Source organism: Nocardiopsis flavescens, from assembly GCF_900141985.1.
GTDB lineage: Bacteria > Actinomycetota > Actinomycetes > Streptosporangiales > Streptosporangiaceae > Nocardiopsis > Nocardiopsis flavescens.
Genome location: NZ_FQZK01000011.1, coordinates 1 through 57,671, shown reverse-complemented (window position 1 = coordinate 57,671; position 57,671 = coordinate 1). Strand labels below are relative to the sequence as shown.

The window sequence follows — 57,671 nt, the reverse complement described above, 5'->3', positions numbered from 1 at the left end:
GTCTTGAGCGCGCGGCAGCCGCCCTGCTCGACGGTCTGCCGGTAGCCGGACTCGAAGGTGATCTGCACCGGGGGAGCCTGGTCCTCCCGGCTGGACAGCCCGGCGATGGCTCCGGCGATGGTCGCGGACATGGTGGCGAGGTTCGCGGGGCGAATCGGCACGGGGTTCCCCTTCACGACCGGTCCCGCCCCGGCGCGCCGCCGGTCGGGTTCCTGATCACGCTCTGTCACGTGGCTACAGGGGTCATTTAGCTACACGCGCGCGGGGATCGAGCGGAGCGCCGCCGGAGTGTCGGCGGATTTCTCCTGATGGGGGCCTTTCCGTCGACGGACATGTCAGGTCCGGATAGGATTTGCCCGGACACCTTCCGTGTGGCACCGCAGGAGTGAGGAGGACGCCGTGGCCGGTGCGCTGCTGCTGTTCCTCGCCGAACTCCTCCTGGTCGGACCCTCCCCGGACGTCCTGCCCACCGCCCCCATGGCGCTGCTGTTCGTCGTGGTGGGCGCCGCCCTCGCCTGGTACACGGCGCACGGCGCCGCGGCGGTCCCGGCGGGCGACACCACGGCCGGGCGGACGGGCGCGATGCGCCGCCGCTCGGAGCGGTCCGCGGTCCCCGCCCTGTGCGACCCCGACGCGGCGGGCAGACCGCGTCCCAGGGCGCCCGGCGCGGCCCGGTAGCGGCCGCCCGACACCCGATCCCCGTCGTTCCCGAACGCCCCTTCGGCGTCCCGGGCGGCCCGACGTCCGTTCTTTTCCTCCTGGACGAAGGGTCCGTTCCACCGTGTACTCCGTGTGGCCGATCTCGGCCGTCATGTCCCTGCTCACCGCGGTCCTGACCGCGCTCACCGCCTTCTTCACGCCCCTGGCGGGCGAACCCGCCGCGGCGCTGGCCGTGGTGGGCCTGACCGTCGCGGTGCGCCTGCTGCTCGTACCCCTGGGGGTGATGCAGGTCCGCGCCGAGAAGGTCCGCCTGCTCCTCGCGCCGCGGATCGCCGAGATCACGGCCCGGCACCGCGACGACCCGCAGAAGATGGTCGCCGCCCAGCAGAAGGTGTACGCGGAGGCGGGCACCTCGCCGCTGGCGGGCTGCCTGCCCTCGCTGGCGCAGCTGCCCGTCGTCATCGCCCTGTACGGGGTGTTCATCGGCCAGGGCCCGGGCGGCGGCGGCCTGCTGGAGCACACCCTGGCCGGGGTGGCGCTGGGCGCCACCCCGCTGTCCGCCGGCGCGCCGGGTGTGCCGGTCTTCGGCCTGCTGCTGGTCCTGCTGGCGCTGGTGGCGTGGGGGTCGCGCCGCTTCCTGCCCATGCCCGCCACCACCCCCGAGGCCGAGCGCATGGCCCGCGGCCCGCTGTCCTACCTGCCGTTCATGACGGTGGTCGTCGCGGTGTTCGTGCCGCTGGCCGCGGGCCTGTACCTGCTGACGTCGGGGGCGTGGGCGCTCGGGGAGCGGCTGCTGCTGCGCCGGGTGCTCCCCGAGCCCGCCGTCCCCGCCGGTCGGTGACCGCGGCGCCGGACGGCGTCAGAACACGACGCTGACGCAGGCGAGGCGGTCGCCCGCGGTGCCCGCCTCGCCGTGCCCGGTCGCGGTGTGCTGCTCGTGCAGGACCAGGGAGTTGGCCTCGCCCTCGCGGAACTCCCAGGGCACGGTGGTGCTGACGGTGGCGGCGCCGGTCCCGTCGGCGGTGAAGTCCAGCCAGACCTCGTTCTCCGGGTTGGCGTAGGCCGGGTCGGTGGAGGGGGTCTCCGCGTCGGCGGCCGGGTCCTGCTCGTTCTGGTAGTGGGGCCCGGCGTCCTCGGGCTTCTCCCCGCACGGCCGCGTGTGCACGTGGGCGCCGAAGTCGCGGTCGGCCTCCAGCCCGGTCGCGGTGAACTGCACGGAGGTCGCGCCCTCCTGGGCGCGCACCTGCACGTCGGAGGTGGCCCCCTCGGGTACGGCGGTCTCGTCGTAGGTGATGGCGGCCCGGCTCTCCCCGGGGACCATGAAGATCCCGGCGGTGACGCTGGGGGAGGCGGTCGGCTGGACGCCGGCCGGGCTCTGCGGGGAGGCCGAGCCGTCCCCGTCCCCGCCCGCGTCCCCGGAGCACCCGGTGGCGAGCAACGCGGTCAGGGCCAGTGCGCCTACGGCGAACGGTGGCGTGCGCATGACGGAACTCCCGGTGGTTTCTCGACGGTCGTCCGCAAGGTTACCCAAAGCAATTCATTCATCGCTGTGAGTGCGGATTCAGGGTGTCGAGGGAGGAGGGGAATGCGTCCTGAGAGTGAAGGCCTCGGGGGAGGGGGCCGTGTTCGCGCCACAGGTCGAGACGCCTCCCGGCCTCCTCGACACTCGGGATGCTACCGCTCGCAACCCGCCACGGCACCAGAGGAGGCCGGGCGCACCGGTGCCGGCGTCGGCGCGGCGGTGCGGGCCGGCCACGCCGCCCGGCCCCGCCACGGGGCCCTGCGGCCTCCGCCGCGGTGCGGGAGCCGTCCGTGCTTTCGGTCCATGCCCGCGGCGGTGCGGGCCGGGAGCCGTCCATGTCTCCGCCCGCGTCGTCCTCGCCCGCGACGGGTGCGGCGGGCGCGGGGGCGGGTGGGACACTGGGGGCGCCCACCAGACCCCGTCCGAACAGGCGACATGCGAACGATCAGACGCGACGGCGAGCACGAGCTGGAGATCAGGCGCTCCCGCTTCCTCTGCGCCCTGGCCCGGGTGCCCGACGAGGAGGCGGCCCGGGAGTTCATCGCCCGGCGGCGCAAGGAGCACTGGAGCGCCACCCACAACTGCACCGCCTACATCCTGGGCGAGGACGGCGGGATCCAGCGCTCCAGCGACGACGGGGAGCCCGCCGGGACCGCCGGGGTGCCCATGCTCGAAGTGCTGCGCCACCGGGAGATGACCGACACCGTCGCCGTCGTCACCCGCTACTACGGGGGGACCAAGCTCGGCGCGGGCGGCCTCATCCGCGCCTACGGCGGGGCCGTGTCCGCCGCGGTCGACGCCCTCGGGGTGCTGGAGCGCCGCCGCCTGCTCGTGGTGGACGTGTTCGCCGACTACGTGATCGGCGGGCGCCTGGAGAGCGACCTGCGCGACTCCCGCTTCCAGGTCCGCGACGTCGGGTACGGGGACCGGGTCCGCGTCGAGGTGGCCCTGCCCGAGGAGGACCTCGCCGGGTTCGAGCTGCTCCTCGCCGAGCTCACCGGCGGGAGGGCGGGACTGGAGCGGCGCGGCACCACCGTCGTCGACGTGGAGCCCTGAGGCGCCCCGCGGTTCACGTCGTCGTAACGACCGGTGGCCGTGTGTATCGGCACGCCGATGACCGGCTTAGGATTTGCCGTAAACGTCATCGTTCGTGGGGAGAAACGGTTCATGCGCAGCTCACGGGTGCCCCAGGCCCTCACCTGCGGCCTCGCCGTGCTGCTGGTCGCCGCGTGCAGCGGAGACCCCGCACCCGACCCCGTCGAACCCGAGGCCGAGCCCGCGCCGGTCCCCACCGAGTTCGAGGGCCAGGCCCCGCCCGGCATCGAGGGCGAGGTGCTGCGGGTCCTGCACGGTGACGGCGCCGACGCCCACACCATCTTCGCCGACCCCTCGGGCGTGCGGATCAGCCCCGTCGGCGACGCCTTCCTCGTCAGCTCCGGGGGAGAGGACCGCCACCTGCTCCAGGACGCCGCCACCGGCGCCGACCTGTGGGAGGGCGAGGCGCGCTTCCGCGGCTTCGGCATCGACCTGGACGGCGCTCCGGTGCTGCTGATGTCCGACCCGGACGGGGCCCCCTTCGTCCTGGACGCGGCGGGGGACGCCCTGTGGGAGCCCGCCCGGGACGGCGACCTCTACCTGAACGGGGTGGGGGTGCGCCGGCCGGGGGACTGGTCCGAGGAGGAGCCGTACGGGGAGTACGCGGTCCTGGACGCCGACGGCGGGGAGCTGTGGGGGTACGAGTTCGCCGCGCCGCCGCAGGAGCCGTCCGGAGAGCCCTCGGACGCCGACGACCCCGACGCGGGGGAGCCCGGCGGGGAGGAGCCGGCGGCGCTCGGCGTCCCCGTCACCGCCTGGGACGGGGCGGTCCTGCTGGCCTCCGGCGACGGCGCCCTGCACGCCCGCTCCCTGGACCCCGGGGAGCCGGGCGCGGAGCTGTGGACCCTGGACGGCGGCGCCGACGAGGACCTGGGCATGACCGGCCTCGCCCCGCTGCCCGCCCCGCACGTGCTCGGCCTGTTCCCGCTGCCCTCCCCCGAGGAGCAGGAGACGCGGGCGGACGGGGACCCGGACGAGGAGGAGGACGGGGAGGCGCAGGAGCCCGGCGACGAGGGGGAAGAGGTCCTCCTGGTGCGCTGGAGCAGCGCCGAGTCCCCCTCCGTGCTCTCCGCCCACGACCCCGCCGACGGGGGCGTCCTGTGGACCCTGGAGGAGCCCGGCCCCAACCCGGTCGGCGGCGACTACGACCCGGCCGGGCCCGCGGGCGGCCTCTACGACGCCGCCACGGGCACCTTCCTGCTGCCCCAGGCCAGCGGGGCGGCGACCGCCGTCGCCGTCGACCTGGCCGCCGGGGAGGTGCTGTGGGGGCTGGAGGACGAGGACGGGGCGTTCTCCCCGGCCTTCACCCACGACGGCTTCATCTACGGCACCGACCGGGGCGGGGACTCCGACTCCCAGGTGGTGCTGGACGCCCGCGACATGGACGTGGTCGCCGACGACCTGTCCGCCCACGTCGAGGCGATCACCCAGGGCGGGCACGCCATGCTCGTCCAGGGGCGGCAGCGCTTCGTCTACGGGCCGCTCCCGGGGGAGGACGGGGCCGAGGAGGGCGGCGACCCGTCGGAGGGCCCCCCGGCGTCCCCCGGGGACGGCGCGAGCTGACCCGCGCCCGGGGTCAGGGCTCCCGGCGCTCGGGGTGGCGCACCACGACCTCCAGGCCCAGCGCGCCGGTGTCCACCGTGCCGTCGTCGCGCGCCCACCACTGGCGCCGCGCAGCCCGGGACTCGCCCATCGCCACCACCAGCAGGTTCGGCGGCAGGTCCAGCAGCACGTGCTCGTCGGCGGCGCTCAGCGGCCGGGGCACCACGACCGCCTCGAACGCGCCCGGCTCGGGCACCGTCCCCTGGATCGGGTCCGGCGCGGACACCACCGGGATCGTGTCCGCGACCAGCGAGTGCAGCGGGCGGTCCGGGCGCAGCACCCGCACCCGCACCCCGGCGGCGTGCAGGCCGTCGCCGACCACCCGCACCGTGTCCGCCGCCACGCCCGCGTCGCCGCCCACCGCCAGCAGGCCGCGCGTCCGCGTCAGGTCCAGGTGGACCAGCGCGTCGCCGCCCTCCTCCAGGCCCAGGCAGACCAGGACGCCGCGCACCGGCTCGCGCACCGCCGTCATCGCGGCCGTCGTGAAGTGGACCGGGGCCGTCGAGCGCCCGCTCCCGTACCGCCACGTGGTGGTGTCCACCACCCGCCACGACGACATCGGCGGGGTCGCCCCGGCCGGGACCACGGCGCTCACCCCCGCGTCCGAGGTCAGCAGCGCCACCGGCCGGGCCGGGACGTCCGCGGGGGAGGCCAGCAGCTCGGCGTGCGCGGCGGCGGCGCGGCGCCGGGCGTCGGGGTCGGCGGCCACCGCCTCGGTCGCGGCCCGCCTCCTCCTGGCGGCCACCCCCGGCCGGGTCGGCCTGCGCTTGGGGGCCCGCGCCGCCCGGGCCCGGGCGGCGGCCCGGAACGGCCAGGTGATCCCGCGCAGCACCGGCTCCCAGAACAGGGTGAGGAGCGTCAGCAGCACCAGGCCGACGGCCCCGCCCGCCAGCAGCCGCGGGTCGATCGAGGGCCTGGCGCCGTCCGGATCGAGGTCCACCACCTCGCCCTGCGCCGTGGGGGACGCCCCGTCCTCGGGCGGGGGCGTGTAGGCGGGCGGCGGCGGAGGCGGCGAGGGCGGCTCCTCGCCCACCGCCAGGGCGTTCTCCACCGCCACCACGCACAGCGGGTCGCTGCCCCGGTAGACGTTCTCGCCCCCGGCGTCGAACGGGACCACCAGGCGCCACTGCGCCAGCACCGCCCGGTCCTCGCCCAGCGCGTTGCCGTCGGCCTGGGTCCGCCCGGCGTTCAGCTCGTAGATCTCCGCGGCGCGCTCGGCGTCGTCCAGGATCAGGCCCGCGATCGAGTCCAGCCCCGGGGAGCCCTCGGGCACCACGTAGTAGTACACCTCGGGGCAGATCGCGTAGGGGTCGGCGGTGTCCGCGGCCACCGGCCCGGCCGGGGCCAGGGCGACCGCCGCGGCCAGCGCCGCCGTGGCCGCCGCCGCGCGCGCCGTCGCAAGACGTGTGGGGGTCACTCGCTCTACTCCTGTGGCTGTCCGTGGAGGTACGTGTGGGGGAGACGACGCATAGGACGTCCTGGTTCGCCCGAACCGGTCACGTCCCGGGAGCGTCTGTTCACTTGTGGGCGTGGCAGTCTATGATGACGGATTTGCGGAGACCCTCGTGACCCCGGGCCCCGACCCACCCCCTCCCGGCGGCTCTCACACGCGCCCGTGACCTCCCCGGGAACCAGGAAAGCGAGTACAGCGGAACGTGGCCCAGCAACCGCGCGAGTACCTCCGGTGGGACCTCCTCGACCGGGACAAGGACCCCATCCCGTGGGACCCGTCCGAGGCCCGGTCGCTCAGGGACTTCTACGAGAGGCTCGCCGACGCCGCCGAGACCGCGGGCCGCGAGGTCCGCAGGCTCGACCGCGGCTCCCTCGGCGAGGGCAGCACCGTCGAGGCGCTCCAGGAACTCGTGGAGGAGCTGCCCAAGTACCTCGACAAGGCGCACGACGCCTACGAGGCCGGGTACAGGGCCCTGGAGACCTGGGCCGAGGCGCTGGAGACCGCCCGCACGAACAGCGCCGCCGTCGCCCGGGTCGCCTCCACGGCCTACCACGGCCTGGAGGACACGGACGAGTGGTCCAAGGGCGACGACCCCCTGCGCCGGTCCCACATCGGCGACCTCGACGCCGTCCTCACCGAGATGGACCGGATCGCCGACGACACCAAGAGGGCGCTGGAGGACGCCAAGCAGGGCAGCCCGCGCAAGCTCTGGGGATGGCTCGACAAGATCGTCACGTGGATCGAGGAAAACCCCCTCATCTACGCGGTGGTCATGATCGTCGCCGGGCTGGCCGCCATCTTCATCCCCGGCCTGGGCATCGCCCTGGCCATCGCGGCGCTGTCCCTGGCCACCGCCAACCTCTACCGCGAGGGCAAGCTCGGCTTCAACCTGGAGACCGTCGCCACCCTGGGCATCGAGGCCCTGGCCCTGGTCCCCGGCGGCGCCCTGCTGCGCGGCGCCTCCGCCCTGGGCCGGGTGGCCCGGCCCGCCGGCGGCCTCATGGTCCGCGGCATCCGCAGCTCCGCCGCCGGGGTGCGCCTGGCCACCGGGGCCCAGCGGGTCGGCAGCCGGGTGGGCGGCATGCGCAGCGGCTACCAGGCCCTGCGCAGCAGCCGCACCTCGGTCAACGTCGCCCACTCCGTGGCCCGGGACACCACCTCCGGCATGGCCGCGTCCCTGGTCACCCAGATGGCCGCCGACCCCGAGAACTGGCAGAGCTACCTCTCGCCCGGGTCGCTCGCCAACGAGGCCCTCGGCGCCTTCGCCACCAACGCCCTCGGCTCGGGCGTCGGCGCCTACCGGGAGAACCACGGCCTGGGCCCGCTGGGCGGCGGCCCTGACGGGCCCTCCACCGGCGACGACCTCACCATCCCCACCGGGGACGGCGACGTCACCGTCTCCCGCTCGGACGGGACGACCACCATCTCCGCCTCCGACGGCCTGACCGTCCAGGGCTCCACCGGTGACGGCGAACCCGTGCAGATCACCCAGAGCGGCACCGTCGACCTCGACTTCGGCGACGGCGGTCCCACCGTCTCCCGCCCGGAGCCCGACGGCACGGGCACCGCCCCGGACACCCGGGTCGTGGACCCCGCGGGCGGCACCAGCACCGACATCGGGGAGAGCGGCTACCGGGTCTCCACCGACGGCGGCTCCACCCAGGGATACGACCGGGGCACGGACACCGCGACGATCAGCAGCGGCGACGTGCGCGTCGACGCCGGACCCGGCTTCGTGCACGTCGTGGACGAGGCGCAGAGGGTCGACATCGCCCTGCGCGCCGACGGCTCCGCCGACGGCCGGGGCGCGGGCTCCACGGCCGTGCTGCCCAGCGGCGGCGGCGCCGAGATCCGCACCGGCAACCCCACCCTCTCGCCGAGCGCCGTCATGGACGCCGACGGCCACGTCCGGATCGACGGGGACGGGGGCATCCGCGGCAGCGACGCCTGGCCGGGCCAGGTCCGCACCGAGGACGGCACCGGCGTCGCCGTCCTCCAGCGCGGCGGCGAGGACCGGATCCAGGTCTGGGACGCGGACGGCACCCGCCGCTCCTACGACATGAACGGCGACCCCGTCCCCGCCGGGGCCCACCCGCCGCTGCGGACCAACGCCCACGGGGAGCCCTACCTCCTCACCGGCGGTACCCGGGTGGAGGTCGGCCGCGGTCCGGACGCCTCCCCCGCCCTGCGGATGGACACCCCCCAGGGGTGGACCGTGACGACCTCCCGCGACGGCGCGGTCGACCTGGCGGCGCCCTCCAACGGCGGCGGGGACCGCCTCCAGGCCACCCGGAGGCCGGACGGCACCACCGCCCTGGGCACCGACACGCACCGCGTCGGCACCGGCCCCGACGGGCTGAGCGCCCGCGGACCGGGGGACGTGCGGGCGGGGAGCGACCGGGACGGCTCCCACGTGAGCGACGGCACCGTGCGCACCGACGTCCGCCGCGGTGAATCGTCCGGCCTGGGCAGCGCCGAGACCACCCGCACGGACGCCCCCGACCGCCCCCTGGCGGCGCAGGGGGACGGCGAGGGGCGGGTCACCACCTCCGACGGCACCACGGTCCGCACCCGCGCCGACGAGGTCACCGCCGCCGTGCCCACCGAGGGCGGGCCCCGCACCATCCGCAGCGGGGACCGCACCATCGACGCCGGGCCCGACGGCATCGGCCTGCGGGGTCCGTCCCCGGACTCGCCGGGGACCGTGCCGCTGCGCATGGGCGAGACCGCGGGCGACGCCGGACGGGTGCCGCCCGGCTGGCGGGTCACCGCCGACTCCGACGGCGGCATGACCGCCGCGACCCACCCGGACCACCGGACCGAGGTGCCCGCCCCCAGGCCGGAGCCCCTCCGCGCGGCCGGGCGGGAGATCGCCTGGCAGCTCACCAAGAACGTGCTCAACCTGTCCTTCGGCTTCGCCGTGGACTCCTCCCGGGAGGCGGCGCGGGAGCTGCTCGGCGAACTCGGCATCGAGGCGGAGTGGCTGACCGCCTTCATGACCGACACCGACGACCCCAAGTACTGGGTGCAGGTCGGCGCCCAGCTCGTGACCGCGGTCCCCAAGGCCGGGGTGGAGGGCCGCCTCGCCCACGACGGCGAGCTGCCGGGGGCGTTCGGCGCCGGGCTCGTCATGGAGTCCGCCCACCAGGCCGCGCGCAACAACCTCCGCGACGGCGTGATGGGCGAACTCGAAGAGCAGGAGAAGGAGGAGCAGCGGGCGGCCGAGACCCTCGAACGCCGGAGGGAGGACGTCCGGGCCCGGCTGGAGGCGCTGGACATGATGTTCGACCAGGGCATGGTCGACGAGTTCATCCGCGACCACCCGAACCCGACGGCGCCCGAGCGCGAGCGCGTGGCCGCGGTCGTCGCCGCCGCCGTCGACGAGCGGGACCGCCTGCTGGGCGAACTCGCCGAACTGGAGAAGACGGGCTGACCGCCCGGCGGTCACGAGGGAGGTAAGGACACCATGGCGAAAGTGGTCAAGATCGACACCGACGCGCTGGAGGACATGCAGCGCGCGCTGCGGCGCATCTGCGACGACTTCGGCGGTGAGGACGTCGAGAGCCCCGAGGACCGGGCCGAGGACATCGGCCCCGGGCGGCTGGTCGACTCCGCCAAGGACTTCGGCAAGGACTGCAAGAAGAACTACGAGCGCCAGGCCGAGGACCTGGGCGCCCTGCTCAACGCCCTGAACCCGGTCATCACCACGTTCTACGAGATGGACGAGGAGCTGGGCCTGAGCCTCAGGGGCGAGCAGGAGCCGCCGCCTCCCCACCACCGCAACCAGCTCGCCTGACGGCGGGCCCCGCCGACCACCACCGAGGAGCAGCCGTGCCGTACGTCTTCGAGGAGGACGGGGCCGAGGTCGACATCGGGTTCGACGTCGCCGTCCCCGAGGGCTGGACGCAGTACGACCTGACCGGCGACACCGTCGCCCGCATGCGCGAGCAGGCCGTGGCGCTGTACGGCAACCGGCCCGAGGAGCTCAACGCCCTCAACGACCTGCTCGCCGACATCGCCCGGGTCACCAAGGACGCGACGAGCGGCGGGCTGATCGCCGCCGCCGGGACCTTCGAGGAGTACGAGGACGGGTTCTTCATGGCCACCGTCTGCGTCTTCTCGTTCCCCGCCGGGCACGGCGACCAGACCATCGACCCCATCAGGGTCATCGAGTACGTCTACCCCGAGGCCTCCACCGCCCGCGAGGGCGCGTGGCTGAAGAAGACCACGGTGGACCTGCCCGAGTCCGGGTCGCCGGTGTGCGGCCGCATCTACGGCGTCACCGACTACGAGATGGACGACGCGCTGGTCCGCTCCGCGGTCATGCACACGTCCTACACGCTCCCCGGGCTGGACCGGCGCATCATGGTCAGCTGCTCCAGCCCCAACGTCCTCCAGCTCGAAGAGGTCATGGACCTCTTCGACGCCATCAGCGGCACCGCCCGCTTCTGGATCATGGAGGACGACCCCGACGACCAGCAGAGAAGAAGGTAGGAGACCCCATGCCCGTCTACAACGTCGACAGCGACAAGACCGAGGAGACCTCCGGCTCCCTCATCAAGGAGTTCGAGGCGTTCACCGAGCGCCTGGAGGCCATCAAGCAGAAGGTCGACGGCCTCATCTCCGACGGTTACAGCACCCCCGCCGCCGAGAAGCACTTCCGCCCCTTCTTCGAGGAGTTCAACACCGGCTTCGAGGGTGTGAACAAGGGCCTGGAAGGCGTCGCCAACTACATCAAGCAGGTCGGCACCACCTTCGGCGACACCGACGAGAAGCTCGGCGAGGGCCTGAAGGGCTGAGCCCGCCCCGGGGCGGCCCTCGCCGGCCGCCCCGGTACCTTTCCCCATCGCTCACCGAAGAAGCGGAAGCAGCCCCACCGTGCGCCTCCTCCTCACCGTGACCCCGTCGACCGTCCCCGCGGCGGACGGCACCGGCCCCGTCGCCTCCTCGCCCCTGCGCCTGGACGTGCTGGTCGACGCCGACCCCGGCTCCACCGTGCGCCGGCTGGCCGAGACCGTCGACCCGATGGTGCGCACCCTCCCCCGCACCCCCGGCCGGGACGTCGCCCTCTACCTGGGCGACCGCCCCGTCGACCCGGACGCCTCCCTGGCCGACGCCGGGCTGCTCGACGGCTCCGTCGTCGGCGTCGGCGGACCGGCCCCCGCCGCCGGCGAGCCCCCGGGCGTGGTGGAGGTCCGGGTCGTCTCCGGACCCGACGCGGGCCGCATCGTCCGCCTGGACCCCGGCGACTACGTCGTCGGCGACGACGAGGCCGCGGTCCTCCCGGTGAACGCCGACGGGCACTGGGCGCGCATCCGGGTCGTCCCCGACGGCTCCGTCTCCTTCCTGGGCGCCAGCGGCGGCGACGGCTGCGCGCTGGAGGGCGAACCCGTCGCCGAGGACGGCGCCTGGCCCCAGGGCGAGCAGCTCACGCTGGGCGGCACGCTCTTCGAGGCCTGGCCCAACCACCGCGCCGACGCCGCCGTGGCCCCCGCCGAGGACGGCACCGGCCTGGACTACAACCGCCCGCCCCGCCTGCACCCGGCGCCCACCAAGACCTCGTTCAAGCTGCCCTCCCCGCCCGAGCCGCCGGACCGGCCGATCGTGCAGCTCATCATGATGATCCTGCTGCCCATCACCATGGCGGTCGGCAGCGCCCTGGTCATGGGCCGCCCCCAGTACCTGCTCATCGGCCTGCTCGCCCCGGTCTCGGTGCTGTTCACCCAGATGCTCCAGCGGCGCACCACCAAGGCCCGCTACGACAGGCAGCTCACCGAGTACGAGGAGAAGAAGGAGCGGATCACCAGGGACGCCCGCGACGCCCTCCTGGTCGAGCAGCGCCGCCTGCGCGACACCTGCCCCGACCCGGCCGCCGTGCTCCTGCTCGCCACCGGCCCGCGCTCCCGGCTGTGGGAGCGCCGCCAGACCGACGAGGACTTCTCCCTGCTGCGGGTCGGCACCGGCAGCCTCCCCTCCAAGGTGGTCCTCAGCGACCCCACCAGGGACGACCACCGCCGCGACATCACGTGGGACATGACCGACGTCCCCGTCGGGGTCTCCGTCAAGGACAACGGCGTCGTCGGCGTCGCTGGCCGCGGCGAGGGCGGCCGGGCCCTCGAACGCTGGCTGGTCGCCCAGCTCGCCGCGCTGCACAGCCCCGCCGAACTCCAGATCCACCTGCTGTCCATGGAGGGCGACCACGACCGCTGGAAGTGGACCCGCCACCTGCCGCACCTGCGCGGCGACCACCCCCACCTCTCCCTCAACCGGGTCGGCATCGACGCCACCACCTGCGCCCGCCGCATCTCCGAGCTGCTCGCGCTCCTGGAAGCCCGCAAGCAGGCCAGGCGCGACCTCGCCGACCAGCCCGCCGTCGTCATCGTGCTCGACGGCGCCCGCCGCATCCGCTCCCTGCCCGGCGTGGTCCAGCTGCTGCGCGAGGGCCCCGAGGCCGGCATCTACACCCTCTGCCTGGACGCCGAGGAGCGCCTGCTGCCCGAGGAGTGCCAGGCGGTCGTCACCATCACCCCGCACGGGATGCGGCTGCGCCGCACCTCGTTCGACAACGTCGAGGACGTGCGCCCCGACGTGCCCTCCGCGGCCTGGGCCGAGCGCCTGGGACGCGCCCTGGCCCCCCTGCGCGACAGCAGCGTCGGCGAGGCCGGCGGCACCCTGCCGCGCTCGGCCCGCCTCCTCGACGTCATCGGGCTGGAGCCCCCCAGCGGAGAGGCCATCGCCGCCCACTGGGCGGGCGGCGGGCGCAGCACCGCGGCCACCCTCGGCGTGGGCCTGGACGGGGCGTTCTCGGTGGACATCCGCCGCGACGGCCCGCACGCCCTCATCGCCGGCACCACCGGCTCCGGCAAGTCCGAGCTGCTCCAGACGCTGGTGGCCTCGCTGGCCGCCGTCAACCGGCCCGAGTCGATGTCGTTCGTGCTCGTCGACTACAAGGGCGGCAGCGCCTTCAAGGACTGCGTGGACCTGCCGCACACCGTCGGCATGGTCACCGACCTGGACACCCACCTGGTCGGCCGCGCGCTGGTCTCCCTGGGCGCCGAGCTGCACCGCCGCGAGCACATCCTCGCCAGGGCCGGCGCCAAGGACATCGAGGACTACCTCGAACTCCTGGACCGCGACCCGCGCATGCCGCAGATGCCGCGCCTGATGCTGGTCATCGACGAGTTCGCGTCCATGGCCCGCGAACTGCCCGACTTCGTCAAGGGCCTGGTGAACATCGCCCAGCGCGGCCGCTCCCTGGGCATCCACCTGGTGCTGGCCACCCAGCGACCCGGCGGCGTGGTCACCAACGACATCCGCGCCAACACCAACCTGCGCATCGCCCTGCGGATGACCGACGAGAGCGAGAGCCGCGACGTCATCGACGCCCCCGACTCCGCGCACATCGGCATCGACACCCCCGGGCGCGCCCACGTGCGGCTCGGCCACGCGTCCCTGCTGCCGTTCCAGTCGGGCCGGGTCGGCGGGCGCCGGGTCGTGGCCTCCACCGAGGCCGCCGACCCCGAGGTCCACCCCGTCAAGTGGTCCGACCTCGCCCAGCCCGCCCCGGTCGCCCGGCGCGGCGGGGAGGAGCGGACCGGCGACGTCGAGGTCACGGACCTCACCGTGCTGGTCGCCGCGGTCGGTGAGGCCGCGCAGCGGACCGGCGCCGAACGCCAGCCCAGCCCCTGGCTGCCCGCCCTGCCCGTCCGGCTGACCCTGGGCGAGCTGCTCGGCGGCGGCCCACCCGCCGCCGACCCCGGCACGGTGCGGGCCGTCCCCCTCGGCCTGGTGGACGTGCCCGCCCGGCAGCGCCAGCACCCCTACACCTTCGACCCCGCCCGCACCGGGCACCTGCACGTCATGGGCTCCGGGCGCAGCGGCCGGTCCCAGGCGCTGCGCACCCTCGCCGCCTCCCTGGCCCTGGGGCACCACCCCGGCGACCTGCACATGTACGGGCTCGACTGCGGCAACGGCGCCCTGCTGCCGCTGGAGCGGTTCCCGCACTGCGGGGCCGTCGCCCAGCGCGGCCAGGCGGAGCGGGTGGTGCGCCTGGTCGCGCAGCTGGAGGAGGAGCTGGACCGCCGCCAGAAGCTGCTGGCCGCCCACGGCTGCGCCGACCTGGAGGAGCTGCGCGCCCGGCCCGGGACGGCGCCCGCCGACCGCCCCGCCCACCTGGTGCTGTTCATCGACCGCATCGACGTGTTCGAGCAGACCTTCGGCGAGTACAACTACGGCGCCCTCGTGGAGGGTGTGGCCACCCTCATGCGGGACGGCGCCGGGGTCGGGATCCACGTGGTCGCCGCCGGCGACCGGATCCTCACCCGCACCAAGTACTCCTCCACCACCGAGGAGCTGCTGGTCCTGCGCTGCAACGACCCGGGCGACTACAGCACCGCCGGGCTCAACGCCCGCTCCCTGCCCGAGGAGGTCCCCGACGGCCGGGCCTTCCGGGCGGGGGACGCCCTGGAGGTGCAGATCGCCCTGCTCAACCGCAACCCGCAGGGCGGGGCGCAGGCCGAGGAGCTGGGCCGGATCGCCGACTTCGTGACCCGGCGCACCGAACGGACCCCGGCTCAGGGGCCGCGCCCGTTCCGTGTGGACGTGCTGCCCGACCGGCTGACCTACGACGACACGGCCCGCTACCGGCGCACCGCGGCCGGGCCGCTGGAGGTCCTGGTGGGCGTGGGCGGCAACGAGCTGTCCGCGGTCACCGCCGACCTGGCGAGCGTCCCCACGTTCCTCATCGCCGGGCCGCCGCGCTCGGGGCGCTCCAGCATGATCGCCATGATGGCGCGCTCGCTGCTGGAGTCCGGGACCGAGCTGCTGCTGGTCACCCCGCGCGGCTCCCGGCTCACCGACCTGCGCGGCCACCCCGGGGTGCGGGCCGTCCTCGACTCCGCGGAGCCCCGGCTCTCGCAGCTGCACGAGGCGCTCGGAAGGTTCGAGGGGGAGACCGCCGCGGTGCTCATCGACGACGCCGAGCTGCTGCTCCAGAGCGACCTCGGCAAGGAGTTCACCCGCATCGCGCGCGGCATGGTCGGCCCCGGCTGGGGCATCGTCGCCGCCGGGACCAACGACGCCCTCCAGGGCGGGTTCAACGGGTGGCACGTCCACCTCAAGCGCAACCGCGTCGGCGCGCTGCTGTCCCCGCAGGCGCAGTCCGACGCCGAGGTGCTCGGGCTGCGCCTGCCCAAGGGCGTGGCGGGACCGCGCATCGTGCCCGGTATCGCCCACCTCCACCTGGGCGACGGCCAGGTGCGGCAGGTGCGCGTGCCGCTGCCGTGACCGGGACCGGCCGCCCCGTGCCCCACACGGGGCGGCCGGTGACCGTTAGGATCCGAATATCCCCTTTGCGCACCCCCTCCTCCCCTGCCCCTCGGGAGGGCAGCCCTCCCCAGAGACGAGACCTGTGAGTCGACGGCCGTGAGCACCCATCCGAACGCAGTCACCCTGCCCGCAACCGCGACCGACCTGACCTCCACCGACCCCGCCCGGATCGGCCCCTACCGGCTACTCAAGAGGCTGGGCGCCGGCGGCATGGGGGTCGTGTACGCGGCCCACGACGCCTCGGGCGAGCCGGTCGCGGTCAAGCTCATCCACCCCGAGTACTCCGCGGACGCCGAGTTCCGCGCCCGGTTCGCCCGCGAGGTCGACCTGCTGCGCCGGGTCGGCGGCGCCTGCGCGGTGCCGCTGCTGGCGGCCGACACCGAGGCCGAGCGCCCGTGGCTGGTCACGCCCCTGGTACGGGGCCTGACGCTCAGCGCCTACATGCGCAAGCACGGCCCCCTGCCGGACCGGCTGCTCACGGGCCTGGCCGCGGGCGTGGCCGAGGCGCTGGTGCAGATCCACGCCGTCGGCATCGCCCACCGCGACCTCAAGCCCGCCAACATCGTGCTGTCCCCCGAGGGGCCGCGCGTGCTGGACTTCGGGGTGGCCCGCGCCGTCGACCAGACGGCGCTCACCCGCACCGGGTCGGTGATGGGCTCACCGGGGTGGATCAGCCCGGACCACTACCAGGGCAGGCCCACCAGCACCGCCGACGACATCTTCGCCTGGGGCGCGCTCGTCACGTACGCCGCCACCGGACGGCCGCCCTTCGGCACCGGGGACCCGGCGGCGGTGGCCCACCGGGTCATCAGCGGCGAACCCGACATGGAGGGGTTCACCGGGCCCCTGGCCGACCTGGCCCGCCGCGCCCTGGCCAAGGAGGCCGCGCAGCGGCCCGACGCCATGCAGCTGGTGGACGGCGTGATCGCCCTCGGCAGGCCCGGCCGCGCCTACGCCCCCATGAGCTCGCCCGAGATGGCCGGCGGGGCCATGGCCGCGGTGGTGGACGAGAGCTGGCGGGACGTGCAGGCCGCCCCGGAGCGCGTGTTCGCCGTCGCGCCGCCCCGGGGGGAGGGGCGGGCCCGGCGGGTGCTCACCCTGGTCGGCGCGGGCGCGGGAGCGCTGGTGCTGCTCGCGGGGATCGCCTTCGGCGGGGCGGCGGTCGTGCGCAACTGGGACGCGCTGCCCGTCGCCGCCTGGTTCTCCGGAGACGAGGATGGCGGCGACGCCCCGGCCCAGGAGGCGGGCGCGGGCGACGAGCGCCGCCCGGGACCGGTGGGAGAGGAGCCGCAGCCGAGCGAGTCCCCCTCCGAGGACCCGTCCGACGACCCCTCCGAGGAGGCCGGGGAGGACGACGAGGAGGAGGGCGGCGGGGACGGCGACGACGGCGGCACCACCGCCACGGCCACCGGGCTGCTCGGTGCGGGCGTGGGCGCCTCCGGGGAGCGGCCCTCCGGCGAGCACGTCATCGCTTTCAAGCCCGACGGCGGGGCGGCCGTGTACGCGCGGCTGGACGGCGCCACGGTGGTGTGCGCCTGGAGCTTCTGCCAGAGCCAGGGCGGCGGGGTCGGCGACGGGGGCGCGGGGTCGGTGTCCTCCAGCCCGTCCGCGCTCACCGGCTACGCCGGCCAGGGCGGCCGGACGGTCCGCGCCGAGGTCACCTACACGACCGGCTCCGACGGCACCGTCACCATCACCCGCCTGGTCGAGCAGCACCGCACCAGCGGCACCGGGACCCCGCCGTGGTGACCCGGACGAGCGAGCGAGGAACGATGAAGCAGATCACCGGCCGGATCGCGGCGGCGCTGGGGCTGGCCCTGGTCGTCACGATCGCCAACCCCGCCCCGGTCGGCGCCGCCGCCTACGGCGGCCAGTGCGGCGGCGGGTACGGCAAGGTCAACGAGGCGGCGATCCCCGGCGGGACCGTGTTCCTGACCTACAACAACTCCAACGGGAAGAACTGCGTGGTGGTGGTCCGCTCCAACCCCGGCGCGCGGGTCTCCATGGACGCCGCGCTCAAGCAGAGCGGCGGCACCTCCTGGCAGACCGACCCGGGCGACTTCACCGAGTACGCGGGTCCGGTCTACCTCTCTGCGGCGGGCCAGTGCGTGGACTGGGGCGGGAAGGTCGGGGACGACTGGATCGTCCGCAACGGCACCAACTGCGGCTGAGGCCGGCGGGGAGCGGTGGCCGGCACCCGCCGGCCTGGTCCCCCGTGCCGCCGGGGACCGGCCCGGGGCCGCGGCAGAGCCGCCGGGCCCCTGCGGCGGCGGGGGTCCACCGCCCCGTACCCGCCGGGGAACGGGCGCTCCGCACGGGGCGTGCGGGTGCGCGGCGGCCGGTCCCGGCGGGTTCAGTCCCAGCCGTGGGCGGAGAAGGGCTCTCCGCGGCGGATGCGGGCGATGACGTCGGCGGCGAAGGGGATCGTGTTCTCCGGCAGGTCGTCGGGGTCCTCCCAGGTCAGCCGTGAGCACAGGTGGGGTTCCCGGTTGACCGGGGTGCCCTCCCAGCGCGGCGCGGTGAAGAAGAACCCGATGCGCGTCGCCCCCCGCGCGCTGCGGTGGTGGGTCACGTGCGCGCAGTGCAGGGTGTCCGGGTCGACGGTCACGCCGACCTCCTCGAACAGTTCGCGGGCCGCCCCCTGCGCGACCGACTCGCCCGGCTCCAGCCCTCCCCCCGGGATGGCGTACCGGCCGTCCTGGAAGCCCGTGTTCTGCCGCTCGCCCAGCAGCACCCGCCCGTCCCCGCGGAACAGCACCACGCACAGGTCGATGACCGGGCCCTCCACCCGCTCCTCCTCCACCCGCCCCTCCTCCGCCCGCGTCACGGCGACGTGAGGACGACGGGCCGCAGGCCGCCGGGGGTCGGGGCCGGCGCGTCCTCGTCGAGTCCGGTGCGCCCGCCCTCCGGCTCCGGGACGCCGAGCCGGTCGTGGCCGTGCCCCCGGTCGGGCGCGGTGACCCACAGGCGGGGGGACCCGCCGCGGCGCGCGTACGGGTCGGCGGCCAGCGCGCGCGGCGGCGTCCCGAAGTCCATCCGGTCATTCTGTCAGCCGGTCATCCGCCGCGGTCGGCCGGGCGGTGCCCTCGGCGGTGTTCGGGGCGGCCCTCCCGCGCCCGGGGGCCGCCCTGAACCCGAGGGCCCGCACTCGGGGCCCACCCCCACGCTCGGGGCCCACCCCCGTACCCGGGAGCCGCCCCGGCGCCGGGGGCGCCTACGGGGTCCCCCCGCGCTCCCGGACCCACCAGTACAGGCTCCAGGCGGCCACCCCCGCCCCCGCGCCGGGCACGGCCCCCAGCAGGACGACGCGCACCAGGTCGTACCCGCCGTCGAGGGCGTCGCCCGCCGCCAGCCTGCTCACCGCCGCGCCCGCCAGAGCGCAGGCGGCGATCGCCGCCAGCGGAATCCAGCGGGGCCGCAGCGGCCCCTCCACCCGGCGGGCGGTCCACCACGCGACCGCCGCCAGCCCCAGTGCCGAGCTGGCGTACATCAGCACGTTGTAGACCTTGTGCGGCTCCACCACGGGCTCCTGGAGCACCGGCAGGAGCTGCACCCCCGCCCCGCCGGGATGGGTGAACGCGTCCCACACCATGTGGGTGAGCGCCCCCACCGCGAGCGCCGCCGCGCCCCACGCGACGCCCCGCGGGCCCGGCGCGGGCGGCGGCCCCGCCTCGCGACCGGCCAGGGCGGCCAGGGGCGCGCGCAGGGCGTAGGTCCAGCAGGCCCACACCACCGCGCCCAGGAGCACCACCACCGGGAGCCCCAGGGGGAAGTGCGTGACGGAGGCGCCCACGGGCAGCGGCAGGTAGTACGGGAGGTCGGGGGCCATCGAGCCGACGACCAGCGCGGCGAGCGGCAGCCGGGTGCGGGCCAGCGGCAGTACGGCCGCGACGTGGGCCGGGGTGAAGGGCATCAGCGGCCCCCGGCCGCGCGGTCGGCCGGCGGCCCGCCGGCGGACGCCGCCCGCGGCCGTGTTCTGTCCTGGACCATCACCGTGCACCCCACCGCTCCCGCGGGCACCGGGACGGGGACCGCTTCCACGCGGTATAACGCCGTCTGCGCCCCCTCGGTTCGCGCCTACGGGTGGAGAACACGCCGGAGCGGGCGCCGTGGCCGGTCGGACGCGTTCCGCGGGACCGGATCGAGCCCCCGTCGAACTCCGGTCATGAACTGCTCGAACATCGGTCACTTCTGCGTCCGCACGTGCTCTGGGACACACCCCGCCGCCCCGCGACCGAATCCGGTTCTCTACCATCCGGAGTATGGACGTCCAAGAGAGCGGCCCCGCCGGATCCGGCGCCCCCGACCTCGCCGAGGGGTTCCCGGCCGCCACCCCGGAGCGGTGGCGCGAGCTGGTCGCCGGGGTGCTGCGCAAGAGCGGTGTGCCCGAGGAGCGGCTGGCGGACCGCCCCGAGTCGGTGCTGGCCACCCGCACCTACGACGGCTTCGACATCGCGCCCCTGGCCACCTCCGAGCCGCCCGCCGCCGACCCCGGCCACCCCGGGCAGGCCCCCTTCACTCGCGGCTACCGGCCCGTGCCCGCCGACGGCTGGGACATCCGCGCCCGCTACCTGGAGTCCGACCCCGAGGCCCTGCGCCGCCGGGCCCTGGCCGACCTCATGAACGGCGTCTCCTCCCTGTGGGTCGCCGTCGGTGACGGGCACCTGCCCGCGGACCGCCTGGGAGCGGCGCTGGCGGACGTCCACCTCGACCTCGCCCCCGTCGTCCTGGACCCGGGAGCCGCCCACGCCGAGGCCGCCGACGCCCTGCTGGGCGTCCACGCCGACGCCGAGGTCCCCGACGCCCGGATCATCTCCCACCTGGGAATCGACCCCCTCACCACGGCCGCCCGCGCCGGGGCCCGCCCCGACGTCCTGGACGCCGCCCGGTTCGCCGCCGACCGCGCGCGCGGCCGTCCCGGCCTGGGCCTGGTGACCGCGGACGCCACCCTGGTGCACAACGCCGGCGGCTCCGACGGCCAGGAACTGGGCTGGGCCGTCGCCGCCGGGACCGCGCTGCTGCGCGCCCTGGCCGCCGCCGGGATGGACCTCGCCGACGCCGCCGGGCGCATCGTGTTCCGGCTGGCGGTGGGCGCCGACCAGTTCGCGGGCATCGCCAAGCTCCGCGCCGTCCGCACCATGTGGAACCGGGTGCTGGAGGTCGGCGGCGTCCCCGCCGACCGGCGCACCATGCGGGTGCACGCGGTCACCTCCGAGGCCATGATGACCCGGCGCGACCCGCACGTGAACATGCTGCGCACCACCGTGGCCTGCTTCGCCGCCGGGGTGGGCGGGGCGGACTCCGTCACCGTCCTGCCCTACGACGCCGCGATCGGCCTGTCCGACGACTTCGCCCGCCGGGTGGCCCGCAACACCCAGGCCCTCCTGATCGAGGAGTCCCACCTGGCCCGGGTGGCCGATCCGGCCGGGGGGTCCTTCCACGTGGAGGCGCTCACCCGCGACCTCCACCTCGCCGGATGGGCCTTCCTCCAGGAGGTCGAGGCGTCCGGCGGCGCCGCGGAGGTGGTCGTGGACGGATGGCTCCGCGAGCGCGTGGACGACGTCTGGGAGCGCCGCCGCGCCGACCTGGCGCACCGCCGCTCCCCCCTGACCGGGGTCAGCGAGTTCCCGAACCCCGACGAGGCGCCGCTGGAGCGCGAGCCCCTCCCCGTGCGCGAATCCTGGTTCCCGCTGCGCCGGTACGCGGGGGAGTTCGAGGAGCTGCGCGACCGCGCCGACGCCGCCCCCGAGCGCCCCGAGGTGTTCCTGGCCACGCTGGGGCCGGTCGCCGTGCACACCGGCCGGGCCTCCTTCGCCGCCAACCTGCTGGCCGCGGGCGGGATCGCCGCCCGCGCGCCCGGTCCCCTGGAGCCCGCCGGAGCCGCGGAGGCGTTCGCCGGCTCCGGGCTGCGGGTGGCCGTGGTGTGCTCCTCCGAGAAGGTCTACGCCGAGCACGCTGCGGACGTCGTCGCGGCCCTGCGGGACGCGGGGGCGCGGCGCGTGCTGCTGGCGGGAGCCCCCCGGGACGTCGCCGCGGACGCCTTCCTGTACCAGGGGTGCGACGCCGTCGCCCTGCTCACCGAACTGGCCGACCTGCTGGTCCCCGAGGGGGAGGACGCATGATCCCCGATCTGTCCACCGTGGCCCCGGAACCGCCGGAGCCCTCCACCGCCCCCGACGGCGCCGCCCGGTGGGCCGCCGCCGTCGAGGCCGCCACCGGCAAGGCCCCCGACGCCCTGGAATGGGAGACCCCCGAGGGCATCCCGGTCAAGCCGCTGTACACGCCCGCGGACCGGGCCGGACTCGACTTCGTCGACGGCCTCCCCGGCATCCCGCCGTACCTGCGCGGCCCGTACCCGACCATGTACGTCAACCAGCCGTGGACGATCCGCCAGTACGCGGGCTTCTCCACCGCCGAGGAGTCCAACGCCTTCTACCGCCGCAACCTGGCGGCCGGGCAGAAGGGCCTGTCGGTCGCGTTCGACCTGGCCACCCACCGCGGCTACGACTCCGACCACCCGCGGGTGGCGGGCGACGTCGGCATGGCGGGCGTGGCCATCGACTCCATCTACGACATGCGCCGGCTGTTCGAGGGCATCCCCCTGGACCGGATGAGCGTGTCGATGACCATGAACGGCGCCGTCCTGCCGGTCCTGGCGCTGTACATCGTCGCCGCCGAGGAGCAGGGCGTGGCGCCGGAGCAGCTGTCCGGGACCATCCAGAACGACATCCTCAAGGAGTTCATGGTCCGGAACACCTACATCTACCCGCCGCGGCCGTCGATGCGGATCATCTCCGACATCTTCGCGTACACCTCGCAGCGGATGCCGCGGTTCAACTCCATCTCGATCTCCGGGTACCACATGCAGGAGGCGGGGGCCACCGCCGACCTCGAACTCGCCTACACGCTCGCCGACGGCGTGGAGTACATCCGCGCCGGACAGCGGTCCGGCCTGGACGTCGACGTGTTCGCCCCGCGGCTGTCGTTCTTCTGGGCGATCGGCATGAACTTCTTCATGGAGGTCGCCAAGCTGCGCGCGGCCCGCCTGCTGTGGGCGCGGCTGGTCCGGGACCTGGGCGCGGCCAGGGACAAGTCGCTGAGCCTGCGCACCCACTCCCAGACCTCGGGCTGGTCGCTGACCGCGCAGGACGTGTTCAACAACGTGGCCCGCACCTGTGTGGAGGCCATGGCCGCCACCCAGGGGCACACCCAGTCGCTGCACACCAACGCCCTGGACGAGGCGCTGGCGCTGCCGACCGACTTCTCGGCGCGCATCGCCCGCAACACCCAGCTCCTGCTCCAGCAGGAGTCCGGCACCACCCGGTCGGTCGACCCGTGGGGCGGCAGCTACTACGTGGAGCGGCTCACCCGGGAGCTGGCGGCCAAGGCCTGGGACCACATCGCGGAGGTCGAGAAGGCGGGCGGCATGGCCGCGGCCATCGACGCCGGGCTGCCCAAGATGCGCATCGAGGAGGCCGCCGCCCGCACCCAGGCGCGCATCGACTCCGGGCGCCAGCCGGTCATCGGCGTCAACAAGTACCGGCCCGACAGCGAGCAGGACATCGACGTCCTCAAGGTCGAGAACTCCAAGGTGCGCGCCAGCCAGCTGGAGAAGCTGCGCCGCCTGCGCGCCGAGCGCGACGAGGGCGCGGTGCGCGCCGCGCTGGACGCGCTCACCGCGGCGGCGGGCGGCGAGTCCAGGTCCGACGCCGCCCTCACCGGCAACCTGCTGGCGGCGGCCGTGGACGCGGCCCGCGCCAAGGCGACCGTGGGCGAGATCTCCGACGCGATGGAGAAGGTGTTCGGCCGCCACTCCGGGCAGATCCGTACCATCCAGGGTGTGTACCGGAACGAGGCGGCGGGCAGCGCCGACGCGGCGGGGCTCATGGAGCGCGTGACCCGCAGGGTGGAGGAGTTCGCCGAGGAGGAGGGGCGCCGGCCCCGCATCCTGGTGGCGAAGATGGGCCAGGACGGCCACGACCGGGGCCAGAAGGTCATCGCGACGGCGTTCGCGGACCTGGGCTTCGACGTCGACGTGGGCCCGCTGTTCCAGACCCCGAAGGAGGTCGCCGTCCAGGCGGTCGAGGCCGACGTCCACGTGGTGGGGGTGTCGTCGCTGGCGGCGGGGCACCTGACCCTGGTGCCCGCGCTGCGGGAGGAGCTGGCCGGGCTGGACCGCGCGGACATCATGATCGTGGTCGGCGGGGTCATCCCCCCGCAGGACTTCGACGCCCTGCGCGAGGCGGGCGCCGCGGCGATCTTCCCGCCGGGCACGGTCATCGCCGAGGCGGCCGTCGACCTGCTCGACCAGCTGGAGGGGCGGCCGGAGCAGGGGTGACCGGAGCGGGAGGGGCCGGCCGCCCCGGGGTACGGAGGGTGTGACGGGGCGGCGGACCGGGGGCACGGGCCCCGGGCCCACGAGAGACGAGGAGGCCGCGTGGAGCGGACGCGACGGCGCGGACCGGTGGACGTGGCCGCGCTGGCCGAGGGGGTGCTGGCCGGGCACCGGCCCACCCTGGCGCGGGCGATCACCCTGGTGGAGTCGCGCCGCGCCGACCACGCCCGGGCCGCCCAGGACCTGCTGGTGCGCCTGCTCCCGCACACCGGCGGAGCCCGGCGGGTGGGCATCACCGGTGTGCCGGGGGTGGGCAAGTCCACGTTCATCGACGCGCTGGGCACCCGGCTGACGGGGGCGGGCCACCGGGTCGCGGTGCTCGCCGTGGACCCCTCCTCCACCCGGTCGGGCGGCAGCATCCTGGGCGACAAGACCCGGATGTCCCGCCTGGCGGTGGACCCGGCCGCGTTCATCCGGCCCTCGCCGACCGCCGGGACGCTGGGCGGGGTGGCGCGGGCCACCCGGGAGACCATGCTGCTCATGGAGGCGGCCGGGTTCGACGTGGTGCTGGTGGAGACCGTGGGGGTGGGCCAGTCCGAGGTGACGGTCGCCGCGATGGTCGACTGCTTCCTGTTCCTCACGCTGGCCCGCACCGGGGACCAGCTCCAGGGCATCAAGAAGGGCGTGCTGGAGCTGGTGGACGTGGTCGCGGTCAACAAGGCCGACGGCCCGCACGCCGCCGACGCCCGCAAGGCGGCCCGCGAGCTGTCGCGGGCGCTGCGCCTGCTCCAGCCGGTCCACCCGCGGTGGCGGCCCCCGGTGCTCACGTGCAGCGGGCTCACCGGCGAGGGCCTGGACGAGGTGTGGGACACCGTCCTGGCGCACCGCGAGGCGCTGGAGGAGGACGGGGCGCTGGCCGAGCGCCGCAGCGGGCAGCGGGTCAGCTGGATGTGGGACCAGGTCCGCGACCGGCTGATGGACGCGTTCCTGCGGCACCCGGGTGTGGGCGCCCGCGTCCCGGAGCTGGAGCGGGAGGTGCGGTCGGGGGACACCACGGCCACCCTCGCCGCCGGGGAGCTCCTCGCCCTGTTCACCCAGGGTGACGGCGGCCGGAACGCGGAGCCACCGGGGGCCGCGGAGGGCGGCGGGACGGTCGCCGACGGCGATTCGGATCGCCCCGGCCCCGCGGAGAGTGGGTCCCATATCGTGAAATGACCCAGAGTCAACGGGTGAATTCGGGCAGGGTGTGAGGAGTTCGTGCCCCTGAGGCGAAAATTTCTTGCAAGATGCCATTCCCGAACGCCCGCCGGGCTTATACCGTGTGTGTCCAACGACTTACCGGACACGCGGACGCGCGAGCGCCTCCCTCCTCGGTGGGCCGGCCCCGTGGGAGTGGGGGCGGACCCGGTGGGCGCGGGCCGTGCGGCTGAGTATGGTCAAGCGAAGGGACCCCTCGCCAACTCAACGTGGGGTCGGGAGGAGTGAACGTGCACAGGCTCGGACTGAGCACAAGGGTGGAAAGCCGCAGCGTCATCGTCGCGGTCGAGGGCGAGCTCGACATCGCGACCACCAACGACCTCCAGGAGCACGTACGGTCCGCGATCGACGACCACGGACCGTGGCTGATCCTGGACATGTCGGGGCTCGACTTCATGGATTCGAGCGGCCTCAACGTCATCATCAACGCCTACCGCACCGTCCGTGAGCGGGACGGGGCGCTGGCGCTGGCGGCCCTCAACGAACGCGTCACCAAGGTCGTCCGCCTGGTCGGCCTGCACCGACAGGTTCCCGTCCACCAGACGGTGGCCACCGCCGTCGCCGCCATGGAGGCGCTGGAGAAGCGCCAGGCGGGCTGACCGCAGCCCCGACAGCCGCACCGCGAACACCCGCACGGCCGGACGCCCCTCGACGCCCGGCCGTGTCCGCGTGCCCGAACCCGGTGCCCGTGCGCCGGCGTGCGGTGGGGCGGATGTTCTGCGGTGTCGGCCGGGTCCGCGTGTGAGCACCCGGTGTTCGCGCAGGTGTGACGGCGCCCGGCGGGACCGGATGCTCGCCGGTGCCGGTCGTGTCCGCCGGGCCGGCCCGGCGGACGGCGCCTGCCGGGGCGGCCCCGGGCCACGGTTCCCGTACACGCGTACGGCGCGGCCTCCCGGCCGCGCCGTGTGGTGCGCTCGTGGGCGGGTTCAGTCGCCGCCGCCCCCACCGCCGTCGCCGCCCCCGCCGCCGGAGTCGCCTCCACCCCAGCCGCCTCCGGAGTCACCGCCGCCCCAGCCGCTCCAACCGCCTCCGGAGTCCCCTCCGCCGAACAGGCCGCTCCAGAACCCGCCACCGGAGGCACCGGACGCGGCGGGGGAGCCGGGGGACGCGGAGGACGCGGGCGCGCCCTGGGAGGGCGACGAACCGGGGTCGCCGGGCTGGCCCTGCGCGGGCGGGGCCTCGGGGCCGCCGCCCCCTGCGTGCCGGCCGTCGGGCCCGCCGTCCCCTGCGTGCCGGCCGTCGGGCCCGCCGCCGCCGTGGTGCCCCGCCGGGGCGCCGTACCCGCCGTCCTGCGGAGTGTGGTGGCCGTACCCGTCCCCGCGGTACCCGCCGTGGTCGCCGCCGTGGTACGCCGGGGAGCCGGCGTCGCCGCCCCCGTGGCCGTACCCGCCCCGCGCGGGGACGGTGCGGGCCGCGCCCGCCCGGCCACGCCACAGGCCCAGCACCAGGAGCAACAGGCCGGTGGTCGTCACCGCGCCGACCACCACCGTCTGGACCAGGCCCATGACCGACAGCACCGCCAGCGGGTCGGACAGGGAGCGCGGGAGCAGCACCCACAGCACCTGGAACAGGGCGCCGAGCAGTCCGGAGCCCAGGAGCAGCACGCCCGCGGCGCCGATCATGCCGGGCGCGGCCGAGCGCCGCGCCCGGACGAGGGCGACGATCGCGACCGCCACCGGCGGCAGCGCGACGATCAGGGCGTTGAACAGGGCGCCGATGAGCAGGCCGGGGTCACTCGTGGTCATGTCGGTCTCCTAACGGCCGGGGTGGGGGTACGCGCCCGGGCGGGTACCGGGGGGCGGATACGGGCCGGGGGCCGCCGGCTTCGCGGTGGCGGCGAGGACGAGGCCGAGCAGGCCCCCGGCGAACACCAGCGGCGGCACGACGCCCAGCACGCCCAGCAGGGACGTCTGGGCGGGGATCGCGGGAGCGAAGAGGAGCAGCAGCCGGAAACCGCCGGTCAGGAGCCCGCCCGCCACCACGAGGCCGCCGCCGGCCAGCGCGGCCGTGCGCCGCTCCGGCCCCAGGCGCGGGACGGCGGCCAGCGCCGCGACGCCCAGGGCGATCTGGGCGAGGACGAACAGCAGTGCGGGCAGGGACGACACCAGGGGGGTGAGGTCCGTCATCTCGGTCATCGGGGTCCTCCCGTGGACGGTGCGGCGTGCGGGGGCAGGGGCCCCCGGGGCGCCGGGGACGCGGGCGGGCCCTGCGGCCCGTCCTGGAACCTGCGGGCGCTCAGTACGGCGACCAGCAGCAGGATCAGTCCGCCCGCCCCCAGCGCGCCGCCGCCGAGCGTGACCGCCTCGGCGAGGCCCGGCCGCACCGGCAGGACGCCGAAGGCGTGGAAGGGGTCGGGCAGGACGAAGAACCTGTAGTAGACCTGCCAGCCGGTCGCGACCAGCCCCGCGAGGATCAGCAGCACGCCGCCCGCGGCGGCGGCCCCCCGGCCGGAGGGGGCGCCGAAGGAGCGGACCAGGGCGAGGGAGCCGACCACGAGGGGCGGCAGGCAGGCGAACAGGAAGGTGGAGAGGAGGCCGATCATGTCCGTGTGATCTCCGGGTCTCGTGGGTGGTCAGCCGGCGGTGTGCGGGGGGCGCGGGCCGGGGTGGCCGGGGCCGCCCGGAGGCGGCCCGCCCTGCCACGGGCCCCGCTGCGGGCCGCCGTGCGGCGCCCCGTGGGCCCCGGGGTGCCCAGGGTGCCCGGGAGCCCCCCGGTACGCGGGCGGCCCCTGCACGGGGCGGGGCCGCGGGCGGCGGCGGGTCGCCGCGAGGGCCACGAGCAGCAGACCGGTCGCCCAGAGGAAGTCGCCCACCGCCTGGAACACGTCGAGGACGATGAAGCCGGTCCGCCCGCCGTTCAGGGAGCTCGCGACCTCGTAGATCGAGCCGCTCGCGAACACGAACACCAGGGCAAGCCCGGAGCCCGCCAGCAGCAGGGCGCCGCCCGTGACGGTCAGCGCCCGCCGCCCGTAGGGGGCGGCGAACCCGGTGACCAGGGCGGCCAGGGCCAGGAGCACGGAGAGCACGGGGAAGACGAGGAAGAGTGGAGCGGCACCCACGGTTTTCCTTCCAGAAGCGGAGCGGGGGAGCGAGCGGTCGCGGGGACGGCCCTCGCAGGTGTTCCCACCGGGTAGACGCCCGGTCCGCCGCCCTGGTTTCGCACCGGGGCGGGTCTCCACTCTGGTGCCCGGAGCAGGCATTGCGCCAGGGTGGTGTCGTGCGTAACATCTCATCGAATCGCTTCGACGACGGACGGGACGGCACCGTGCGGATCTCCGATGTGGCCCGGCACGCCGGTGTGTCGCCCAGCACGGTCTCCTACGTCCTCAGCGGGAAGCGCTCGATCTCCGAGACCACCCGCCGCCGGGTGCTCGACAGCATCGACGCCCTCGGCTACCGCCCGCACGCGGGCGCCCGCTCGCTGGCCAGCCGCCGCAGCAACGTGCTGGCGCTGGTCGTCCCCCTGCGCGAGGACGTCCACGTCCCCGTGGCGATGCGCTTCGCGGTCTCGGTGGTCACCGCCGCACGCGACCACGACCACGACGTCCTCCTGCTCACCCAGGGGGAGGGGCCCGCGGGCCTGCGGCGGGTGGCGGGCAGCGCGCTGGTGGACGGGGTCGTCGTCATGGACGTGGAGACCGACGACGCCCGCGTGCCGGTGCTCCGCTCCCTGGGCCTGCCCTCGGTGCTCATCGGGGTCCCGGCCGACACCGGGGGCCTGACCTGCGTCGACCTCGACTTCGCGGCGGCGGGCTCCGCCTGTGTGGACCACCTGGCCGACCTGGGGCACCGCGACATCGCCTTCGTCGGCCAGCCCGCCTCGGTGTACGGCCGCCGCACCGGGTTCGCCGAGCGGACCCTGGCCGGGTTCGAGTCGGCCGCCCGCCGCCGCGGGCTGCGGGCCACGTTCCACCCCTGCGACCCGGCGGGCGCCGGCGGCCTGGCCTCCGCGCTGGTCCGGGACCGGCCGGGCCTCACCGGCCTCATCGTCCACAACGAGGCCTCGCTCGCCCCGCTGTTGGACGCGTTCGCCGGGCACGGCCGGGTCCCCCCGGAGATCTCCGTGGTGGCCCTGGGGCCGCCGCCGCCCGGGGTGCCCGAGCTGACCCGCGTGGAGCTGCCCGCCGAGGAGCTGGGCGCCCGCGCGGTGTCCCTGCTCATGGACCGGATCGAGGGCCCCGAGCGGCCCGGGGTCACCCTCCTGGAACCGCGGATCGTCCCGGGCGGGAGCACGGCGCCGCCCGCGGGCTGACCCCGCCGGACGCGGAGCGCCCGGCGGTCCGCCGCAGCGGTCGTCGAAGCGCTTCGACGACCGGGTGCGCGCCCACCCACCGATCGTGACCGCGCCGACCGCGCGGCCCCACCCCCCGACCGGAAGGACGAGCCATGTTCAACGAGATCGAGGACGGAGTCGAGTGGCGGGGCGGCCACCAGGTCGTCCGGGTCCGCGCCTGGGGCGCCGACGGCCTGCGGGTCCAGGCCGGGCTGTCCGCCCTGCGCGAGGACCTGCCCGGGGCGCTGGACGATCCCCCCGCCGGGGGCGGGAAGCCGCGGCTGACCCTGGACGGGGACCGCGCCCTGCTGTCCAACGGCGCGATCGCGGCCGAGGTCGACTCCTCCGGCATGCTCCGCTTCCTGCGGACGGGGGGCGCCGGCGCCGGGGAGGAGCTGCTCGCCGAGGAGCGCGCCCACTTCTGGTGGCCGGGCCCGCGCGCCTACTCCTCCACCGGCAACGGCTACTACCGGATCGAGCAGCGGTTCCGCGCCTACGACGGCGAGCGCCTGTTCGGGCTCGGCCAGCACACCCACGGCCTGTTCGACCACAAGGGCGCGGTGGTGGACCTGGTGCAGCGCAACGCGGAGGTCACCGTCCCCTTCGTCGTCTCCTCGCGCGGCTACGGGCTGCTGTGGAACAGCCCGGCGGTGGGCCGGGTGGAGTTCGCCGCCAACGGCACCCGCTGGACGTCCGACAGCGCCCGCCAGATCGACTACTGGATCACGGCCGGCCCCGGGCCCGCCGCGGTCCTGGAGCGCTACGCCGACGCCACCGGGCACGCGCCGATGCTCCCGGAGTTCGCCTCGGGGTTCTGGCAGAGCAAGCTGCGCTACAAGACCCAGGAGGAGCTGCTGGAGGTCGCCCGGGGGTACCGCGACCGGGGGCTGCCGCTGTCGGTCATCGTCGCGGACTTCTTCCACTGGACCCACCTGGGCGACTGGCGGTTCGACCCGGCCGAGTGGCCCGACCCCGCGGCGATGGTCGCGGAGCTGCGGGAGATGGGCGTGGAGCTGATGGTGTCCGTGTGGCCGTCGGTGAGCCCGCTCAGCGAGAACTACGCGCCGATGATGGCCGCCGGGCACCTGGTGGCCACCGAGCAGGGGCCGCCGGTGCACGCCGACTGGGCGGACAAGGGCGTGGACTCCCACGTCCAGGTCTCCTTCTACGACCCCACCCACCCCGGGGCCCGCGCCTACGTGTGGGACCGCGCCCGCGAGAACTACCACTCCCTCGGCATCCGCGTGTGGTGGCTGGACGCCTGCGAGCCCGAGCTCAAGCCCGGCCACCCGGGGAACCTGCGCTACCACGCGGGGCCGGGGGAGGAGGTGGGCAACATCTACCCGCGCGAGAACGCCCGCGCCTTCTACGAGGGGATGCTCGCCGCCGGGGAGGAGGAGGTCATCACCCTGTGCCGCTCCGCGTGGGCGGGCTCCCAGCGGTACGGGGCGGCCCTGTGGTCGGGGGACATCGCCCCGACCTTCGCGTCCCTGCGGGCCCAGGTCCGGGCCGGCCTGAACGTGGCGATGTCGGGGATCCCGTGGTGGACCACCGACGTCGGCGGGTTCCACGGCGGCGACCAGGAGGACCCCGAGTACCGGGAGCTGATGGTGCGGTGGTTCCAGTACGGGGTGTTCTGCCCGCTGCTGCGGCTGCACGGGTACCGGGAGCCGTTCTCGCACGCCCTGTACCCGGGGATGTCGGGCGGGCCCAACGAGGTGTGGTCCTACGGGGAGGAGGTCTACGGGCGGCTGCGGGAGCTGCTGCTGCTCCGCGAGCGGCTGCGCCCCTACGTCATGGAGCAGATGCGGGCCGCGCACGAGCGCGGGCTGCCGCCGATGCGGCCGCTGTTCGTGGACTTCCCCGGAGACCCGCGCGCCTGGGAGGAGGGCGACTCCTTCCTGTTCGGCCCGGACCTGCTGGTCGCCCCGGTCACCGAGTACGGCGCGCGCTTGCGCCGGGTGTACCTGCCGCGGGGGGCGGACTGGACGGACCCGTGGACGGGGCGGACGCACCCCGGCGGCGCGGAGATCGTGCTGGACGCCCCGCTGGACCGGGCCCCGGTGCTGGTCAGGAAGGGGGCCCAGGTGCCGGTCGCCGGGTGAGCGCCCTCACAGGAATTATCCGCGGGGGCCACCCGTTGCACCCCATGCGGGACGGTGCGGTAGAAAGTGTCCCCCGGGCTCAACCGAAGCCTTCACGGAATACCGCGCCCTCGGGCGGCCTCGGAGCCGTGTTGTGCACCACGCCGTGAGGCGACCGCCGCACCGTCCCGCACAGACGGGGGACGGCCCCGCCGGGCATCGCGCCCGGCGGGGCCGTCGTCTTCTCCGGGCCCCGTGCCCCCACCCCGTGCCCCCGCGGCGGGGCAGGGATCAGCGCACGCCCAGCAGGTGCTCCAGGGCCAGCTGGTCCAGCCGCTCGAAGTGGTAGCCGCGCCCGCCGGCGGCGTCCGCGTCGAACTCCTCCGCCAGCAGCCCGGCCAGGTCCTCGCCCTCGCCCAGCGTGGGCACCGACAGCTCCGGCACCCGCGAGGCCTCCAGCGCCTCCCGCACCTCGGGGTCGGCCCGGAACGCGGCGGCCTTCTCCTTGAGGATGAGGTAGTTGCGCATGCAGGCCTGCGCCGAGACCCACACACCGTCCGTGTCCTCGGTGCGCGGCGGCTTGAAGTCGAAGTGCCGGGGCCCCGCGTACCCGGCCCGCTCCAGCAGGTCGACCAGGAAGAACGCCTCCTTGACGTCGCCCGCGCCGAACCGCAGGTCCTGGTCGTACTTGACCCCGCGCTGCCCGTTGAGGTCGATGTGGAACAGCTTGCCCGCCCACAGCGCCTGGGCGACCCCGTGCGCGAAGTTGAGCCCGGCCATCTGCTCGTGCCCGACCTCCGGGTTGACCCCGACCATCTCCGGGTGCTCCAGGGAGTTGATGAACGCCAGCGCGTGCCCCACGGTCGGCAGCAGCACGTCGCCGCGCGGCTCGTTGGGCTTGGGCTCGATGGCGAACCGCAGGTCGTAGCCCTGCTCGCGGACGTACCCGCAGAGCAGGTCGAACGCCTCGCGCAGCCGGTCCAGCGCGGCGGCGCCGTCCTTTCCGGCCTCGGTCTCGGCGCCGTCCTGGCCGCCCCAGCACACGTAGGTGGTGGCGCCCAGGGACACCGCCAGGTCGATGTTGCGCACCACCTTGCGCACCGCGTGGCGGCGCACGTCGCGGCTGTTGGAGGTGAACCCGCCGTCGCGGAACACCGGGTGGGTGAACAGGTTGGTGGTGACCATGGGCACGGCCAGGCCGGTCTCGTCCAGCGCCCCCCGGAACCTCTTGAGGACCGCGTCGCGCTCCGAGGGGGTGCTGCCCGGCGGGATCAGGTCGTCGTCGTGGAACGTGATGCCGTACGCCCCCAGGTCGGACAGCCGGCGCACGGCGTCGACGGGGTCGAGCGGGGGCCGCACGGCGTCGCCGAAGGTGTTGACGCCGCGCCAGCCCACGGTCCACAGCCCGAAGGTGAACCTGTCCTCGGGCGTCGGTCGGTACGCGGTCATGGGAGCCTCCTGCGGGTCGGGGCCCTCAGTTTGTCTAGGCTCGCAACTAATTGTCAACGGGGTGTCCGCGCAGGACCGCCACGCCCCCGCCGGGCAGCATCAGCCCCTCCGCCGAGGTCTTGGACACCAGGTCCACCGCGCCCGCGCCCAGCCCCAGGCGGGCGGGGTCGATGCGCAGCGCCCGGTGCCCGTGGTTGGTGAGGAACACCCACGCGCCCTCCGGGCCCACCCGGCGCACCACGTCCAGCCCCTCCTCCGGGAAGGGGCCCTGGCCGATGGCCTCGGTGAACACCCGGCCCAGCCCGCGGTCGTTGAGGTGCGCGGACACGTACCAGGCCTCACCGGCCCCGTACCGGCGCCGCGTCACCGCGGGCAGCCCGTCCAGCTCCCCGCCCGCGTAGGGCGCCACCGTCTCGGCGCCCTCCAGGTGGACGCGCTCGCTCCACAGCGTCACCTCCTCGCGCACCATCCCCACGTCCATCCCGGCCTTCTCGCCCTCGGCCATGGGGTGGAACTCCTCCACCCGCACGCCCAGCAGGTCGCGCAGCATGCCGGGGTACCCGCCGGTGCGGACGGTCCCGGTCGGGTCGGCGACGCCGCTCAGGTAGGTGACCACCAGCGTTCCGCCCCTCTCGGTGTAGCGGGCCAGCCGCTCGGCGTCGCGCTCGGAGAGCAGGTACAGGGACGGCACCACCAGCAGCGGCACCCGCGGCGGCTCCCGGTCCGGGCGCACGAAGTCCACCGTGCGCCCCGACCGCCACAGCACCCGGTGCACCTGGCGCACCGCCTCCAGGTAGTCGACCCGGTCCGAGGGCAGGCGGGTGGCGTTCATCGCCCACCAGCTCTCCGGGTCCCAGGTGACGGCCGCGTCGGCGACCACGTCCGCCCCGGCCGTCTCGGCGATGCGCCCGAGCACGTCGCCCAGCTCGCACACCTCCCGGAAGATCCGCGAGTCGGGCCCGGCGTGCGGCACCATGCCCGAGTACCACTGCTCGGCCCCGCCCCGGGAGGCGCGCCACTGGAAGAACATCGCCCCCCGCGAGCCCCGGGCGACGTGCGAGAGGCTGTGCCGGGCGATCTCCCCGGGGGCCTTGGGGCGCACGACCCCCTTCTCGTGGACCACCCCGGCGGCCTGCTCCATCAGCAGCCACGGGCGCCCGCCCCCGGGCACCCGGTCCGCCCAGGAGCGGGCCAGGTCGCCGGCGAACGCCGTCTGCTCGTCCCCGCCCGCGCCGGACCGGTCCGGGTAGTCGTCCACCGACACCAGGTCCACGTGCTCGGCCCACCGCCACGGGTCCACCGGGACCCAGTCGCCGAAGGCCAGGTTGGTGGTGACCGGCACGTCCGGGGATGCGGTCCGCAGCACGTCGCGCTGGTCCAGGAAGTGGTCGAGCATCTCGTCGGACAGGAACCGCCGGAAGTCCAGCACGTGCGCCGGGTTGGCCAGGTACTGCGTGGCCCGCGGCGGCAGCACCTCGTCCCACGCGCCGTAGCGCTGGCCCCAGAACTCGGTGGTCCACGCCCGGTTCAGCGCGTCCAGGGTGTCGTGGCGGCGGCGCAGCCAGTCCCGGAACGCGCGGGCGCCGTGCTCGGAGTAGGTCCACGTCCCGTACTCGTTGTGCACGTGCCACAGGGCCAGCGCCGGGTGGTGGGCGTACCGCTCGGCCAGGGCCCGCACGATCCGCACCGAGGCCCGCCGGTAGTCCGGGGAGCACACGTCGTAGGTGTCGCGGCTGCCGTGGGTGAGCCGCACCCCGTCGGCGTTCACGGGCAGCGCGTCGGGGTGGGCCAGGGAGAACCACGGCGGCGGCGACGCGGTGGGGGTGGCCAGCGCCACCTGCACGCCCGCCCCGTGCAGCCGGTCGAGCACCCGGTCCAGCCACGCGAAGTCGTACTCGCCCTCGCGCGGCTCCAGCCGCGACCACGCGAACACCCCGACGGTGGCCAGGGTGACGCCCGCCCGGCGCATGAGGTCGACGTCCTCGGCGAGGGTCTCCTCCGGCCACTGCTCGGGGTTGTGGTCGCCGCCGAACCACAGCTGCCGGCCGGGCGGGGTGTGCGGCGGGGTCTGGGCGGCCATGTGGGGGACTCCTTAGGTTGGGCGGACGAAGGAAGTATGGCGAGGAACCCCGTCCGCTCGACACCCCCCACCCCCCTGGAGCGACATGTCCCACGTCCGAGCGCCGCGCGTCCGCGGCGCCCGCACCCGCACGCCCGCCTCCTCCTGGGAGGACGCCCTGGTCACCGGGAACGGCACCACCGGTGCGCTGGCGCACTCCACCGCGGACCTGGTCCGCCTCACCCTGTGCCACGAGCGCCTCTTCCTGCCGGTCGCCGACGCCCTGCCCGCGCCCGCGACCGCGCGCCTGCTGCCGGAGCTGCGCGCCCTGCTCCTGGCGGGCCGGTCCCGGGAGGCCGCCGAGCTCATCGCGCGATCCGCCGCCGCCGAGCACCCCGGGTACGCCCGGACCCGGTGGATCGACCCCCTGGTGCCCGCGGCCGTGCTGTCGTTCGAGCTCAGCGCTCCCGTACCGGGCGATACGCTGCGCGCCTGCGACTTCGGCACCGGCGTGGTCTCGGAGGAGCTGCCGGACGGGACCGCGCACCGCGCGGTGGCCTCCCGGGCGGACGGGGCGGTGGCGGTGGAGCTGTCCCGGGCCGCGGGGCTGGACGGGACGCTGCGCCTGGCCCCGCCGGGGGAGCGGCCGCCGGTGCGGGTGGAGGCCGAGGCCACCGCCGCCCCGGGGGTGCTGCGCCTGCGCGCGCGCTTCCCGGACCGGCCGGCCGGGGCGCCGCCCGCGGCGCCGACGGGGTACACGGTGGAGTGCGCGCTGTCCGCCTCCGGGGGCGGGGTCCGGGTGGTCGGGGACGCCCTGGAGCTGCGCGGGGTGGAGCGCCTGGAGGCGGTCGTCCGGGTCACCGTGGACGTTCCCGGCACGGGTCCCGTCCGCGCGCCGGACGGCCCGCCCGGGGGCGGGGAGGGTGGTGCTCCCGTGCCCGGGGGTGCGCCCGCTCTCGTGTCCGGCCCTGTGCCGGGCGGCGCGCCCGTTCCCCGGGCCGCCGGTGGGCCCGTCTCCGCGTCCGCGCCCACGTGCGGGAGTGGGGCGCGTGGTGTTCCCGCGTCCGGGGGTGTGTCCGTCTCCGAGTCCGGCCCTGTGCCGGGCGGCGCGCCCGTTCCCCGGGCCGCCGGTGGGCCCGTCTCCGCGTCCGCGCCCACGTGCGGGGGTGAGGCGGGCGGTGCTCCCGCCCCCGGGGCCGCCGCCCCGGCGCCCTCCGGGTTCGACCGCGCCCTGGACCGGCACCGCCCGCTGCACGGCGGGCTCATGGACCGCTTCCGCATCGACCTGGACGGCCCGCCCGCAGAGGGCGCCTCCCCGGCGCACCTGGCCCGGCTCGTGGACGCTGCGCGGTACACGATCGTGTCGAGCTGCGGCGGCCTGCCGCCCACCCTCCAGGGGGTGTGGAGCGGCACCTACGACCCGCCCTGGCGCTCCGGGTACACCTTCGACGGCAACCTCTTCTCGGCGGTGGCCGCCCTGCACGCCACCGGCACCCCCGAGCTGATGACCCCGGTGTTCGACCTGCTGGAGGGCGTGCTCGGCGACCTCCGGGAGAACGCCCGCCGCCTGTACGGCTGCCGGGGCGTCCTGGTGCCCGCGCACGCCTCCACCACCGGCCGCCACCAGCACTTCGGGCCGGTGTGGTCCCTGACCTGCTGGACCGCCGGGGCCGCCTGGGCGGCCCGGCTGTACTGGGACTACTACTCCCACACCCGCGACCGGGACTTCCTGCGCGAGCGGGCGCTGCCGTTCCTCACCGAGGCGGCCCTGTTCCACGAGGACTTCCTCACCGCGGACGGGTTCGTCCCCTCCTACTCCCCGGAGAACACCCCCGCCGACGCCGACGGCCAGGCCTGCGTCAACGCCACGATGGACGTCGCCGCCGTCCGCGACCTGTGCCGCAACCTCATGCGGGCGCACCGGGTCCTGGGCCTGCCGGGCGGGCGGCGGTGGGCGGCCCTCGCCGCCCGCACGCCCTCCTACCGGGTGTCGCCCGGCGGGGAGCTCTCCGAGTGGGCGGGCCCGGCCGGCCCGCTGGAGCAGGCCGACCGGCACGCCCACCGGCACGCCTCCCACCTGTACCCCCTCTGGTACGAGCCGGACCCGGCGCTGGCCGCGCCCCGCCTGCGGGCCGCCGCCGCGGCCGCGGTGCGCGCCCGCCTGGACTGGTGGCGGGGCGAGGAGTCCGACGAGATGGCGTTCGGACTGGTCCAGCTCGGCCTGGCGGCGGCCCGGCTGGGCCTCGCGGAACGGGCGCACGCGGCACTGGGCATGCTGGCCACCCGGTACTGGCGGCCCACCCTGACCCCCACCCACAACCGCGGCGCGCTGTTCAACGTGGACATCGGCGGCGGGCTGCCCGCGGTCGTCGCCGCCGTGCTGCTGGGCTCCACCGAGGGCCGCGCCGACCTGCTGCCCGCCCTGCCGCCGGCCTGGACCGCGGGCCGGGTGGAGGGGCTGCGCGGCCGGGGCGGGCTCCTCGTCGACGTCCTGGAGTGGGAGCGCGGCGCGGCGCACGCCCGGCTGCGGTCGGTGGAGCCCCGGAGCCTGGTGGCCGCGTTTCCCGACGGGACCCGGCGCCGGGTGGACTGCGATCCCCGCCAGGCCATTTCTCTGCGGTTTCAGACTTTTCTCCATGCCCGAAGTCGAAGCGCTTCGAAAAACTTCTCCTGACCCCTCTTGCCGGGCACCCGAAGGGTATTCACACTGATCGGCAATTGGCGCCCTCCCGGGAACCGGAATCCCCGGGAGGGCGCGACCCCCCAGTTTTCAGGAGTCCCGCATGCCCCCCCGAACCCCGAGACCGCGGCACCGAACCCCCGCCGCGCTGCTCAGCGCCGCGGCGCTGGCGCTGCCGCTCGCCGCGGTCGGCGCCGCCGCCCCCTCCCCGGCCCTCGCACAGGCCGACTACGCGTGGGACAACGTCCGCATCGCCGGGGGCGGCTTCGTGCCCGGCATCGTCTTCAACGAGACCGAACCCGGCCTCGCCTACGCCCGCACCGACATCGGCGGCGCCTACCGTCTGGACCCCGCCACCGACCGCTGGGTCCCCCTGCTCGACTGGGTCGACTGGGACCGGTGGGGGTGGACCGGAGTCGTGTCCATCGCCACCGACCCCGTCGACCCCGACCGCGTCTACGCCGCGGTGGGCACCTACACCAACGACTGGGACCCGAACAACGGCGCGGTCCTGCGCTCCGACGACCGCGGGGAGACCTGGGAGGCCGCCGAGCTGCCCTTCAAGCTCGGCGGCAACATGCCCGGCCGCGGACTGGGCGAGCGCCTGGCGGTGGACCCCAACGACAACTCCGTCGTGTACTTCGGCGCCCGGGGCGGCCACGGCCTGTGGCGCAGCACCGACCACGGCGCCACCTGGTCGGAGGTCACCGCCTTCCCCAACCCCGGCGACTACGTCCAGGACCCGGGGGACCCCAACGGCCTGCTCGACGACGTCATCGGCGTCACGTGGGTGGCCTTCGACCCCGGCACCGGCTCCCCGGGCTCGCCCACGCAGGAGATCTACGCGGGCGTCGCCGACCTCGACGACCCCCTCTACCGCAGCACCGACGGCGGGGACACCTGGGAGCCCGTCCCCGGCGCGCCCACCGGGTACCTGCCCGCGCACGGCGTCGTGGACCACGGGAACGACCGCCTGTACGTCGCCACCACCAGCACCCCCGGCCCCTACGACGGCGACGCGGGCCAGGTGTGGCGGCTGGACACCGGCACCGGCGAGTGGACCGACATCAGCCCGGTCCCGGCGGGGACCGAGGACGCCTACTTCGGCTACGGCGGGCTGACCGTCGACCGGCAGGACCCCGACACCCTCATGGTCGCCACCCAGATCTCCTGGTGGCCCGACACCCAGATCTTCCGCAGCACCGACGCCGGCCAGACCTGGACGCGGGCGTGGGACTGGGGCGCCTACCCCGAGCGCACCACCCGCTACGAGATGGACATCTCCACCGCGCCCTGGCTGGACTGGGGGAGCGCGGGCACCGCTCCCGAGACCCAGCCCAAGCTGGGCTGGATGACCCAGGCGATGGCCATCGACCCCTTCGACTCCGACCGGTTCCTGTACGGGACCGGGGCCACCGTGTACGGCTCCGACGAGCTGACGAACTGGGACTCCGACACGCCCTTCACCATCGAGGTGAAGGCGCACGGCATCGAGGAGACCGCGGTCAACGACCTCGTCAGCCCGCCCGGCGACGGGGCGCCGCTGCACTCGGCCCTGCTGGACCTGGGCGGGTTCACCCACGAGGACCTCGGCACGGTGCCGGACCGGATGTTCGACCAGCCCGCGTGGGACCACGGCTCCTCGCTCGACTTCGCCGAGCTGGCACCGGACACCCTCGTGCGGACCGGGGGCGGCGAGGAGGGCGGCTCCCTCGGCGTCTCGACGAACGGCGGGGACTCCTGGTGGGCCGGCCAGACCCCGGGCGGCGTCACCGGCGGCGGCACCGTCGCGGTCAACGCCGACGGCTCGCGGATCGTGTGGAGCCCGGACGGCACCGGGGTGCACGTCTCGACCACCCTGGGGTCGTCCTGGAGCCCGTCCTCCGGCCTTCCGGCGGGGGCGCGGGTGGAGGCGGACCGGGTGGACCCGGACGTGTTCTACGCGGTCTCCGGCGGCACCTTCTACACCAGCACCGACGGCGGGGCGGTGTTCGAGGCCCGCCACGACGGGCTGCCCGCCGAGGGGAACATCCGGTTCGGTGCGGCGCCCGGGCACACCGGCGACGTGTGGGTCGCGGGCGGGACCGGCGACCACTACGGGATGTGGCGCACCACCGATGCCGGGGAGACCTTCGCGGCGGTCGCGGGCGTCGACGAGGGCGACGCGGTGGGCTTCGGGGCGCCCGCGCCCGGGGCCGGCTACCCGGCGGTGTACACCAGCTCCCGGATCGACGGGGTGCGCGGCATCTTCCGCTCCGACGACGCGGGGCTGAGCTGGGTGCGGATCAACGACGACCGCCACCAGTGGGCCTGGACCGGCGCCGTCGTGACCGGCGACCCCGACGTGTACGGGCGGGTCTACATCGGCACCAACGGCCGCGGCATCGTCTACGGCGACCCCGCCGGGTCCGGGCCCGGCACCGGGGAGCCCACACCGGAGCCGACGGAGGAGCCCACCGGGGAGCCGACGGAGGAGCCGACCGAAGGGCCCACCGAGGGCCCCGGCACCGCCGACTGCACGTGGGACTACACGGTGGACAACACCTGGCCCGGCGGCTTCCAGGCCCGGGTCACCGTCACCAACGGCGGCGCGCGGGAGGTGGACGGCTGGGACCTGGCCTGGGACTTCACCGCGGGCGAGGAGATCACCAGCCTGTGGAACGCCACCCACCGCCAGGACGGCGCGTCCGTGGTCGTCTCCGACTCCGGGTGGAACGCCCGGATCGCCCCCGGCGGCTCCGTGACGGTCGGGTTCAACGGGTCCGCCGACGGCGACCCCGGCACCCCGCGGGCCCTCTCCCTGAACGGGGAGGCCTGCGGCTGACCGGGCCCGGGGAGGTCGGCGCGCGCCGACCTCCCCGCGCTCCCGTGGTCCCGGCCGCCGGTGGGGGCGGCCGGGACCACGGGCCCGGCCGGGGCGTCAGCCCTTGACGGCGCCGATGATGACCCCCTTGGTGAAGTGCTTCTGCACCAGCGGGTAGATCAGCGTCACCGGCACCAGCGCCACCACCACGATCGCCATCTGCACCGCCAGGTTGGGCGCCGACGCGGTGCCCTGCACCGCGTCCCCGATCAGCGAGCCGGAGTTGAGCTGCTGGCCCTGCTGCACGTACTGGCGCAGGATCAGCTGGAGCGGCCACCTGGCGTTGTCGTTGAGGTAGAGGATCGCGTTGAAGAAGGCGTTCCAGTAGCCCACCGCGTAGAACAGCCCGACCACGGCGGTGACCCCCTTGGACATCGGCAGCACCAGGCGGAGGAGGATCGTCCACTCCCCGGCCCCGTCGATCCGGGCGCTGTCGGCGATCTCCCCGGGCAGGTTCATGAAGAACGCCCGCATCACCACCAGGTTGAACGCGTTCACCGCCGTCGGCAGGATCAGCGCCGCGTAGGAGTCGATCATCCCCAGGTCGCTGACCAGCAGGTACAGCGGGATCATCCCGGGGGCGAACAGGAACGTCAGCAGCACGGCGAACAGCAGCGGCCGGTGCAGCAGCGAACCCGGCCGGGACAGCCCGTAGGCCGCCAGCACGGTCGCGGTCAGGCTCACCAGTGTGCCCGCGGCGGTGACGCCCAGGCTCACCAGCACCGCCCGGGTCACCACGCCCCCCGAGAACAGGTCGGCGTACGCCTGGAAGGAGATCCCGCCGGGCACCACCACCAGCCCGCCCGCGGCGGTCACCGCGGAGGCGGGCGAAAGACTGGTCAGGACCACGACGTAGATCGGCAGCAGGACGACGGCCGCGACGGCCGCCAGGACGGTGTTCTTCGCGGCCCGCGCGGGCAGGGACGGCCGCTCCGCCCAGACCGGGCGGCTCCTGGACAGTGTGCTCATGAGCGTCGGTACACCCCGTGTTCGCCCATCAGGTGGGCCGTCTTGTTGGCGACCAGGATCAGCACGAGCCCCACGGCGCCCTTGAGCAGGCCCGCCGCCGCGCCCGCGCTGAAGTTCCCGGTGACCAGGGTCTGGTGGTAGACGTACGTGTCCATGACCTCCGAGACGCCCGAGCCGAAGGCGTCCCGTTGCAGGTAGAACTGCTCGAAGCCGACGTTGAGGATGTCGCCGAGCTTGAGGATGAGCAGCAGCACGATCACCGGCCGCAGCCCCGGCAGGGTGATGTGCCACATCCGCCGCCACCGGTTCGCGCCGTCCACGGCCGCCGACTCGTAGAGGTTCTGGTCGATGGCGGCCAGCGCCGCCAGGAAGATGATCGTGCCCCACCCGGCGTCCTTCCAGACCATCTGTGAGGTGACGACGAGCAGGAACGCGTCGGGGCTGGCCATGATGTCCAGCGGCGCGTACCCCGCGCCCCGCAGGGCCTGCGAGACGAGCCCGGCCCCGCCCAGGATCTGCTGGAACAGGGTCACCACCAGCACCCACGAGAAGAAGTGCGGCATGTACACGATGCTCTGGAGCACCAGCCGGACGCGGCGGGCCAGCACGCTGTCCAGCAGGATCGCCAGCGCGATCGGCACCGGGAAGAAGAACACCAGCTGGACCGCGGCGATGACCAGCGTGTTGCCCACCGCGTTCCAGAACCGGGGGTCGGTGAACAGCCGCTCGAACTGGTAGAGGCCCACCCAGGGGCTGCCGGCGACGCCGTCCCACGGGTTGTACTGCTGGAACGCGATGATGTTCCCGAACGTGGGGACGTAGTGGAACACCGCCAGCAGGCCGATCGCGGGCAGCGTCATCAGCAGCAGGGAGCGGTCGCGCAGCCACCGGGCCCGCAGGGAGGGTCCCCGCCCCGACCGGCGCCCCCGCCCCGACCGGTCCCGCCGCCGCGGGGGCGGGGCCAGAGCCCGGTCGGGGGAGGGGGCCGTGGCCGCGGCCCGTTCAGTCACGGCCGTGCTCCTGGAGCACGCCGAGGTAGAACTCGCGGCCCTCGTCGCCGCCGTCGCGCCGCCAGTCCGCGACGGCCCCGTCCAGCGCGCCCAGGTCCTCGCGCCCGCGGATGATGTCCTGCACCCTGTCGGTGAGCGGAGTCTCCGCCCCGGCGAACCGCTCGGGGCGCTGGATGCGGATGCCCGCGAAGGGGTCCTCCTCCGAGAACCGCGCCGCGTTGTTGTACCAGGCGGTCTTCCACTCCACGAAGTCCGGGAACTGGCTCTCCGTGACGGCCGGGGGCCGGCCGCTGATGAAGTAGTAGCCGTCGTTGACCTCGCCGGCGCCCAGGTCGGTGAGCTGCGGCGCGCCGTCGCCGTCCAGCTCGTGGTGGACGCCCTCCTCCCCGTAGCGGTAGTCCATGTACTCGCGGGTGCCGAACGGGGCGGCGCAGAAGTTCAGGACGCCCAGCAGCTCCTCGATCTGTTCGGGCTCCAGGCCCCTGCGGACGAACACCGACTGTGCGGAGGGGTCGGACCGGTGCATGACGGGGTCGGCGCCGTTCGCGCCGAACACCGGCATGAGGTCCAGGCGGAAGTCCGGCGCGTCGCCCAGCATCTGCCCGTAGGCCTCGTGCCAGGCGCCGATGCCGTCCTGGTTGAACACGATCCGGCCGGAGTTGAGCAGCTCCTTGGAGTTGTCGCCCAGGGCGACGATGTCGGGGTGGACCAGGCCGGCGTCGAAGATCCGGCGCATGAACTCGACGCTCGCCCGCCACTCGTCGGTCTCGAACATGTGGGTCAGCTCGCCGCCGGAGTAGCGCCACTGCTTGGGCGCTCCGAAGACCTGCCGCATGCTCAGGGTGAAGTCGCCGAACGCCCACCGGTCGCCGCCGGGGTCGTTGACCTCCTCGCCGATCGCGAACAGCTCGTCCGGGGTGGTGGGGGCCTCCAGCCCGTACTCCTCCAGCAGGTCGCGCCGGTACAGCACCCAGTTGCCGAACGGCTCGGCCGGCCAGGGCACGCCCTGGAGCCGGTCGTTGAAGACGTTCCAGCGCCAGGCGTCGCTCTCCAGGTTGGCCAGCAGCGGGTAGGCGGCGGCCGCGTCGCCCGCCAGGTGGGGGGTCAGGTCCTCGAACAGCTCGCCCACAGCGCGGTTGAACTGGGGCATCAGGTTGATGACCCAGTCCGGGATCATCGTGAGGTCGGCGACGTCGCGCCCGGCGATCACCGCGTTCATCTTGTCGATGACGGTGTTGCCGTCCTGGAAGTTGAACTCGACGGTGGTGCCCAGGCGCCCGTTGACGTGGTCGAAGAAGGAGTTGTTCCCCGGGCCGGGCGGCAGCGGCCCCCACAGCGGCGTCATCGCCGTGTAGCTCCCGCCGCGGCCGGGGGGCTCGGGGACGGCGCGGATGAACTCGGCGGGGTAGGACGTGAACCCGTCGGGGGCGCCGTGCAGCCCCTCGACGTCGGGGACGACGCCCTCGAAGGGGATGTGGGTGGGGATCAGGGAGTCGAGCGATCCGGCCTCCGCGGCGGACCCGCCGCCGGCCCCCTCGCCGGGGGAGCAGGAGGTGAGGACGGAAGGGGAGAGGGCGGCGAGCGCGCCGGCGCCGGCGAGCCCGAGGAAACGGCGGCGGGTGGGGATCGGGGGGTGGAGGCGCATAGCGTCGTTCCTTCGTGCGGTCGGACCCGCGTGGCCCGGGGGGTAGGAAACGAGCGGCCATTTTGCTATGAATTATTCGGCCGTTGGAAACTGCAAGTTAGTCCACTGTGATCTGCCGCACAAGGGTCCTGCGGCGAACGGAGTCGAAGCGTTTCGATTTCGCTGGACATTGGCACCCGGGAGAGACGGACGCCCCATGAGCAACCCGGTCACCGACCCCGCAGACACCGATCCGCCCCGGCCGGACGGGGAGCGCCTGGAGTCCCTGGTCGCCGCCCTCACCACCGAGGAGCGGCTCGGGCTGCTGCACCAGTACCAGGCGCCCGTCCCGCGGCTGGGCCTGGCCGCGTTCCGCACCGGGACCGAGGCCCTGCACGGCCTCGCCTGGCTGGGCACCGCCACCGTCTTCCCGCAGGCGCTGGGCCTGGCCGCGACCTGGGACCCGGACCTGGTGCGCCGGGTCGGGGAGGCGGTCGCCGACGAGGTCCTGGCCGCCCGCGGGCGCGGCGCCGGGCGCAACGTGTGGGCGCCGGTCGTCAACCCGCTGCGCGACCCCCGCTGGGGCCGCAACGAGGAGGGCTGGTCGGAGGACCCGTGGCTCACCGGGCTCCTGTCCACCGCCTACGCCCGCGGACTGGCCGGGGACGGTCCGCGGCTGCGCACCGCGCCCACCCTCAAGCACTTCCTGGGCTACAACAACGAGACCGACCGGTGCACCACCTCCAGCGGGCTGCCGCCGCGGGTGCTGCACGAATACGAGCTGCCCGCCTACCTGCCCGCCCTGCGCTCCGGCGCGGCCGTCGCGGTCATGCCCTCCTACAACCTGGTCAACGGCCGGCCCGCCCACCTGAGCCCGCTCATCGGGGAGGCGCTGCGCACGGCCGCCCCCGACGAACTCCTCGTCGTCAGCGACGCCATGGCCCCCGGCAACCTCTTCGGCCTCCAGGGCTTCCACCCCGACGGGCCCACCGCCTACGCCCACGCCGTCCGGGCCGGCCTGGACTCCTTCACCCAGGACGACGACCGCCCCGAAGACACCCTCGCCCACCTGCGCGAGGCCCTGCGGCGCGGGCTGCTCACCGACGCGGACCTGGAGCGGGCGGTCCGCCGGGTGCTCTCCGTGCGGCTGCGCCTGGGCGAGTTCGACCCGGGGCCGGCCCCCGAGGGCTCCCTGGACACCCCCGCCCACCGGGCCCTGGCCCGGGAGGCCGCGACCCGCTCCCTGGTCCTGCTCCGCAACGAGGACGGGGTGCTGCCGCTGCGCGGCGTGCGCCGGGTCGCGGTCGTGGGGCCGCTCGCCGACACCGTCCTGGCGGACTGGTACAGCGGGACCCCGCCCTACACCGTCACCGCCCGGGAGGGCGTCGCCGAGCGCGTCGAGGTCGTCCACCACGACGGCGCCGACCGCATCCGGCTCACCTCCCTGGTGACGGCGGTCGTCGAGCCGCAGGAGGGCCCGCTGCGCCTGGCCGCCGGCGACGGCGACGCGTTCGCCCTGCTGGACTGGGGCGGCGGGGCGTTCACCCTGCGCTCCGAGCGCACCGGGCTGCACCTGGACGAGGGCCCGGACGGGGCGCTGGCCTGCACCGCCCCCGGACCGGGCGGCTGGGAGGTGCGCCAGACCCTGCGCCTGGAGGAGGCCACCTCGGCGGGCGGCCCCGAGGGCCCCTTCCACCTGGTCCAGGTCCACACCGGGCGGCGGGTCGGGGTCCGCGCCGACGGGGTGCTGGCCCTGGTCGGGGAACCCGGCGCGGCCTGCCCGTTCTGGATCGACCGGGTGTCCTCTGGCGCCCTGGAGGCCGCCCGCGCCGCCGCCACCGCCGACGCCGCCGTGGTGGTCGTCGGCGACCACCCCATGGTCAACGGGCGCGAGACCGAGGACCGGGCCGACCTGGAACTCCCCGACGCCCAGCGGCACCTGGTCCGGCTGGTGCGCTCGGCCAACCCCGCCACGGTGCTGGCGGTGAGCAGCGGCTGCCCCTTCGCGCTCACGGGGGCGGCCGACGCCGTCCCGGCCGTGCTGTGGTCCGCGCACGGCGGCCAGGAGTACGGCCGCGCCCTGGCCGACGTGCTGTTCGGCGACGCCGAGCCCGCCGGGCGCCTCACCCAGACCTGGTACCGCTCCGCCGACGACCTGCCGGACCTGCTCGACTACGACGTCATCGGGTCCGGGGCCACCTACCTGTACTTCGAGGGCGAGCCCCTGTTCCCGTTCGGCCACGGGCTGGGGTACGCCGAGCCCGTCTACGGGGAGCCGCAGGCGGCCGTCGACGGCGGCCGGGTGACCGTGCGGGTGCCGGTGGCCAACCCCGGGGACCGGCCGCTGGAGGAGGTCGTGCAGGTGTACACCCGCCAGCTCGCCTCGCGGGTGCGGGTCCCGGTGCGGGCGCTGCGCGGGTTCGCCCGGCTGCGCCTGGAGCCGGGGGAGGAGGCCGTCGTGGAGGTCGCGTTCGACACCGCCGACCTGGCCCGCTGGGACACCGTCCGCGAGCGCTTCACCGTGGAGGACGCCCCCAGGGAGGTGCTGGTGGGGCGCTCGGCCGCCGACATCCGGGGGACCGCGCCGCTGCGCGTCCCGGGCGAGCCGCCCGCGGTCCGCCGCGGCACCTGGTCGGCCGCCGGGTACGAGGAGGAGCGCGGCACCGAGCTGTGCCCGCTCTCACCCGAGCGCGGCGACGCGGTGCGCTTCACGGGCCCGGGCGCCCGCCTGCTGTTCCGCGACACCGACCTCACCGGAGCCGCCGGCGTCCGGGTGCTCGCCCGCGCCGACCGGCCCGCGACCCTGCGGGCGGTGCTCGACGACCCCGGTACCGGGCCGACCCTGGCGCGGCTGGACCTCCCCGGGGGCGCGGGGCCCTACGCCTTCGCGGAGGTCGCGGGCGATGCCCCGGCCGCGGACGGGGTCCGCGACCTCTACCTGGTCTGCGACGAGCCCGGCGTCGCCGTGGCCGCCGTCACCCTCGTCACCGGGTGACCGGTACCCGGTGGCCGGGCGGCCCTGGACCGGGGCCGCCCGCTCACCGTGTGACGCGCACCGACTCGATCCACGGCGGGGGCTCGGGCGGGGCGTCCCCGATCAGCGCCGCGACCACCCGGGCCGATGACGGCTCCGCCGGCCACGGCGTGTACCCGTCGGTCAGCACGACGACCACCTGCGGGCGCTGCGGGGCGCGCAGCGCCGCCTCGATGCCCACCCGCATGTCGGTCCCGCCGCCGCCCAGCAGCTCCACCTGGTCGGCGGAGGTCACCCGGCGGGCCGCCTGCACGTCGGCGTCGCAGGCCAGCACCGACACCCGCTCCCTGCCCACGCCCACCTCCTTGAGCACGCCCGAGATCTCCGCCAGCGCCGCCGCCAGGTCGTCGTCGCCCATGGAGCCGGAGGTGTCCACCACCACCGCCACCCGGGGCATCGGGCGGCGCAGGCTCGGCAGCACCACCCCGCGCAGCGCGCCGCTGCGCCGGGAGGGCCGCGAGTACGTGTAGTCCACCGCGCCCCCGGCCCAGGCCAGCGCCTCGCGCACCGCCCCCGCCAGCACCCGGCGCCAGTCCACGGTGGGCTGGAGGATCTCCTCCGCCCACCGCTGCCAGCCCCCGGGCAGGCTCCCCCGGGCGCGCCGGTGGGAGCGCATCGCCTCCGCCGTGGCCCGGCGCAGCGCGTCGGCCTCCACGTCGCCGACCCCGCCGCCGTGGCCGCCCTCCTCCCACGGGCGTTCCACGCCGTGCGCCCCCGACCCGCAGTCGGCGGACCCGACCTCCTCGGGCAGCAGCCGCAGGTACGCCTCGAACATCAGCCCGTCGGGCATCCCGAACCGCCCGGGGCTCATCGTCCCCCCGGGCAGCTCCAGCCCGTCGGAGAGGATGTCGTCGTTGATCTCGCAGTCCTGCGCGATGTTCACCCGCAGGTGGTCGCGCTGGTCGGCGGCGGGCAGCCGGTCGCTGCGCCCGTGGTGGTCGCGCAGCAGGTGGGACACCTCGTGGATCCACACGCCCGCCAGCTCCGGGACGGTCGTCGCCGCCACGAACCCGGGCGACACGTAGCACCGCCACCGGCGGTCCACCCCCATCGTGGGCACCCGGCGGCTCTCCACCACCGTCAGCGAGTACAGCGCCGACGCCAGGTAGGGGCGGTCCTTGGCGGCCCGGTAGCGGGCCGCCAGCAGTTTGGTCCGGTCCAGCCGGGGGGATTCCTCCACGGTCTCCGCGGTCTCCACGGCGTCAGCTCCCCGGGAGCGCGCCGGACAGCCGCAGCAGGTCCACGAACGCGTCGATGTCCGCGGGCACCGGCCAGCCCGGGTCGCGCATCGTCGCCAGGTCGGTGGCGGCGCGGGCGGCCACGTCGGGCACCCCCGCCTCCACGGCCTTGGCCAGCACCTGCCACCCCGCCTCCCAGCGGCGCCGGCTCGGCTCGCTGCGCACCGCCGAGACCACCGCCGTCAGGAACGCCAGCTGGCGGTCGCCCCGCTCGGGCAGCGCGAACGCCCCCGGGTCGGCGAGCACCCGGTTCGGGTCGGGCAGGTCCAGTTCCTCCATGTAGGAGAGCAGCTCCAGCCCGGCGCCGTCGCCGATGGCGCCGACCACCGCGGCGGCGCTCGCCTCGGCGGAGGCCCCCGCGGCTCCGGCCGTGGCCAGCAGCCGCAGCACCATCTCCCAGGTCCGCGGCGAGGGCCAGGCGCCGCCCCGCCCCTCCGCGTCCTCGGGGAGGCTGTGCGCCAGTCCGGGCCGCGCGGTGAGGAAGCCGGACACCACGCCGCGGGCCCGGGCGATCGCCGTGGACACCCGGTCCGGCGCGACCAGCGGCATCGTCGCCGCCGGCCACACCCCGGTCATGCCGCGGGCGACGGTGCGGGGGTCGTGCGTCCAGCGCAGGTGCACGAACCGGTTGGCCAGCGGCGGGGCCAGGTGCCAGCCGTCGGCGGCGCTGGAGGGCGGGTTGGCCGCCGCCACGATCCGCACCGCCGGGGGCAGCTCCAGGCTGCCGACCCGGCGCTCCAGGACCACCCGCAGCAGGGCGGCCTGCACGGCGGGCGGGGCGGAGGACAGCTCGTCGAAGAACAGCAGCCCGGTGCCCCGGGCGGCCAGCCGCACCGCCCACGCCGGGGGCGCCATGGGCACCCCGTCGCGGGCCGGGTCGTCGCCGACCACCGGCAGGCCGGAGAAGTCGGAGGGCTCGTGGACGCTGGCGATCACGGTCTCCAGCGGCAGCCCCAGCTCCAGGGCGAGGCGCTCCAGCCCGGCGGACTTGCCGATGCCGGGCTCGCCCCACAGCAGGACGGGCAGGTTGGCGGTGACCGCGAGGGCCAGCGCCTCCAGCTGGGGGCTCTCGGCGGGCTCGCTGCGCCGGTCCAGGAGCTGCCGGGTGAGGGCGTCGGCGGCCGCGAGCGGCGCCGGTGTGTCGGTGATGGTCACGTCTTCTTCCGATGGTCGTCGGGGGCTCGGAGTTCGCACCGCGGTCACTCCCGCGCTCGTGCGTGAATCCTCCCAAAGGGGGGTGACGGAACGGGCCCGGGCCGGGTCCGGGAGCGCCGGCACCGGCGCCGCGCCGGTCCCCGGCCGGGGACCTCGGCGGCCCGCCCGACCGCGGCGCGGGGCGGTCCGCGTCAGCGCGGGCCGGCTGGAGCGCGGAACGCCGGGATCACGGTGCGCCTCCGGAGGGCTCCTCCAGGTCGCGCAGCAGGTCCGTCCACGGCCCGGCGTCGCGGAACGTGCTCCGTTCCGGGTGCCACGCCGCGGCCAGGCGCTCGCGGACGAAGTCCGCCAGCGGACCGAACCCGTTGCGCCTGTCGCCGATCCGCTCGTGGCGCGCACCGGCGGCGAGCAGCGCCCGGACCAGCGCGATGTCGCCCCGGTACAGGACGGCGAGGTACAGCGGGGTGGCCCCGCCGGGCGCCACCGCGTCCACGTCCGCTCCGGCGGCCAGGAGCGGGGGCAGCACCACCGCGTGGTCCACGAGGAGGAGGCGGTGCATCAGGGTCTCGCCCTCCTCGCCGCGGACGTGCGGGTCCCCGCCCGCCGCCAGGTAGCGCAGCACCGTCTCCGTGTCGCCGTGCCGGACGCGCTCGAACAGCTCCGCCCGGTGGGCCTCCAGCTCCGGGGGCAGCCCCCGGCGCAGGCGCCAGGCCTCGGACACCGCGAAGCACCCGCCCTCCCCGCCGCCGAGCGCGCGCAGGGAGCGCTCGCGCAGGTGCTCCTGCTCGGTGTGCGGACCGGACATCCGGCCGCCGCGCAGGGCCACCCCGTGCTCCCGCCCGCCGCAGTCGACCCGTACCGGGGGAGGGGGCTCCCAGGGCGGCGGCCCCACGGGCCCGTCCACCGGCCGGGCGGGGGCGAGCGCCGCGCGGACGAGCGGGTGCAGGTGGTCCGGGGACATGCCCGCCAGGACGGCGGCGAGGTCGCGCGGCACCCGCCAGGGGCCGCCGGCCGCGATGGCCGCCGCGCGGCCCTCCGGCTTCCGCCCCAGGACGTGGAGCCACTCGGTGCGGGTGGCGGGGTCGGCGCCGGGGCCGGGGTCGGCGGCGGGGAGGTCCTCCGCCGCGCGCGGGGTGCCGTCGGGCTCCAGGAGCGGCGCGCGGCCGGCGCTCCCGCCCCAGCGCCCGCGGGTCTCGTGGACGCGCCGGGAGTCCCACAGGTGCCGCCGGTCCTCCCAGGGGTGGTGCCCCCCGAAGGAGGCCCCGGGGACGGGGACGGTGCGCTCCTCGCCGATGAGGTCCAAGACCAGGTACGGCGGCTCCTCCTGCGGCCAGTCGGGGCCGAGCACGGCCAGCCGCGGCCCCGCCCCCGGACGGGACAGGGTCACCACCGACAGGGAGCGCAGCGCCCCCCGGTCCGGGGAGAAGTGGGAGCGGGGGAAGTGCCAGCGGACCAGGTCGGGGACCAGGTGGTGCAGGTCGTCCAGGAGGGCGTCGGCGAACTCCCCGCCGTGGTCGGCGCGGGCCCGGTCCGGGTCGAGGCGGACCTCGACGCCGGCGGCGGCGCAGGCACCGCGCCAGTCCCCGGCCAGGCGGCGCCCGGTGGCGTGCCCGATCATCGCCCGCGGCACGGAGTACAGCGGGAACCTCCACTCCGGGACCTCCTCGTGTGCCAGGCGCCGGCGGGAGGGGACCCCGCGGGACCCCGTCACAGCAGGTCCTCCACGTCCTCCAGGTCCAGGGGCCGCGGCCGGCCGGTCCTGCCGTCCAGCTCCGCCCGCCACCGGAGGAGGTCCGCGAGACCGCGCGGCGCGGGGTCGCGCGGCCCCGCCCCGGGGGCGACGCCCCCGGGGCGGGCCCCGGCGGCGACCAGCGCCCGCAGTACGGAGGCGTCACCGCCGGAGGCGGCCGCCCGGCCCAGCGGGGTGTACCCGGCGTGGTCCCGGGCGTCGACCTCCGCACCCGCGTCGAGCAGCCGGGGGAGCAGCACCCCGTGGTCCAGGTGGAGGAGCCGGTGCAGCAGGGTCTCCCCCTCGCCGTTGCGCAGGCGCGGGTCGCCGCCCGCGTCCAGGTAGGCCAGGACCGCGTCGGTGTCGCCGTTGCGGGCCCGCTCGAACAGGTCCGCGCGCAGCCGCCGCAGCGCCTTGGGCAGGCGCCCGCGCCCCGTGGTCCAGGCCTCGTGCGCGGTGAAGCAGCCCTGGCCGACACCGCCCAGGGTGCGCAGCGCCGCCTCCCGGGCGACCTCCCGGTCGTCGTGCGGCACCGCGAGCCGGCCGCCGGTGAGCGTGACGGTATGCCACTCCCCGCGGCAGCGCACCCGGACCGGGCCTTCCGGACCCCACGGCGGCGGTCCGACGGGTCCGTCGGCGGGCGGCCGGGCGGGGGCCAGGGCGTCGCGGACGACCGGGTGCAGGTGGTCGGGCGACACCCCGGCCAGCACCGCGTCGATGTCCGCCGACCTCGTCCACAGCGCCTCCGGGGCCGGTGGCGCTCCGGTCGGCGGAAAGGGGAAGCCGGTGGTCGTCTTGATGCGGGGGCGGCCCGCGTCCCCCCTCATGAGCAGGCCCCTGTTCCATTTCGACCGGATGTGCATGCGCCCGGAGCGGCCCGCGGCGTGCAGCCGGACGAGTTCCGCGGCCAGCCGCCCCGGGGACAGCCGCGGGTTCGGGGCGGCCGACAGGTCGCCTTCGGCGAAGTCCTCCGGGTCGAACGCGAAACCGGAGGCGGCGAACGCCTCGGCCACCCGGCCGCCCAGGTACAGGCCGTCGATCCACTCGGTCCGGGTGGCGGGGTCGGCGTCGGGCCCGGGGTTCGCGGTGGGGAGCAGGTGTCGGGCGCGGGGGGTGCCGTCGGGGTCGAGGAAGGGTGCGCGGTCGGCGCTCCCGCCCCACCGCTCCCGGGTCTCGTGGACGTGCCGGGAGTCCCACAGGTACCGCGAGGTCGTCCACGGCAGCGACTCGTGCGGTGACCCCTCCGGCCCCGGCCCCGGGCCCAGTTCGAGGAGGATGCGCTGGGACTCGTGCGGTCCTTTGCCCCGGACCCGGGCGAACAGCCACGGGCCCCGGTCGCCCAGGGGCCGGGAGAGCACGACGACGGCCGCGGGGGCCAGGGCGGCGGGCTCGTGCCATATCCGGGGGAAGTGCCAGCGCAGCAGGTCGGGGACCAGGTGCAGCAGGTCCGCGCGGACCGCGTCGGCGGTCTCCGCGCCCAGCGTGCGGCGCACCGCGTACAGGTCGATCCCCACGTCCACCCCGGCGGCGGCGCAGGCGCCGTGCCAGTCCCCGGCGAGACGGCGCTCGGTGGCGCGCCCGATCACCGCCCGGGGCACCGCGTAGCGGCGGACGCGGCGCAGCCGCGCGAGCGCTTCGGGGTCCGTGCCGGGGACGTGCGGGCCGGCGGTGTGCGGCGCGGTGGTCATCGGGCTCCTTGCCGGTGCTCGGTGGAGGGGGTCGGGGGCATCGTCCCGGAGGACGCCGGTACGGCGCCTCCCCTTTTCCGGGGTCACCCGGTCCGCCCGGTCGCGTGTGCCTCCGGGAGACGCGTACCCACCGGTCCGCCCGGCCGGGCGTCCGTCCCGGTCATGCCTGCCGTCCGGTCGCGTGTGCTGCCTTCCGGTCCGCGGGCCGCCCGTACCGCCCGGTCGCGGCTCCCGCCGGTCCGCCCGGTGCCGCGCGCCCCCGATGACGGGTGTCCCCGGTCACGCGGAGAACCCGCCGACGAGGCCGGACCACACGCCGTCCGGGTCCCCGGTCAGGCGCGCCTCCACCGCATCCTCGAAGGACTCCCCGTGGCGGCTCTCGCCGCCGATGCCCTCCGTGGCCGCGCCCGCCTCCAACAGCGCGCGGGCCAGGTCCGCCGGGCCGTCCAGCCGGGTGACCCGGAACAGTGGGGTCTGCTCCTCGCCGTCCCGCGCCTCCAGGTCCGCCCCGCCCGCCAGCAGGCGCGGCAGCAGTGCCGCGTGGTCCAGCAGGTGCAGGTGGTGCAGCAGGTTCCGGCCGCCCCGGTCGCGGACCCGGGGATCGCCGCCCGCGTCCAGGTAGGCGAGCACGCCGTCCGTGTCGCCGTGCTCGGCCCGGTCGAACAGGTCGTCGCGCAGCCGGGACAGCGCCCGGGGCGTGCGCCCCCGGCCGGTGGTCCAGGCCTCCCGGGCCGCGTGGCAGCCCGCACCCGCTCCGCCCAGGGCGCGCAGCGCCGCCTCCCGCTCCTGCTCCTGAGCGGTGTGCGGGACGGTCAGGCGGCCCTCGGCGTGGGAGACGGTGTGCCATTGCCCGCCGCAGCGCACCCGGACCGGCGCGGGCACCGCGGCCGGGGGCGGCCCCACCGGTCCGTCCGCGGGCCCGCGACCGGGCGCGAGCGCCGCGCGCACCAGGGGGTGCAGCTCGTCGGGGGACAGGCCGTCGCGGACCACGTCCACGTCGATCGAGGGGAGGCGGCACACCTCGGGCAGGACCGGCGTGCCGTTCCCGTCCTTCTCCCAGTAGGTCCACGCCTCCAGGCGCAGGGACACGGAGCCGCCGGGGGCGCGCTCGACCACGAAGCGGCCGTCCGCGTCGTAGGGGAACCAGAAGGTGCCCCCGTGCCCGGCCGCCGCCAGCAGTTCCACCTCCCGCGCCAGCCGCGACACCGCCAGCGGCGTGTAGGAGAGCGCCTCGACCGGGTCCACCGGAGCGCCCCACTCCCGCTCCACCGGGGCGGTGTCCAGCCCGATCCCGGCCGCGTGGAACGCATCGGCCACCAGCCCGGCCCGGTGCAGGCCGTCGATCCACTCGGTGCGGCTGGCGGGGTCGGCGTCGGGGCCGGGGTCCACGGCGGGGAGTTCGCGGGGGGTGCCGTCGGGGTCGAGGAAGGGTGCGCGGCCGGGTCCGCCGCCCCACCGCTCCCGGGACTCGCCGAGGTGCCGGGAGTCCCACAGGTACCGGGAGGTGTCCCACAGGTGCGGGACGTTCTCCCAGTGGTTCACCCGCATGGCCGACTCACTGCGCTCCAGCAGCAGGTCCGCCCAGGAGTGCTCCGCCACCGACAGGACCAGCCGGCGGTGCCCGTACACGTGCGGGTCGGCCTGCCGCGCCGTCAGCCACGGGCCCTCGGGGCCACCCGGCCGGGACAGCAGCAGCCGCTGCCCGGGGAGCAGGCGGCCGTCGCCGTGCCAGAGGCGCGGGAAGTGCCAGCGCAGCAGGTCGGGGACCAGGTGCGCGAGGTCGTCCAGCAGCCGGCCGGTGAACTCCGCGCCGTGCGTGCGCCGCAGCGCCCGCAGGTCCAGGCCGACCGCCACGTCCGCGGCCGCGCAGGCGCCGAGCCAGTCGCCCGCGGCCCGCCGCTCGGCGGCGCGCTCGATCATGGCGCGCGGGACGCCCAGGCGCCGCCCCTTGCGCAGCCCGGCCGCGCGCATGGGGCGGTGCGCTTTCGAGGGGGGTGGGGCGGGTGCGCGTGCGGGGAGCGCTTGTGAGGGGTGGCGTGCGGCCTTCACCCGGGGCCTCCTTGTGCCGGTCCGGCCTGTGCGGCACAGCTTCGCAGAACCCGCCGACGCGCGGCGCACGGGATACCGGGCAGGGCCGACCCACCGGCGTCGCGCCGCCCCCGTTCCGGGCCGGGCGACGCCGGTGGGGCCCCGGCGGTGAACCCCTCCGGCCGGTCCCGATCCCGCGAACCACCGGACGCCGCGGCGGCGCCCCGGTACGCTCGCCGGGACGGTGGCGGCGAGACGCGGGGGGCCCGGCGTGCGGCGGGAGATCGAGACCAAGTACCGCGTGGGCGACCTCGGGGGGCTGGTGGCCGCCCTCGGGGCGGCCGGCGTCGTGCTCGGCGCACCCGCCCGCCAGGACGACCAGGCGTACGCGCCCCGCGGCTGGGACCCGTCCCAGGGGAAGGCGGGCTTCACCTTCGCCCGCCTGCGCACCCAGGACGGGACGCACATCGTCACGGCCAAGACCCCCGCGGCCAACGCGATGGAGTGCGCGGAGCAGGAGACGGCCGTCGCCGACCGGGAGGCGATGCACGGCGTTCTCACCGCCCTGGGCTACGTCCCGGCCGTGCGCATCGTCAAGACCCGCCGCACCGGGTCCGCCGGGCCGATCGGCGTGTGCGTCGACGAGGTCGAGGCGGCCGGGGTGTTCCTGGAACTGGAGCTGGTGGTGGAGGACGACCGCGACGGCCGGGACGCCCAGGCCGGGCTCGACGCGTGGGCCCGGGGGCTGGGCGTGGAGCTGGAGCGCACGACCGACACCTACGACGTGCTGGTCCGCCCGGCCCCCGTGTGAGACCGGTACGGACCCGATGGCGGCGCCGGGCGCACGGCACGGGTCCGTCAGGACCCACCGCCCGGCCGCCGACTGCCCGTCGGCCGGGTCCGCCTACCGCGCGAGGGTGAGGATCTCGGCCCCGTCCTCGGTGATGGCGATCGTGTGCTCGCTGTGCGCCGTGCGGCACCCCGTGGCGCTGCGCAGGGTCCAGCCGTCCGCGTCGGTCACCAGCTCGTCCGTGTCCTGCATGACCCACGGCTCCAGCGCGAGGAGCAGCCCGGGGCGCAGCTTGTACCCGGTGCCGCGCCGCCCGGTGTTGGGGACGTGCGGGTCCTGGTGCATCGTCGACCCGATCCCGTGGCCCCCGAACTCGGTGTTGATCGGGTACCCCGCCTTGCGCAGCACCGCGCCGATGGCGTGGGAGATGTCCCCGATGCGGGCCCCGGGCCCGGCGGCGGCGATCCCCGCCTCCAGCGCGCGTTCGGTGGTCTCGATCATCGCGACGCTCTCGGCGGGTTTCGATCCGCCCACGACGAAGCTGATGGCGGCGTCGGCGGCCACGCCGCGCAGGGACACCGCGAGGTCGAGCGTCAGCAGGTCGCCGTCGGCCAGCGCGTAGTCGTGCGGCAGCCCGTGGAGCACCGCGTCGTTGACCGCGGTGCAGATGTAGTGGCCGAACGGCCCGCGCCCGAAGGACGGCGCGTAGTCCACGTAGCAGGAGTCCGCCCCGGCCTCGACGATCATGGCCTGCGCCCACCGGTCGATGTCCAGGAGGTTCGTGCCGACCGCGGCGCGGTCCTTCAGCGTGTGGAGGATGCGGGCGACCAGGGCGCCCGTGTCCCTGGCCCGGGAGACCTCGGTGCGGGTCAGGATCTCAACCATGGGGCGCCTCTCTCCTGCGATCAATAACTATACCGGCCATACTATACCGGTTTCGAGGGTCCTGGAGCCGTGGGCGCACGACGGGGCTCCGGGGGGCGGCTCCGCTGGAGGGGAGGGGCCGCCGTCGGTCCCAGGCCCAGGTGCGCGAGGTCGAGGCGCTCCGCGCGGCGGGCGAGGAGGTAGAGGCGGCGGCCCGCGCCGCCTTCCTGTTCCTTGACCAGCGAGAACCCCTGGGATTCGTAGTACTCCGCGAGTTCGGGGAAGAAGCAGCCCTGGCGTACCCACCGGCGGCCCTGCCGGGCGGCGCGGTCCACCGCCCAGAGGGCCATGAGGGTTCCCGGGCGGTGGTGTCTGAAGGCGGGGTCGGTCGCGGTGGTGAAGAGGTACAGGCTCGGTTCGCCGGCCTCCTCGCGCGTCCACTGCCGGGGGAGCGCCTGGGTGAGGACGGTGGTGCAGCCGACGATGCGGTCGCCGGCCGCGAGGACCCACATGAAGCCGCGCGCGGCCTGTCCGGCGAGGTCGTCGACCTCTTCGCGCCAGGACTCCAGGCCGCGTTGTTCCATCCACGCGCAGCGCGCGGTGATCATCGACGCCACGGCGGGGGTGTCGTGGGCGGTGGCGGGTCGCATGGTGAACACGGGTGCGGATCCTCCTCGTGCGGCGGACTGGTCCCGTTGGTCTCTCTACCCCGGAGGCTGTCTTTCACGGCGCCCCGGGGGGTGTTAACCCGCCTGGAGCCCCGACCCCGGCCGGAGGGTGTCGCTCCCTGCTCAGGTCGTGGGGGTGAGAGCTCGACCGGAGTTCTCCAAGAGCTCAGCCGCTTGGGGCGGGCGGCCAGCGGAGCGTGGACCTGGCCCCGGCGC

The 57,671-nt window shown here is 75.7% G+C and carries 43 protein-coding genes (1 of these 43 running past the window's edge); 21 read left to right on the top strand and 22 right to left on the bottom strand.

Annotated elements, in window-relative coordinates; all coding sequences use genetic code 11:
• Positions 1 to 161: the 5' portion of a hypothetical protein gene (locus BUE45_RS18205; RefSeq protein WP_073380685.1), read on the bottom strand. It extends 157 nt beyond the left edge of the window; the window shows 161 of its 318 coding nt (coding positions 1-161); it begins with the start codon at positions 159 to 161; its stop codon lies off the left edge, out of view.
• A gap of 238 nt (positions 162 to 399) precedes the next feature.
• Between BUE45_RS18205 and BUE45_RS18200 the strand changes: the two genes are divergently transcribed.
• On the top strand, positions 400 to 678 hold the full coding sequence (locus BUE45_RS18200) for a DUF6412 domain-containing protein (protein WP_073380555.1): 279 nt from the start codon (positions 400 to 402) through the stop codon (positions 676 to 678).
• 103 nt (positions 679 to 781) lie between these two features.
• On the top strand, positions 782 to 1,501 hold the full coding sequence (locus BUE45_RS18195) for a YidC/Oxa1 family membrane protein insertase (RefSeq protein WP_073380554.1): 720 nt from the start codon (positions 782 to 784) through the stop codon (positions 1,499 to 1,501).
• Positions 1,502 to 1,519: 18 nt separating this feature from the next.
• Here the strand turns inward: BUE45_RS18195 and BUE45_RS18190 are convergent, their stop codons facing one another.
• On the bottom strand, positions 1,520 to 2,143 hold the full coding sequence (locus tag BUE45_RS18190) for a superoxide dismutase family protein (RefSeq protein ID WP_073380553.1): 624 nt from the start codon (positions 2,141 to 2,143) through the stop codon (positions 1,520 to 1,522).
• Positions 2,144 to 2,617: 474 nt separating this feature from the next.
• On the opposite strand from BUE45_RS18190, the gene BUE45_RS18185 reads away from it, so the two are divergent.
• On the top strand, positions 2,618 to 3,238 hold the full coding sequence (locus BUE45_RS18185; RefSeq protein WP_073380552.1) for a YigZ family protein: 621 nt from the start codon (positions 2,618 to 2,620) through the stop codon (positions 3,236 to 3,238).
• A gap of 111 nt (positions 3,239 to 3,349) precedes the next feature.
• Positions 3,350 to 4,840 carry a hypothetical protein gene (locus BUE45_RS18180; RefSeq protein WP_073380551.1) on the top strand — a complete coding sequence of 497 codons (1,491 nt, stop codon included), beginning with the start codon at positions 3,350 to 3,352 and terminating at the stop codon, positions 4,838 to 4,840.
• Positions 4,841 to 4,853: 13 nt separating this feature from the next.
• On the opposite strand, the gene BUE45_RS18175 is transcribed toward BUE45_RS18180, so the two are convergent.
• Positions 4,854 to 6,296 carry a hypothetical protein gene (locus BUE45_RS18175; RefSeq protein WP_073380550.1) on the bottom strand — a complete coding sequence of 481 codons (1,443 nt, stop codon included), beginning with the start codon at positions 6,294 to 6,296 and terminating at the stop codon, positions 4,854 to 4,856.
• A 238-nt stretch (positions 6,297 to 6,534) separates the two neighbouring features.
• Between BUE45_RS18175 and BUE45_RS18170 the strand changes: the two genes are divergently transcribed.
• The 7 genes from BUE45_RS18170 to BUE45_RS18140 all read left to right on the top strand — a co-directional run bounded on the left by BUE45_RS18170 (position 6,535) and on the right by BUE45_RS18140 (position 17,830).
• On the top strand, positions 6,535 to 9,765 hold the full coding sequence (locus tag BUE45_RS18170; RefSeq protein WP_073380549.1) for a hypothetical protein: 3,231 nt from the start codon (positions 6,535 to 6,537) through the stop codon (positions 9,763 to 9,765).
• A 33-nt stretch (positions 9,766 to 9,798) separates the two neighbouring features.
• Entirely contained in the window at positions 9,799 to 10,128 is a 330-nt protein-coding gene (locus tag BUE45_RS18165) for a hypothetical protein (protein WP_073380548.1), read from the top strand.
• A 35-nt stretch (positions 10,129 to 10,163) separates the two neighbouring features.
• Positions 10,164 to 10,826 (top strand): hypothetical protein, encoded by a 663-nt coding sequence (locus tag BUE45_RS18160; protein ID WP_073380547.1) that lies wholly within the window; start codon positions 10,164 to 10,166, stop codon positions 10,824 to 10,826.
• Positions 10,827 to 10,834: 8 nt separating this feature from the next.
• Positions 10,835 to 11,131, top strand: coding sequence for a WXG100 family type VII secretion target (locus tag BUE45_RS18155; RefSeq protein ID WP_073380546.1), 297 nt, complete (start codon positions 10,835 to 10,837; stop codon positions 11,129 to 11,131).
• Between the two features lie 97 nt (positions 11,132 to 11,228).
• The gene (locus tag BUE45_RS18150; RefSeq protein ID WP_378655091.1) at positions 11,229 to 15,617 is read left to right on the top strand and encodes an FtsK/SpoIIIE domain-containing protein; all 4,389 of its coding nucleotides are present in this window, start codon (positions 11,229 to 11,231) and stop codon (positions 15,615 to 15,617) included.
• A gap of 138 nt (positions 15,618 to 15,755) precedes the next feature.
• Positions 15,756 to 17,408, top strand: a complete 1,653-nt coding sequence (locus tag BUE45_RS18145; RefSeq protein ID WP_073380544.1) for a serine/threonine-protein kinase — start codon at positions 15,756 to 15,758, stop codon at positions 17,406 to 17,408.
• Between the two features lie 23 nt (positions 17,409 to 17,431).
• Complete coding sequence (locus BUE45_RS18140) at positions 17,432 to 17,830, top strand: spore-associated protein A (protein WP_073380543.1); 399 nt, start codon at positions 17,432 to 17,434, stop codon at positions 17,828 to 17,830.
• Positions 17,831 to 18,012: 182 nt separating this feature from the next.
• Here BUE45_RS18140 and BUE45_RS18135 read toward each other — a convergent pair whose 3' ends face one another.
• From BUE45_RS18135 to BUE45_RS18125, 3 genes are all read right to left on the bottom strand, one after another.
• Positions 18,013 to 18,486 (bottom strand): NUDIX hydrolase, encoded by a 474-nt coding sequence (locus tag BUE45_RS18135; RefSeq protein ID WP_218619566.1) that lies wholly within the window; start codon positions 18,484 to 18,486, stop codon positions 18,013 to 18,015.
• A complete protein-coding gene (locus BUE45_RS18130; RefSeq protein ID WP_073380542.1) occupies positions 18,483 to 18,695 on the bottom strand; it encodes a hypothetical protein in 213 nt (70 codons plus the stop codon). The genes BUE45_RS18135 and BUE45_RS18130 overlap by 4 nt, the downstream gene beginning before the upstream one ends.
• Positions 18,696 to 18,873: 178 nt before the next feature.
• Positions 18,874 to 19,572, bottom strand: a complete 699-nt coding sequence (locus BUE45_RS18125) for a DUF4184 family protein (RefSeq protein WP_073380541.1) — start codon at positions 19,570 to 19,572, stop codon at positions 18,874 to 18,876.
• A gap of 349 nt (positions 19,573 to 19,921) precedes the next feature.
• On the opposite strand from BUE45_RS18125, the gene BUE45_RS18120 reads away from it, so the two are divergent.
• From BUE45_RS18120 to BUE45_RS18105, 4 genes are all read left to right on the top strand, one after another.
• A complete protein-coding gene (locus BUE45_RS18120) occupies positions 19,922 to 21,781 on the top strand; it encodes a methylmalonyl-CoA mutase family protein (RefSeq protein WP_073380540.1) in 1,860 nt (619 codons plus the stop codon).
• On the top strand, positions 21,778 to 23,997 hold the full coding sequence (gene scpA, locus BUE45_RS18115; protein WP_073380539.1) for a methylmalonyl-CoA mutase: 2,220 nt from the start codon (positions 21,778 to 21,780) through the stop codon (positions 23,995 to 23,997). The genes BUE45_RS18120 and scpA overlap by 4 nt, the downstream gene beginning before the upstream one ends.
• A 99-nt stretch (positions 23,998 to 24,096) precedes the next feature.
• Positions 24,097 to 25,209 carry a methylmalonyl Co-A mutase-associated GTPase MeaB gene (meaB, locus tag BUE45_RS18110; RefSeq protein WP_084737463.1) on the top strand — a complete coding sequence of 371 codons (1,113 nt, stop codon included), beginning with the start codon at positions 24,097 to 24,099 and terminating at the stop codon, positions 25,207 to 25,209.
• A gap of 272 nt (positions 25,210 to 25,481) precedes the next feature.
• Positions 25,482 to 25,850 (top strand): STAS domain-containing protein, encoded by a 369-nt coding sequence (locus BUE45_RS18105; protein WP_073380538.1) that lies wholly within the window; start codon positions 25,482 to 25,484, stop codon positions 25,848 to 25,850.
• Positions 25,851 to 26,177: 327 nt separating this feature from the next.
• On the opposite strand, the gene BUE45_RS32565 is transcribed toward BUE45_RS18105, so the two are convergent.
• The 4 genes from BUE45_RS32565 to BUE45_RS31890 are packed head-to-tail and all read right to left on the bottom strand — an operon-like array spanning position 26,178 to position 28,309.
• Positions 26,178 to 26,996 (bottom strand): hypothetical protein, encoded by an 819-nt coding sequence (locus BUE45_RS32565; protein ID WP_073380537.1) that lies wholly within the window; start codon positions 26,994 to 26,996, stop codon positions 26,178 to 26,180.
• Positions 26,997 to 27,005: 9 nt separating this feature from the next.
• Positions 27,006 to 27,386 carry a hypothetical protein gene (locus tag BUE45_RS18095; protein WP_073380536.1) on the bottom strand — a complete coding sequence of 127 codons (381 nt, stop codon included), beginning with the start codon at positions 27,384 to 27,386 and terminating at the stop codon, positions 27,006 to 27,008.
• Entirely contained in the window at positions 27,383 to 27,793 is a 411-nt protein-coding gene (locus BUE45_RS18090) for a hypothetical protein (protein WP_073380535.1), read from the bottom strand. Before BUE45_RS18090 ends, BUE45_RS18095 begins: the two co-directional genes overlap by 4 nt.
• Before the next feature lie 30 nt (positions 27,794 to 27,823).
• Entirely contained in the window at positions 27,824 to 28,309 is a 486-nt protein-coding gene (locus BUE45_RS31890; protein WP_073380534.1) for a hypothetical protein, read from the bottom strand.
• 206 nt (positions 28,310 to 28,515) lie between these two features.
• Here BUE45_RS31890 and BUE45_RS18080 point away from each other — a divergent pair, with 206 nt between their 5' ends.
• Complete coding sequence (locus BUE45_RS18080; protein WP_073380533.1) at positions 28,516 to 29,502, top strand: LacI family DNA-binding transcriptional regulator; 987 nt, start codon at positions 28,516 to 28,518, stop codon at positions 29,500 to 29,502.
• Positions 29,503 to 29,636: 134 nt separating this feature from the next.
• On the top strand, positions 29,637 to 31,628 hold the full coding sequence (locus tag BUE45_RS18075; protein WP_073380532.1) for a glycoside hydrolase family 31 protein: 1,992 nt from the start codon (positions 29,637 to 29,639) through the stop codon (positions 31,626 to 31,628).
• Between the two features lie 270 nt (positions 31,629 to 31,898).
• Here the strand turns inward: BUE45_RS18075 and xylA are convergent, their stop codons facing one another.
• The gene (gene xylA, locus BUE45_RS18070) at positions 31,899 to 33,056 is read right to left on the bottom strand and encodes a xylose isomerase (protein WP_073380531.1); all 1,158 of its coding nucleotides are present in this window, start codon (positions 33,054 to 33,056) and stop codon (positions 31,899 to 31,901) included.
• Between the two features lie 46 nt (positions 33,057 to 33,102).
• Entirely contained in the window at positions 33,103 to 35,136 is a 2,034-nt protein-coding gene (locus BUE45_RS18065; protein WP_073380530.1) for a beta-galactosidase, read from the bottom strand.
• A gap of 85 nt (positions 35,137 to 35,221) precedes the next feature.
• On the opposite strand from BUE45_RS18065, the gene BUE45_RS33470 reads away from it, so the two are divergent.
• Both BUE45_RS33470 and BUE45_RS18050 read left to right on the top strand, forming a co-directional pair.
• Positions 35,222 to 37,789: a glycosyl hydrolase family 95 catalytic domain-containing protein gene (locus tag BUE45_RS33470; protein ID WP_245833336.1), complete on the top strand. Its 2,568-nt coding sequence runs from the start codon at positions 35,222 to 35,224 to the stop codon at positions 37,787 to 37,789.
• Positions 37,790 to 37,898: 109 nt separating this feature from the next.
• Positions 37,899 to 40,619 (top strand): cellulose binding domain-containing protein, encoded by a 2,721-nt coding sequence (locus tag BUE45_RS18050; protein ID WP_073380529.1) that lies wholly within the window; start codon positions 37,899 to 37,901, stop codon positions 40,617 to 40,619.
• Between the two features lie 96 nt (positions 40,620 to 40,715).
• Here the strand turns inward: BUE45_RS18050 and BUE45_RS18045 are convergent, their stop codons facing one another.
• From BUE45_RS18045 to BUE45_RS18035, 3 genes are read right to left on the bottom strand one after another with little or no spacing between them, the layout of a single operon-like run.
• On the bottom strand, positions 40,716 to 41,627 hold the full coding sequence (locus BUE45_RS18045) for a carbohydrate ABC transporter permease (RefSeq protein WP_073380528.1): 912 nt from the start codon (positions 41,625 to 41,627) through the stop codon (positions 40,716 to 40,718).
• Positions 41,624 to 42,637, bottom strand: a complete 1,014-nt coding sequence (locus BUE45_RS18040) for an ABC transporter permease (protein ID WP_073380527.1) — start codon at positions 42,635 to 42,637, stop codon at positions 41,624 to 41,626. The genes BUE45_RS18045 and BUE45_RS18040 overlap by 4 nt, the downstream gene beginning before the upstream one ends.
• Positions 42,630 to 44,282, bottom strand: a complete 1,653-nt coding sequence (locus BUE45_RS18035) for an extracellular solute-binding protein (RefSeq protein ID WP_073380526.1) — start codon at positions 44,280 to 44,282, stop codon at positions 42,630 to 42,632. The genes BUE45_RS18040 and BUE45_RS18035 overlap by 8 nt, the downstream gene beginning before the upstream one ends.
• Positions 44,283 to 44,478: 196 nt before the next feature.
• Here BUE45_RS18035 and BUE45_RS18030 point away from each other — a divergent pair, with 196 nt between their 5' ends.
• Positions 44,479 to 47,256 carry a glycoside hydrolase family 3 protein gene (locus tag BUE45_RS18030; RefSeq protein ID WP_073380525.1) on the top strand — a complete coding sequence of 926 codons (2,778 nt, stop codon included), beginning with the start codon at positions 44,479 to 44,481 and terminating at the stop codon, positions 47,254 to 47,256.
• A gap of 43 nt (positions 47,257 to 47,299) precedes the next feature.
• Here the strand turns inward: BUE45_RS18030 and BUE45_RS18025 are convergent, their stop codons facing one another.
• From BUE45_RS18025 to BUE45_RS33875, 5 genes are all read right to left on the bottom strand, one after another.
• Entirely contained in the window at positions 47,300 to 48,493 is a 1,194-nt protein-coding gene (locus BUE45_RS18025) for a vWA domain-containing protein (RefSeq protein WP_245833335.1), read from the bottom strand.
• A gap of 4 nt (positions 48,494 to 48,497) precedes the next feature.
• The gene (locus BUE45_RS18020; protein ID WP_073380524.1) at positions 48,498 to 49,688 is read right to left on the bottom strand and encodes an AAA family ATPase; all 1,191 of its coding nucleotides are present in this window, start codon (positions 49,686 to 49,688) and stop codon (positions 48,498 to 48,500) included.
• Positions 49,689 to 49,914: 226 nt separating this feature from the next.
• A complete protein-coding gene (locus tag BUE45_RS18015) occupies positions 49,915 to 51,399 on the bottom strand; it encodes an ankyrin repeat domain-containing protein (RefSeq protein WP_073380523.1) in 1,485 nt (494 codons plus the stop codon).
• The gene (locus BUE45_RS18010; RefSeq protein WP_073380522.1) at positions 51,396 to 53,105 is read right to left on the bottom strand and encodes an ankyrin repeat domain-containing protein; all 1,710 of its coding nucleotides are present in this window, start codon (positions 53,103 to 53,105) and stop codon (positions 51,396 to 51,398) included. The genes BUE45_RS18015 and BUE45_RS18010 overlap by 4 nt, the downstream gene beginning before the upstream one ends.
• Positions 53,106 to 53,384: 279 nt before the next feature.
• Entirely contained in the window at positions 53,385 to 55,076 is a 1,692-nt protein-coding gene (locus BUE45_RS33875; RefSeq protein WP_073380521.1) for a hypothetical protein, read from the bottom strand.
• A gap of 301 nt (positions 55,077 to 55,377) precedes the next feature.
• Here BUE45_RS33875 and BUE45_RS18000 point away from each other — a divergent pair, with 301 nt between their 5' ends.
• Complete coding sequence (locus tag BUE45_RS18000) at positions 55,378 to 55,944, top strand: class IV adenylate cyclase (RefSeq protein WP_245833334.1); 567 nt, start codon at positions 55,378 to 55,380, stop codon at positions 55,942 to 55,944.
• Between the two features lie 93 nt (positions 55,945 to 56,037).
• Here the strand turns inward: BUE45_RS18000 and map are convergent, their stop codons facing one another.
• Together map and BUE45_RS17990 are read right to left on the bottom strand one after the other, a co-directional pair.
• The gene (gene map / locus BUE45_RS17995; protein ID WP_073380519.1) at positions 56,038 to 56,808 is read right to left on the bottom strand and encodes a type I methionyl aminopeptidase; all 771 of its coding nucleotides are present in this window, start codon (positions 56,806 to 56,808) and stop codon (positions 56,038 to 56,040) included.
• Positions 56,809 to 56,849: 41 nt separating this feature from the next.
• Positions 56,850 to 57,446 (bottom strand): GNAT family N-acetyltransferase, encoded by a 597-nt coding sequence (locus BUE45_RS17990; RefSeq protein WP_245833333.1) that lies wholly within the window; start codon positions 57,444 to 57,446, stop codon positions 56,850 to 56,852.
• Between the last annotated feature and the right edge of the window lie 225 nt (positions 57,447 to 57,671).

Excerpts from the sequence above, each read along its gene's own strand:
- BUE45_RS18190 (WP_073380553.1), bottom strand. The coding sequence starts at position 2,143 with ATGCGCACGCCACCGTTCGCCGTAGGCGCACTGGCCCTGACCGCGTTG.
- BUE45_RS18185 (WP_073380552.1), top strand. The coding sequence starts at position 2,618 with ATGCGAACGATCAGACGCGACGGCGAGCACGAGCTGGAGATCAGGCGC.
- BUE45_RS18180 (WP_073380551.1), top strand. The coding sequence starts at position 3,350 with ATGCGCAGCTCACGGGTGCCCCAGGCCCTCACCTGCGGCCTCGCCGTG.
- BUE45_RS18165 (WP_073380548.1), top strand. The coding sequence starts at position 9,799 with ATGGCGAAAGTGGTCAAGATCGACACCGACGCGCTGGAGGACATGCAG.
- BUE45_RS18155 (WP_073380546.1), top strand. The coding sequence starts at position 10,835 with ATGCCCGTCTACAACGTCGACAGCGACAAGACCGAGGAGACCTCCGGC.
- BUE45_RS18140 (WP_073380543.1), top strand. The coding sequence starts at position 17,432 with ATGAAGCAGATCACCGGCCGGATCGCGGCGGCGCTGGGGCTGGCCCTG.
- BUE45_RS18130 (WP_073380542.1), bottom strand. The coding sequence starts at position 18,695 with ATGGACTTCGGGACGCCGCCGCGCGCGCTGGCCGCCGACCCGTACGCG.
- BUE45_RS18125 (WP_073380541.1), bottom strand. The coding sequence starts at position 19,572 with ATGCCCTTCACCCCGGCCCACGTCGCGGCCGTACTGCCGCTGGCCCGC.
- BUE45_RS18120 (WP_073380540.1), top strand. The coding sequence starts at position 19,922 with ATGGACGTCCAAGAGAGCGGCCCCGCCGGATCCGGCGCCCCCGACCTC.
- scpA (WP_073380539.1), top strand. The coding sequence starts at position 21,778 with ATGATCCCCGATCTGTCCACCGTGGCCCCGGAACCGCCGGAGCCCTCC.
- BUE45_RS32565 (WP_073380537.1), bottom strand. The coding sequence starts at position 26,996 with ATGACCACGAGTGACCCCGGCCTGCTCATCGGCGCCCTGTTCAACGCC.
- BUE45_RS18095 (WP_073380536.1), bottom strand. The coding sequence starts at position 27,386 with ATGACCGAGATGACGGACCTCACCCCCCTGGTGTCGTCCCTGCCCGCA.
- BUE45_RS18090 (WP_073380535.1), bottom strand. The coding sequence starts at position 27,793 with ATGATCGGCCTCCTCTCCACCTTCCTGTTCGCCTGCCTGCCGCCCCTC.
- BUE45_RS18075 (WP_073380532.1), top strand. The coding sequence starts at position 29,637 with ATGTTCAACGAGATCGAGGACGGAGTCGAGTGGCGGGGCGGCCACCAG.
- xylA (WP_073380531.1), bottom strand. The coding sequence starts at position 33,056 with ATGACCGCGTACCGACCGACGCCCGAGGACAGGTTCACCTTCGGGCTG.
- BUE45_RS18065 (WP_073380530.1), bottom strand. The coding sequence starts at position 35,136 with ATGGCCGCCCAGACCCCGCCGCACACCCCGCCCGGCCGGCAGCTGTGG.
- BUE45_RS33470 (WP_245833336.1), top strand. The coding sequence starts at position 35,222 with ATGTCCCACGTCCGAGCGCCGCGCGTCCGCGGCGCCCGCACCCGCACG.
- BUE45_RS18050 (WP_073380529.1), top strand. The coding sequence starts at position 37,899 with ATGCCCCCCCGAACCCCGAGACCGCGGCACCGAACCCCCGCCGCGCTG.
- BUE45_RS18045 (WP_073380528.1), bottom strand. The coding sequence starts at position 41,627 with ATGAGCACACTGTCCAGGAGCCGCCCGGTCTGGGCGGAGCGGCCGTCC.
- BUE45_RS18035 (WP_073380526.1), bottom strand. The coding sequence starts at position 44,282 with ATGCGCCTCCACCCCCCGATCCCCACCCGCCGCCGTTTCCTCGGGCTC.
- BUE45_RS18030 (WP_073380525.1), top strand. The coding sequence starts at position 44,479 with ATGAGCAACCCGGTCACCGACCCCGCAGACACCGATCCGCCCCGGCCG.
- BUE45_RS18010 (WP_073380522.1), bottom strand. The coding sequence starts at position 53,105 with ATGACCACCGCGCCGCACACCGCCGGCCCGCACGTCCCCGGCACGGAC.
- BUE45_RS33875 (WP_073380521.1), bottom strand. The coding sequence starts at position 55,076 with ATGCGCGCGGCCGGGCTGCGCAAGGGGCGGCGCCTGGGCGTCCCGCGC.
- map (WP_073380519.1), bottom strand. The coding sequence starts at position 56,808 with ATGGTTGAGATCCTGACCCGCACCGAGGTCTCCCGGGCCAGGGACACG.